The organism is Nonomuraea mesophila, from assembly GCF_004352805.1.
GTDB classification, from domain to species: Bacteria; Actinomycetota; Actinomycetes; order Streptosporangiales; family Streptosporangiaceae; genus Nonomuraea; species Nonomuraea longispora.
In genome coordinates, this window is record NZ_SMLD01000063.1 from 1 (window position 1) to 47,282 (window position 47,282).

Annotated in this window: 45 protein-coding genes and 1 pseudogene; 29 read left to right on the top strand and 17 right to left on the bottom strand. The window is 70.1% G+C overall.

From position 1 onward, the window contains the following. The 7 genes from E1295_RS23400 to E1295_RS23430 form a co-directional block, all read left to right on the top strand. Positions 1–1,209 (top strand): amidohydrolase (locus E1295_RS23400; RefSeq protein WP_132632636.1); only part of this gene is annotated, 1,209 nt, incomplete at its 5' end. A gap of 174 nt (positions 1,210–1,383) precedes the next feature. Further along, on the top strand, positions 1,384–2,289 hold the full coding sequence (gene bla, locus E1295_RS23405; RefSeq protein ID WP_132632638.1) for a class A beta-lactamase: 906 nt from the start codon (positions 1,384–1,386) through the stop codon (positions 2,287–2,289). A gap of 206 nt (positions 2,290–2,495) precedes the next feature. Continuing rightward, positions 2,496–2,774 carry an FmdB family zinc ribbon protein gene (locus E1295_RS23410; RefSeq protein ID WP_132632640.1) on the top strand — a complete coding sequence of 93 codons (279 nt, stop codon included), beginning with the start codon at positions 2,496–2,498 and terminating at the stop codon, positions 2,772–2,774. Between the two features lie 81 nt (positions 2,775–2,855). Continuing rightward, on the top strand, positions 2,856–3,524 hold the full coding sequence (locus E1295_RS23415; protein WP_132632642.1) for an AmiS/UreI family transporter: 669 nt from the start codon (positions 2,856–2,858) through the stop codon (positions 3,522–3,524). 78 nt (positions 3,525–3,602) lie between these two features. After that, a complete protein-coding gene (fmdA, locus tag E1295_RS23420) occupies positions 3,603–4,850 on the top strand; it encodes a formamidase (RefSeq protein WP_132632644.1) in 1,248 nt (415 codons plus the stop codon). Between the two features lie 253 nt (positions 4,851–5,103). Further along, positions 5,104–5,532: a hypothetical protein gene (locus E1295_RS23425; protein ID WP_132632646.1), complete on the top strand. Its 429-nt coding sequence runs from the start codon at positions 5,104–5,106 to the stop codon at positions 5,530–5,532. 115 nt (positions 5,533–5,647) lie between these two features. Beyond that, positions 5,648–6,301: an HNH endonuclease family protein gene (locus E1295_RS23430; RefSeq protein WP_132632648.1), complete on the top strand. Its 654-nt coding sequence runs from the start codon at positions 5,648–5,650 to the stop codon at positions 6,299–6,301. Positions 6,302–6,695: 394 nt separating this feature from the next. On the opposite strand, the gene E1295_RS23435 is transcribed toward E1295_RS23430, so the two are convergent. From E1295_RS23435 to E1295_RS23475, 9 genes are all read right to left on the bottom strand, one after another. After that, positions 6,696–9,845 (bottom strand): helicase HerA domain-containing protein, encoded by a 3,150-nt coding sequence (locus E1295_RS23435; protein ID WP_132632650.1) that lies wholly within the window; start codon positions 9,843–9,845, stop codon positions 6,696–6,698. Further along, a complete protein-coding gene (locus E1295_RS23440; protein WP_132632652.1) occupies positions 9,842–10,477 on the bottom strand; it encodes a hypothetical protein in 636 nt (211 codons plus the stop codon). Before E1295_RS23440 ends, E1295_RS23435 begins: the two co-directional genes overlap by 4 nt. A 2-nt stretch (positions 10,478–10,479) precedes the next feature. Then, on the bottom strand, positions 10,480–11,580 hold the full coding sequence (locus E1295_RS23445) for a hypothetical protein (protein WP_246080267.1): 1,101 nt from the start codon (positions 11,578–11,580) through the stop codon (positions 10,480–10,482). Continuing rightward, positions 11,577–12,074, bottom strand: coding sequence for a DUF4365 domain-containing protein (locus tag E1295_RS23450; protein ID WP_132632654.1), 498 nt, complete (start codon positions 12,072–12,074; stop codon positions 11,577–11,579). Before E1295_RS23450 ends, E1295_RS23445 begins: the two co-directional genes overlap by 4 nt. A gap of 177 nt (positions 12,075–12,251) precedes the next feature. Then, the gene (locus E1295_RS23455) at positions 12,252–12,908 is read right to left on the bottom strand and encodes a hypothetical protein (RefSeq protein WP_132632656.1); all 657 of its coding nucleotides are present in this window, start codon (positions 12,906–12,908) and stop codon (positions 12,252–12,254) included. Positions 12,909–12,943: 35 nt separating this feature from the next. Beyond that, entirely contained in the window at positions 12,944–14,563 is a 1,620-nt protein-coding gene (locus E1295_RS23460) for a GMC oxidoreductase (protein WP_132632658.1), read from the bottom strand. A gap of 84 nt (positions 14,564–14,647) precedes the next feature. Then, entirely contained in the window at positions 14,648–15,148 is a 501-nt protein-coding gene (locus E1295_RS23465) for a carboxymuconolactone decarboxylase family protein (RefSeq protein ID WP_132632660.1), read from the bottom strand. After that, positions 15,145–16,227, bottom strand: coding sequence for an NAD(P)H-dependent amine dehydrogenase family protein (locus tag E1295_RS23470; RefSeq protein ID WP_132632662.1), 1,083 nt, complete (start codon positions 16,225–16,227; stop codon positions 15,145–15,147). The genes E1295_RS23465 and E1295_RS23470 overlap by 4 nt, the downstream gene beginning before the upstream one ends. Positions 16,228–16,340: 113 nt before the next feature. Next, positions 16,341–16,823 (bottom strand): hypothetical protein, encoded by a 483-nt coding sequence (locus tag E1295_RS23475; protein WP_132632664.1) that lies wholly within the window; start codon positions 16,821–16,823, stop codon positions 16,341–16,343. A 264-nt stretch (positions 16,824–17,087) separates the two neighbouring features. Here E1295_RS23475 and E1295_RS23480 point away from each other — a divergent pair, with 264 nt between their 5' ends. Next, on the top strand, positions 17,088–17,288 hold the full coding sequence (locus E1295_RS23480; protein ID WP_132632666.1) for a hypothetical protein: 201 nt from the start codon (positions 17,088–17,090) through the stop codon (positions 17,286–17,288). Here E1295_RS23480 and E1295_RS23485 read toward each other — a convergent pair. After that, on the bottom strand, positions 17,285–18,040 hold the full coding sequence (locus E1295_RS23485; protein ID WP_132632668.1) for a class I SAM-dependent methyltransferase: 756 nt from the start codon (positions 18,038–18,040) through the stop codon (positions 17,285–17,287). The genes E1295_RS23480 and E1295_RS23485 overlap by 4 nt on opposite strands. A gap of 72 nt (positions 18,041–18,112) precedes the next feature. On the opposite strand from E1295_RS23485, the gene E1295_RS23490 reads away from it, so the two are divergent. Continuing rightward, on the top strand, positions 18,113–18,682 hold the full coding sequence (locus tag E1295_RS23490) for a CGNR zinc finger domain-containing protein (protein ID WP_132632670.1): 570 nt from the start codon (positions 18,113–18,115) through the stop codon (positions 18,680–18,682). Positions 18,683–18,868: 186 nt separating this feature from the next. Here the strand turns inward: E1295_RS23490 and E1295_RS52520 are convergent, their stop codons facing one another. Together E1295_RS52520 and E1295_RS23500 are read right to left on the bottom strand one after the other, a co-directional pair. Continuing rightward, positions 18,869–19,234: a ClpX C4-type zinc finger protein gene (locus E1295_RS52520; RefSeq protein WP_132632672.1), complete on the bottom strand. Its 366-nt coding sequence runs from the start codon at positions 19,232–19,234 to the stop codon at positions 18,869–18,871. A 17-nt stretch (positions 19,235–19,251) separates the two neighbouring features. Continuing rightward, the gene (locus E1295_RS23500) at positions 19,252–19,611 is read right to left on the bottom strand and encodes a hypothetical protein (RefSeq protein WP_132632674.1); all 360 of its coding nucleotides are present in this window, start codon (positions 19,609–19,611) and stop codon (positions 19,252–19,254) included. 291 nt (positions 19,612–19,902) lie between these two features. On the opposite strand from E1295_RS23500, the gene E1295_RS23505 reads away from it, so the two are divergent. The 8 genes from E1295_RS23505 to E1295_RS23540 all read left to right on the top strand — a co-directional run bounded on the left by E1295_RS23505 (position 19,903) and on the right by E1295_RS23540 (position 27,104). Further along, entirely contained in the window at positions 19,903–21,744 is a 1,842-nt protein-coding gene (locus tag E1295_RS23505) for a glycosyltransferase family 2 protein (RefSeq protein ID WP_132632676.1), read from the top strand. A gap of 85 nt (positions 21,745–21,829) precedes the next feature. Further along, positions 21,830–22,834, top strand: a complete 1,005-nt coding sequence (locus E1295_RS23510) for an energy-coupling factor ABC transporter permease (RefSeq protein WP_132632678.1) — start codon at positions 21,830–21,832, stop codon at positions 22,832–22,834. 3 nt (positions 22,835–22,837) lie between these two features. After that, positions 22,838–23,593: a cobalt ECF transporter T component CbiQ gene (gene cbiQ, locus E1295_RS23515; RefSeq protein WP_132632680.1), complete on the top strand. Its 756-nt coding sequence runs from the start codon at positions 22,838–22,840 to the stop codon at positions 23,591–23,593. Further along, positions 23,590–24,324, top strand: a complete 735-nt coding sequence (locus E1295_RS23520; RefSeq protein ID WP_132632682.1) for an energy-coupling factor ABC transporter ATP-binding protein — start codon at positions 23,590–23,592, stop codon at positions 24,322–24,324. Before cbiQ ends, E1295_RS23520 begins: the two co-directional genes overlap by 4 nt. Positions 24,325–24,429: 105 nt before the next feature. Next, positions 24,430–24,768: an STAS domain-containing protein gene (locus tag E1295_RS23525; protein WP_132341221.1), complete on the top strand. Its 339-nt coding sequence runs from the start codon at positions 24,430–24,432 to the stop codon at positions 24,766–24,768. Positions 24,769–24,815: 47 nt separating this feature from the next. Further along, positions 24,816–25,589 (top strand): SDR family NAD(P)-dependent oxidoreductase, encoded by a 774-nt coding sequence (locus E1295_RS23530; protein WP_132632684.1) that lies wholly within the window; start codon positions 24,816–24,818, stop codon positions 25,587–25,589. An 18-nt stretch (positions 25,590–25,607) separates the two neighbouring features. Next, on the top strand, positions 25,608–26,372 hold the full coding sequence (locus tag E1295_RS23535) for a crotonase/enoyl-CoA hydratase family protein (protein WP_132341225.1): 765 nt from the start codon (positions 25,608–25,610) through the stop codon (positions 26,370–26,372). Positions 26,373–26,477: 105 nt separating this feature from the next. After that, complete coding sequence (locus tag E1295_RS23540; RefSeq protein WP_132632686.1) at positions 26,478–27,104, top strand: rhomboid family intramembrane serine protease; 627 nt, start codon at positions 26,478–26,480, stop codon at positions 27,102–27,104. A gap of 58 nt (positions 27,105–27,162) precedes the next feature. On the opposite strand, the gene serC is transcribed toward E1295_RS23540, so the two are convergent. Further along, a complete protein-coding gene (gene serC / locus E1295_RS23545) occupies positions 27,163–28,272 on the bottom strand; it encodes a phosphoserine transaminase (RefSeq protein ID WP_132632688.1) in 1,110 nt (369 codons plus the stop codon). A 128-nt stretch (positions 28,273–28,400) separates the two neighbouring features. On the opposite strand from serC, the gene E1295_RS48910 reads away from it, so the two are divergent. Continuing rightward, positions 28,401–31,025 carry a type 1 periplasmic-binding domain-containing protein gene (locus E1295_RS48910; RefSeq protein WP_166427372.1) on the top strand — a complete coding sequence of 875 codons (2,625 nt, stop codon included), beginning with the start codon at positions 28,401–28,403 and terminating at the stop codon, positions 31,023–31,025. Between the two features lie 48 nt (positions 31,026–31,073). On the opposite strand, the gene E1295_RS23555 is transcribed toward E1295_RS48910, so the two are convergent. After that, a complete protein-coding gene (locus E1295_RS23555; RefSeq protein WP_132632690.1) occupies positions 31,074–32,180 on the bottom strand; it encodes a citrate synthase 2 in 1,107 nt (368 codons plus the stop codon). Between the two features lie 177 nt (positions 32,181–32,357). On the opposite strand from E1295_RS23555, the gene pdxH reads away from it, so the two are divergent. Beyond that, entirely contained in the window at positions 32,358–33,011 is a 654-nt protein-coding gene (pdxH, locus tag E1295_RS23560) for a pyridoxamine 5'-phosphate oxidase (RefSeq protein WP_246080269.1), read from the top strand. 10 nt (positions 33,012–33,021) lie between these two features. Then, a complete protein-coding gene (locus E1295_RS23565) occupies positions 33,022–34,302 on the top strand; it encodes an MFS transporter (protein WP_246080271.1) in 1,281 nt (426 codons plus the stop codon). A gap of 116 nt (positions 34,303–34,418) precedes the next feature. On the opposite strand, the gene E1295_RS23570 is transcribed toward E1295_RS23565, so the two are convergent. Further along, complete coding sequence (locus E1295_RS23570; RefSeq protein WP_132632694.1) at positions 34,419–35,030, bottom strand: UdgX family uracil-DNA binding protein; 612 nt, start codon at positions 35,028–35,030, stop codon at positions 34,419–34,421. A gap of 108 nt (positions 35,031–35,138) precedes the next feature. Here E1295_RS23570 and E1295_RS23575 point away from each other — a divergent pair, with 108 nt between their 5' ends. The 4 genes from E1295_RS23575 (at position 35,139) to E1295_RS23590 (ending at position 39,323) form a co-directional block, all read left to right on the top strand. After that, complete coding sequence (locus tag E1295_RS23575) at positions 35,139–35,843, top strand: iron-dependent transcriptional repressor DtxR (protein WP_132632696.1); 705 nt, start codon at positions 35,139–35,141, stop codon at positions 35,841–35,843. A gap of 123 nt (positions 35,844–35,966) precedes the next feature. Further along, positions 35,967–38,189, top strand: coding sequence for an ATP-binding SpoIIE family protein phosphatase (locus tag E1295_RS23580; RefSeq protein ID WP_132632698.1), 2,223 nt, complete (start codon positions 35,967–35,969; stop codon positions 38,187–38,189). A gap of 16 nt (positions 38,190–38,205) precedes the next feature. Then, positions 38,206–38,973, top strand: a complete 768-nt coding sequence (locus E1295_RS23585) for an alpha/beta fold hydrolase (protein ID WP_132632700.1) — start codon at positions 38,206–38,208, stop codon at positions 38,971–38,973. A gap of 29 nt (positions 38,974–39,002) precedes the next feature. Then, entirely contained in the window at positions 39,003–39,323 is a 321-nt protein-coding gene (locus tag E1295_RS23590; RefSeq protein ID WP_181958035.1) for a DUF6624 domain-containing protein, read from the top strand. A gap of 67 nt (positions 39,324–39,390) precedes the next feature. On the opposite strand, the gene E1295_RS48915 is transcribed toward E1295_RS23590, so the two are convergent. Continuing rightward, the gene (locus tag E1295_RS48915; protein ID WP_166427373.1) at positions 39,391–39,552 is read right to left on the bottom strand and encodes a hypothetical protein; all 162 of its coding nucleotides are present in this window, start codon (positions 39,550–39,552) and stop codon (positions 39,391–39,393) included. Between the two features lie 273 nt (positions 39,553–39,825). Between E1295_RS48915 and E1295_RS23595 the strand changes: the two genes are divergently transcribed. Both E1295_RS23595 and E1295_RS23600 read left to right on the top strand, forming a co-directional pair. Then, positions 39,826–41,646, top strand: a complete 1,821-nt coding sequence (locus E1295_RS23595) for a hypothetical protein (RefSeq protein ID WP_132632702.1) — start codon at positions 39,826–39,828, stop codon at positions 41,644–41,646. 70 nt (positions 41,647–41,716) lie between these two features. Beyond that, positions 41,717–43,075: an ABC transporter substrate-binding protein gene (locus tag E1295_RS23600; RefSeq protein ID WP_132632704.1), complete on the top strand. Its 1,359-nt coding sequence runs from the start codon at positions 41,717–41,719 to the stop codon at positions 43,073–43,075. 26 nt (positions 43,076–43,101) lie between these two features. Here the strand turns inward: E1295_RS23600 and E1295_RS23605 are convergent, their stop codons facing one another. Next, on the bottom strand, positions 43,102–44,247 hold the full coding sequence (locus E1295_RS23605; RefSeq protein ID WP_132632706.1) for an acyl-CoA dehydrogenase family protein: 1,146 nt from the start codon (positions 44,245–44,247) through the stop codon (positions 43,102–43,104). A gap of 178 nt (positions 44,248–44,425) precedes the next feature. Between E1295_RS23605 and E1295_RS23610 the strand changes: the two genes are divergently transcribed. The 3 genes and pseudogenes from E1295_RS23610 to E1295_RS23620 form a co-directional block, all read left to right on the top strand. Further along, complete coding sequence (locus E1295_RS23610; RefSeq protein WP_132632708.1) at positions 44,426–45,769, top strand: hypothetical protein; 1,344 nt, start codon at positions 44,426–44,428, stop codon at positions 45,767–45,769. Further along, a complete protein-coding gene (locus tag E1295_RS23615) occupies positions 45,766–46,581 on the top strand; it encodes a class F sortase (protein WP_132632710.1) in 816 nt (271 codons plus the stop codon). Before E1295_RS23610 ends, E1295_RS23615 begins: the two co-directional genes overlap by 4 nt. Before the next feature lie 110 nt (positions 46,582–46,691). After that, a pseudogene (locus E1295_RS23620) lies at positions 46,692–47,282 on the top strand (hypothetical protein); the annotation flags it as partial.

A 47,282-nucleotide genomic window follows, 5' to 3' on the forward strand; every position in this document is an offset into this window, starting at 1 on the left:
GCCCAGCCCGACAGGTACGCCCTTGACTCGGTCTGCCCCGACCTGCCGGTCGCGCTGCCCAGCATCGACGGCCACACGGTCTGGGCCAACTCCGCGGCCCTGCGCCTGGTCGGCATCGACGCGGGCACCCCCGACCCGGTGGGCGGCGAGATCGTCAGAGACGCGGACGGGGAGCCCACCGGCATCCTGCGCGAGGCGGCGTCATATCCGCTGCGCGACCTCATGGTCTCCGCCGACCTGACCGACCTGCTCCGCGCCGCCCAGGAGGACCTGCTCTCGCTCGGCCTGACCAGCGTGCACGACATCGACGGCGAGGACTGCCGGGCCGCCTACCTGGAGCTGCGCGAGACAGGCGGGCTGAAGCTGCGCGTGCACAAGGCGATCCCGGCGACTCACCTGGAGGCCGCCATCGAGGAGGGCCGCCGTACCGGGCAGGGCGACGACTGGTTCCGCACGGGGCCGGTGAAGATCTTCAGTGACGGCGCGCTCGGCTCGCACACCTGCCACATGAGCGAGCCCTTCGCCGGCGACCAGGGCAACGCCGGCATCGCGGTCACGCCGTACGACGAGCTGGTCAAGCTGTTCGGCAGGGCCGCGGGCGCCGGCATCGCGGTGGCCACGCACGCCATCGGCGACCGCGCCAACCGCCTGGTCATCGACGCCTACGAGGCGATCGGCCGCACGTCCGGCCTGCGGCACCGCATCGAGCACGCCCAGCACCTGCGGCCCGGGGACCTGGCGAGGATGGCCCGGCTGGGCGTCGCCGCCTCCATGCAGCCCGTGCACTGCACCAGCGACATCGATCTGGTCGACGCGCTGCTGGCCGGCCACGAGGTGGCGTCCTACGCCTGGCGCGGGATGCTGGACGCCGGTGTCGCCCTCGCCTTCGGCTCCGACGCCCCCGTGGAGCACCCCGACCCGTTCGCCGCGCTTCACGCCGCGGTCACGCGCACCCGCCCCGACGGCACGCCCTCCGGCGGCTGGCAGCCCGAGCAGCGGCTGAGCATGGCCGAGGCCATCACCGCGCACACCCTGGGCGCGGCCCACGCGGCGGGGGAGGACGAGCGCAAGGGCACCCTCGTGCCCGGCAAGCTGGCCGACTTCATCGCGGTGGACACCGACCCCTACCGGGAGTCGCCGGACGCGGTGCTGCGCGCCAAGGTCCTGACGACCGTCGTCGGCGGCGAGGTCCGCTGGCGGCGGAGCTGAAAGGCGCCGGGATGACGATGGTCGTCCGGCGGGAGCGGCCCGGCGGAACACCCGCCTGACCGCGGCGTATATCGGGCCCGGTATCGCCGGATGATCTGTATCGCTATTAGACAGCGTGTCGCCGCATCTGCTTGGCTCCTTGCGCGCCGACAGCCGACGAGCAGAGGACCTGACATGCGTCACGCCCGCACCCGTACGATCGCGTCCGCCCTGGCGGCCACCCTCCTGGCCGGCGGGGCCACGGCCCCGGCGGCGCAGGCGGCGGTTCCCCCCGCCGGCCAGGTCAAGAAGTACCTGCGCAGCCTGGAGGTGTCGTTCAAAGGCAGGATCGGCGCGTACGCGCTGGACACCGCCACCGGCAAGACCGTGACGTACCGGGCGGGGGAGCGCTTCCCGATGTTGTCCACCTTCAAGGCGCCCCTCTGCGCGGCGGTGTTGCAGAAGGCCCGCACCTCCGAGCCGGGCCTGATGAACCGGCTCATCAAGTGGACGGCCGCCGACATGAAGCCCAACTCGCCGGTCACCGAGAAGCACGTCAAGGACGGCCTGACCGTCTCCCAGCTGTGCGAGGCAGCTGTCACCATGAGCGACGGCACGGCGTCCAACCTGCTGCTCAAGCAGGTCGGCGGGCCGAAGGGGCTGACGAAGTACTTCCGTACGCTGAAGGACACGACGTCCCAGATGGACCGGTGGCACCCCGAGCTGAACGACTGGACCCCCAAGGACAAGCGCGACACCACCACGCCCGCCGCCATGGGCCGGGACCTGCGCGTGCTCACGGTGGGGCGGGCGCTGCACGCCAAGGACCGCAGGCAGTTGCTGGCCTGGCTGCTGGCGAACAAGACCGGCGGTGAGCGCATCCGCGCCGGCCTGCCCAAGTCCTGGACGGTGGCCGACAAGACCGGCACCAACTCCGACGGCTTCGGTGGCGGGAACGACATCGCGGTCGTCTGGCCCAAGAAGGGCGCCGCTCCCGTCATCATGTCGATCTACACCAACCGCACCAAGGGCCTGCCCACCGACAACCCGACCATCGCGAAGACCGCCACGATCCTGGCGCGGGCGCTGGGCAAGCTTTAGCGTTCGGCCGGACATATTCATGGCCGTCCTACGGGACGGCCATTTTTCTGCATGGAAAGGGTATTGCACTGCTTTTTCGCGCGGGTGTGGACCGTGCATGCACCTTGACAGGGCGAAAAGGCCAGAGGTTGTCTGGATATATGGGGCATAGCGCCGCATGTGGCGTGGTGCCGTGAAAAGAATCCCGATCAGCAACGGGGAAGTTCATGGCAACGTATGCTTACCGCTGTCTGGAATGCGGGCAATTCGAGGTGCGCCTGCCGATAGGGACCGCCGAGGCGGCCCGTGAGTGTCCGGTGTGCCGTTCCCCGGCCCGCCGCCTGTTCACCGCACCCCACCTCGCCCGGCTCGCCCCGGCGGTGTCCGCCGCGCTGACCCGGGAGGAGCAGAGCAGGGAAGCACCCGAGGTGGTCACGCGCACGCCCACGGGACAGCGGCGGCCTCCGCCGTCGCACCCGGCGTTGTCGCGCCTGCCCCGGCCATGAAACAGCCAGCGACGTTGCGTTCGCCGGCGTCGTGACGTGCGGCGAGCGCACCGCCTGTACTGACACGAGGAGGTGTCGGTGATGGGAGCCGTCGGACTGCTCTACGTGGGGGCGGTACTGTTCCTCAACGGCCTGATGCTCCTCGGGAAGGTCGAACCGCGAGCGGCCGGCGTGTTCAACCTGTTCGTCGGAGCGCTGCAGGTCATCACGCCCACCGTGCTGGTCATCCTGAACCCCGCCGACACCGCCGTGGTGCTCGGCGCGTCGGGGATCTACCTGTTCGGCTTCACCTATCTCTACGTGGGCATCAACCTGCTCGGCGGTTTCGACACCACGGGTGTCGGCTATTTCTCGCTCTTCGTGGCGATCATGGCGCTCGGATACTCCTTCGCCAACTTCCGCATCCTCGGTGACCCGGCCTTCGGCGTCATCTGGCTCTACTGGTCGTTCCTGTGGGCGCTGTTCTTCGTCCTGCTCGGCCTGAAACGTACGCGGATCACCCGGTACACCGGCTGGGTCACGGCGATCCAGGGCTGGGTGACGGCGGCGATCCCCGCCTTCCTGACGCTGGCCGGGTACTGGCGCGACACCAGGCTCTACGCGATCGTCCTCGCCGTCTTCGGCGTGGTCGTGTTCGCGGTGTTGTGGCCGCTGACCAGGCACGGAGAGCCGGCGGGCGCGACGCAGGAAGAGGTGGACGACACCGCGAGGCCGGACGGCGAGCGCCGGCACCGCCCGCGATGGACCTGACAGAGCCCGCCGAGGCGGAAGAGAGGTGAGGAGCACGCTCAGCCAGGAAGGAGTCAGCACAAGAGAAGGGCAGGCATCATGCCGAAGGTAGTTTTCTCGATCGACCAGTCGAAGTCGATGCGCGACCAGGACGTCCCGGGGCACAACCGCTGGCACCCGGATGTCCCGGTGGCGGAGATGGTACGGCCCGGCGACGAGTTCCGGATGGAATGCCGGGAATGGACCGACTCGCAGATCGGCAACAACGACTCGGCGAACGACGTACGCGACGTCGACCTGACCGTCGCGCACGTGCTGAGCGGCCCCATCGGCGTCGAGGGCGCCGAACCAGGGGACCTGCTCGTCGTCGACATCCTCGACCTCGGCCCGATTCCCCAGCAGGTCGGGGAGGTGCCAGGCCAGGGATGGGGCTACACCGGCGTCTTCGCCAAGGCGAACGGCGGCGGATTCCTGACCGACTACTTCCCCGACGCCTACAAGGCGATCTGGGATTTCCACGGCCAGGTCGCGACCTCCCGCCACCTGCCGGGAGTGCGCTTCACCGGCATCACCCACCCGGGGCTCTTCGGCACCGCGCCGTCGGCCGAGATGCTGAGCAGCTGGAACCGCCGCGAGCAGCAGCTCATCGACACCGACCCGCAGCGGGTCCCGCCGCTCGGCCTGCCGCCGCTGACCGACAACGCCATCACGGGCACGGCGAGCGGCGAGGCGGCCCAGCGGATCGCCGCCGAAGGAGCGCGTACGGTGCCCGCCAGGGAGAACGGCGGCAACCACGACATCAAGAACTTCACCCGCGGCGCCCGGGTCTTCTACCCGGTCCACGTCCGCGACGCCAAACTGTCCGGAGGTGACCTGCACTTCAGCCAGGGTGACGGAGAGATCACCTTCTGCGGCGCGATCGAGATGGGAGGCTACATCGACTTCCACGTCGACCTCATCAAGGGCGGCATGGAGAAGTACGGCGTCAGCACGAACCCGATCTTCATGCCGGGGAACGTGGAGCCGAGGTATTCGGAGTTCCTGTCGTTCATCGGGATCTCCGTGGACCACGACACCGACACCAACTACTACCTCGACGCGACGGTGGCCTACCGCAGGGCCTGCCTGAACGCCGTCGAGTATCTCAAGAGGTGGGGCTACAGCGGCGAACAGGCCTATCTGCTCCTCGGCGCGGCGCCGATCGAGGGACGGGTCAGCGGGATCGTCGACATCCCCAACGCCTGCTGCTCGCTCTACCTGCCCACGGCGATCTTCGACTTCGACGTGCGACCGGGCACGGAAGGTCCCGCCAAGCAGGACCGCGGCAAGTGCGCCGTGTCGGGCTGAGTCGTGTCGGGCTGAGCCGTTCGAGCCGGCCAGGGTTGGCCCCGGGGGAATGCTCACGGGGCCATTTCCTTAATTTTCTGGCAAAGAATGCGCGGTGGCGCGCAGGCCCGCTCCCATAGGGGTTTCGCGGGCGCAGGCCCGCGTCCGTGGCGGTGCGAGAAGGTCAACCCGGTGACTTCACCAGGGAAAGCCCGGGAAAAGCCGCATTATCCTTCGGCGTATTCCCCCTATTCGCTGCCTGAAGGGTTGATCGATGCAAGACGACGTCGTGTGGGTCCGAGGCGTGACCGGTATCCAGTTGCACCACACCACCGATCTCCAGGACGCCACACGCTTTCTGAGCAATGCCGCCATGGCGCTGCGGGCGGCGCACGTACGCACCGGGGACGAGCAGTACTCCGCCATCGCCGCCCAGCTCACCACCATGGCCGAGGAGACGCGGACGCTGGAGGGCCGGGCCCGCGCGCGCATGCAGGGCCTGCACGCGTCCGACCCCGAGCGGTTCGTACGCTGCCGCGAAGGCGACGAGCCGTGGCCCGACGAGATCCAGGCGGGCTTCGTGCCGCGGCACACGTGCAAGGACCAGTGCCTCTACCACGACCACGACGTACTGGACGCCATCATGCAGTGCACCTGCGGCCGGCCTCCGTGCCGCGCCTGCGCCATCGGCGGCCGGCCGTAACACCCCGGCGTGGTGCGGGGGAGCGCTAACGTGACGCCGAGGGACGGTTGAGTCGCCTCGCGGATTGGTGAATATCGCTGCCGCCGGGGGCGGGCGTCCTGGTAGGGGTGGAGACATGATCTCCTTGACCCGGCCGGTCAGAGTCGTCGCGCTGACTCTGCTGGCCGTCCCGTTGACCGCTGTCGCCGCGACCCCGGAGGCGGCCGCGGACTCCCGCAAGCGGTCACAGGCCGAGGCCGGCGCGATGGCCCGCCGCATGCTCGCGCAGTTGAAGGTGTCCAGGCCGCTGTCGATCCGCGGCTACAGCCACCGCCGTTTCCAGCCCCGATGGGCGCCGCACAAGGGTGAGTGCAGCGTCCGCGAGGTGGTGCTGGCGCGTGACGGCCGGCGGGTACGCAAGAACGCGGCCTGCCATCCGGTCAAGGGCGTCTGGTACAGCCCGTACGACGGCAAGAAGCTCAAGAGCGAGAGGCTGGTCGACGTCGACCACGTAGTGCCGCTGGCGTACGCGTGGCGTTCGGGGGCCAGCAGATGGAGCCCGGCGCGCAGACGGGCGTTCGCCAACGACCTGACCCGGCCGGAGCTGATCACGGTCAGCCACTCCACCAACATCGCGAAGGGTGCCAAGGGCCCGCAGAGCTGGCGCCCGCCGCGCCGCGCCCACTGGTGCCGTTATGCCGTCTCGTGGATCACCGTCAAGCGCCACTACCGGCTCTTCGTGACCCGGAAGGAGAAGATCGCGCTGCTCAACATGTTGCGCACGTGCTGAGGTGGCACGAGAGCGGATTGTGGCGAGGGTGCAATCGCCAACGGGTGTAGGCCGCACACCGACATCGCCACAATCCGCGGCTCTCGTGGAATTGGATTACCACCAGTCCCAATCGTCGCCCCACCAAGGGCCGCCCCAGCCGCCCCACCAGCGCCTGCGACGGCAGCGACGGCGACGCCAGCGGCGCCTGCGGCCGCAGCCTCCTCCGTGCTGGAAGTCGAACGTCATTGCTCCTCCCCCGTTGATCGCGTCCTTTCAATTCGGACGCTAGCACCCAAATCGGCATATTCCGGGGCATATCCGGCAATTTCAGGGATGCTTGACGGCGAATTCACTACGTAAAGGCCGCAGATCTCGCCTGGCCTGGCGAGCCGCGGACGCTCCCGAGACGCTCTCACCTGGCTGCGCGCTGCATGATCTCCTGTTCGGTGAGCGGGTCGGCGGGATGGTGGCTCAGGCACTGCGGAGTGCGGACCAGCGTCTCGGGGATGCCGTCGCTCACCGTGTAGAACTGGCCCACCTCCAGCCGCCCGACCCGATCCGCCCGTCCGCCCCGGGCCCTGGCCAGGCTCTGGACCACCTCGATCTGCGTGGGGCTGTTCATCCTGCCGATGAACTGGGTCGTGGCGTTGCCGGCGATCTGGTTGTGCAGTCCGCGCGGGGCCTGGGTCGCGAAGACCAGGCCGAGGCCGTACTTACGGGCCTGCGACGCCAGGGTCAGCGTGCTGGCCAGCGCCTCCGTCCTGGGCGTGGCCGGCACGAGCGACTGCGCCTCGTCCATGACGTACAGGCCGTTCAAGGGACGGCCGCGCGCCGGGTTCCGCTTGATCCAGGAGAACAGGGCCATCTGGAGCTGGCTGACGAACCCCGGCCGCGCGTCCTCGCCGAGCCCGGCGAAGCTGATGACCGACACGCGGGCCCGTCTGCCCGCCGACGGGGTCAGCAGCTGCTCGGGGTCGGCCGGCTCGCCGTGGCCGGCGAACAGCGGATCGTTGATCGTCGCGGCGGTCAGGAGCTGCCCCAGCTCGGAGGCGATCTGGTCCGCCCGGTCGATCTGGCTCACCCCCAGCGGCACGTCCGCGAGCATGCCCAGGAACGCCGTGAAGTCGCCGCCGCCCGAGCGTGCGAAGTGTTCCAGCGCCTGCCGGAGCACGGCCTTGCCCTTGCGGGCCTTGGCACTGGCGCCGTGGACGTTCGCCCGGGGGGCCAGCGCCGCGACCGCCAGGCCGAGCGCCAAGTCCAGCTCGTCCCGGTCGTCCAGTACGGCCGCGAAGTCGGGCAGCGGCCGGAACGTCAGGGGGCGCCCGCGCCGGCGGCCCGGAGTCCAGACCACGACCTCCGTCTCGGCGAAATAGCGGGCCGCCTTCTCCGCGTCGCCGTCCCCCCATCCCGGGGGCGGGGCGGGCCACGGATCGCCCAGCCGGGCCAGGTCGTTGTTCGAGTCGAGCACGATCGAGGACACACCGTGCAGCGCGCACTCCTCCACGAGCCGGCGCAGGAACACGGTCTTGCCCGACCCGGACCCCGCGAAGACGGCGGTGTGGCGGGCCAGCGCCTCCACCTTCAGCTCCAGGTCCGCACCGGTGTCGAACCGCCTGCCGACCGGGATGACGGCGACGCCGCCACGAGCCGGGAGCGCCTCGGCCGGTTCCGGCGTAGGGGGGGCGGCTTCCGGCGTAGTGAGGGCGGCCTCCGGCGTGGGCGGGTCGAGCAGGCCGCCGAGGAGTTCGGTGCCGCTCGCCGGGCGCCGGGCCCGCAACCACGTGTCGAACTCCGGATCCTGCTCGGCCGCCATCCGGCGCAGCGCGTCGAACACGCGCAGGTCGTCCGTGCGCAGCGTGAGCGACCTGCCGCCGCAGTCCTTCAGGTGGGTCACCCGGGCCTGCGTCGCCGGACCGTCCGACCACGCCTGGTTGCGCAGGACGACGAAACACCGGTAGGGCGTCTCAGGGCCGAGCCCCGACTCCTTGATGCCGTCGTCCAGCCGTTTGAGCGCCGCGATCGGATGCGGTGCCCCGATCATCCGGAACGTCCAGTGCCGCTGCTCCTCCGAGTCGGGGTCGAGTTCCTGGCGCAACCGCGCGTGCAGGCTGGGCCTGCGGCCCGGCGGCGGATCGATGGAGAAGGCGCGGCCGGCGTCGCCCTGCTCGGTGATCCAGGCGCGGAGGCCGGCGGCGAGCAGCGGGGGAGCGAGCTCGTCCTCGTGGGCGGGGTCGAAGGCGTCCGACGGGTCGGCCTGCGCGCGCAGGCCGGCGAAGCGGGCGTCGAGCCGGGCGAGGTCCGTCTCGGACACGGTAGGGGCGCCGCCGGTGAGCGGCGGGGCCTGATGGTCCTGATGGTGGTGATGGTCCTGATGGAACCCTTGCAGCAGGGTGGCCCTGCCCTCCACCCGGCACGTCTCGACGTGCGCGCTGATGCGCCGCAGGAGGGCCCTCGGCGTGAGACCCGGCGCGGTCGCGAACGCCTCCGGCGCGATGGGCCAGAGCGGGCCGGGCGGCGTGCAGCCCGCGTTCTCGAACGCCACGGCGAAGCGCCGTTCGACCAGGCTGCGGGCGATGTCGGCGCTCGCGAGCGTGGTGAGGATCAGCGACGTCCTGAACCTGTCCTGCACCGTGCCGATGGCTCGGTCCTTGATCAGGCTCCAGGACGCGGGCAGGCAGGCGACCAGGCAGAGCGAGCGCTGGGTGGCGTGGCGCAGGGCCATGAGACCGGCCGCGATCTCGTCGATCACATCCTTGCGCGGCTCGTCGCCGGCCTGCGCGCCGGACCCGGTGCCGGCCCGGGAATGCCCGAGTATGGCGTCGATCTGGTCCACCGCGATGACGCTGGGGCCGGTCAGCGCGAGGACCGTGGACAACTCGACCGCGATGTCGTGGTGGTCCTTGACGGCCTTGCCCATGCCCCACGCCTGGCGGTCGCCGTCCTCCGCCTCCTCCGTCGACATCAGGTGGTCATGGGCGACGTCGAGGGCATGGCCGGAGGCGGTGGCGTACAGGGCCAGCGCCCGGATGGTGTCGCGGCACCGCAGCAGCCGCCGGTCCCTGGCCAGCAGGCCGTCCACCAGCGCGTCGAGATCCTTGCGGGTCAGGCCGGCGCCGCGTTCGAGCGCCGTCTCGATCCGCTCGCCGGCCCCCGCGAGCTCGGCGAGGGAGCGCAGCGCCACCAGCGCCTGGACAGGGGAGTCCGGCCCGCCCGCGGAACGGCCCAGGTCCTCGACCATCGCCCCCGTCGTCCGGCGCCAGAAGTTCTCGCCCGCGCTGAAGTCCACCATGAAGAAGTAGCCGCCGGCCTGGGCGATCCGGCCCCTGACCCAGCCGAGGAGATGGGTCTTGCCCGCGCCTCCCTCACCCTGGATCACGACCCCGAGCGGGCTCGTACGGGAGGCGAGCGACGCCTCCTCGATGCCGTCGAGAATGAGCCGCTCGGCTCGTGGGTGCATGCCGTCGACGTGGAAGGGCGGCGGGTTCCATGCGTGTTCGGCGGTCGTCGCCCAGTCGAGCACCCTGGAGACGGCCCGCAGGGCGCGTTCCTCCTGCTCGTTCACCGGGCCTCGATCGCCAGAAGGTGCTTGCTCACTCCGTTCACCAGCACGGCCGCTTTCCTGTCGTCGTCGGTCAGCGTCTTCTGGTCGGCCTGCGGCACCAGATGCACGTCCGGGAGGAGCTCCATCCGCCGCAGCATCTCGTCGACCTCGTCGGTGGGCGCGTCGCCGAGCAGCGGGCGCAGCCTGGTCAGGAGCACCCAGTCCTGGGGTTCGCGCGCCAGCCGCCAGTACGCCTCCCGGATCGCCGCGGCAAGGTCGCCCCGGCCTGTGACGGCGGGCTCGCGGGCCGTCACGACGAAGTCGGCCAGGCTCAGATCCGCCGCGTCGAGATAGCCCTTGACCAGGCCGAGGACCCCGTACAGAGTGCGGCCGATCGAGCCCGAGCGGGCCGGGGCGGTGCCCCTGAGCTCGGCCACGCACCAGGCCCAGCCCTTGTCGGTGAGCGTGTGGTGGTACGCCCTGCCCTGCTTGTCGCTCGTGACGAGGCCGCGCCGGTTCAGCAGCTCCCGGGGCTTCCCGGTGAGCGTCGTGCCGACGTGCTCGTCGAGCTCGGGGTTGGACGCCGATCCGCCGAGCGTCATCAAGCCGAGCAGCGAGGCCCGCTCCTGAGCCCCGAAGGTGGTGTCGTCCATGGTCAGTTCTCCTCGGATCGATGGTCCAGGACTGTGCCGAAGGTGGTCGCCGTGAGTTCGCGGCGGCCGGAGACCTCCCGCAGGGTGCCGTGAGCGCGTACGGGAGTCCTGCTCCTGTGCGCCTCGACGGCCACGTCGTAGGCCGCCTCGTCGGGCAGCCGCACCCAGATCGAGCCGCGCGACCCGGCGCCGCCGATCGCCACGTCGCCGCGGACCTGGACGCGGAACCGGTCCCCGCCGCCGATGTCGACGAGCATGGCGATGAGGCCGGTGACGGAGGCGCTGTCGCTGTGGAGGCGGCGCAGCCGGTGCGCGACGCGGCGTAACAGCCGTCCCGTCTCAGGCTCGAAGACGAGCCGGCGCGCGGGGACATCGGCGGGCAGCGACCGCGCCCAGCGGAAGCCGACCTCGAACCGGGTGCCGGGGTCGGAGCCGGCGAAGCGGGCGAGCGCCTGGCAGAGCTCGGCCGACACGCCGTCCCGCACGAGGCCGTCGAAGGTGCTGATGTCTCCGGTCCTGTGCGCCTCGGCGCCGGCTTCGAGCAGCAGCTCCGCCGCGCGCTGGAGCAGGATCAGGGCACGGCGGGCCAGTGGTGGATCGCCTGGTGTGGCACGTTCCAGCGGCACGCGGACCGTGAGGAGGTCGCCCGCGGGCACGATCGGCCCGACCCAGACGCGGTCGAGCAGGTCGCGCACCTCCTTGGGCGCCACGCCGTCGTACACGGGCCGGGGGCCGGTGAGCACGGCGCGCGCCGCCGCGCCGAGGGCGGCCTGCGCGCTGGTGAGTGCCGTGACCGCGTCGAGCAGCCTGACCTGGCCGTCGACGGGGGCGATGGAGGCTCTGTACCACTGCACGTCGGCCATGGGCGTGCCGATGTCGGAGGCGATGTCCTCCCGGGAGCGGCCCTCCAGCCGCGCCAGCAGGGTGAGGATCTCCCTGATCCGCCGTGGCCCGTCGCCGAGGTCGTCGGTGCCCGGCACCAGGATCTCGTGGTCGCCCTCGTGTACCCACACGGAGGCGCCCCGCCACTCGCCGGGCTGGCGGGACCAGCCGGCCATGGCGAGGTAGCTGCTGATGTCGGCGACCGACAGGCTCCTGGTCACGCGGGCGCGCCGACGAGCTCGCGCAGGGCGCGCACGGTGAGGACGTTGCCCAGCGGCACACGGACGGGTGCGTGGCGCTTGCTGCTCGGAGAGGCGACGGGCTGCTCGCCCTCGAAGCCCCGGTAGTAGCACAGCCGGCTGAGCGTCAGCCCCTCGGTCTCCACCCGCGCGTAGTGGTCCCTCTCCCGCGGCACCACGACGACGAACAGGTAACGCGGCACGAGGAACGGGCCCGCGACGAGCTTGTTGTACTGCACCTCGTTCAGCCCGTGGAAGTACAGGTCGGGCCCTTTGCACGACGGCGCCGACCACGACTTGACCTGCACCTCGATCGCGGGCGACGAGATGTGCCCCGTACGGCCCGGATAGCGGAAGCCGAGGTCTATCCCGTCGTGGTCGAGGTCGTCCTTGTAGACGAGCAGCCCCGCGGCCGAGGCGAGGGCGCGCACATAGTCTTCGGCGAACTTGCCCTGATGATTTCGCTGGTCAAGCATGAAGGCTCCCTCGCCACCGCCCCACCCAATGCCGCGCGGGTCAAAGAGTATCTACGGAGCCGTGGGAAGGAGCGGGTTTTCCCCCTTCAACGCTGCGCGATAACTCCCCTTTTATGGCCGATTTCCGGCCAGTACGAAGAATGACACCCACTGGTACGGCATAACACTTGTGTTACGTCAGTGGCATTTCTTCGGAAGGTACGGGCCGAAATGCTCGGCGACGATATCGGCGACCCCGTCGGCGTCCAGAGAACCGTCGACTTCGAGCACGCGCACGCCGAGCCGGCGGGCGCCGCGTACGGCGTCGTCCGCGACCAGCCGGTCCCTGGCCAGGCGGTTGGCCTGCGCGCGGACCGGGTCGCTGACGGCGTGGTCGAGCGCGCCGGCGCGGGACAGCGTACTCACCTGGTGCCGGCGGAACTCAGGCGAGGGCACCATGACGATCATGCGGCGAGGTGAGTCGAGGAGCGGCGCGACAAGTTCGGGACGCAGGCCCCAGCCCTCGGCGATGATCGGGTGCCCCGAGACGAGCCCGCGCAGGTCGTCGAGCGCCCACCCGAACCGGTCCGGAAATCCGGCCAGGGTGGAGGCGGCCATCTCCTCCGGCGTCGTGTCCACCCACTCGGCGTCGAGATCGGGTGCGCAGACGGGTTCGCCGAGCGCGACGCGACGGGCGATGCGGCGATCATTGTGGCCGCGGGCGTCGTGGTAGTCGTAGTGGTAGGCGGTGACGCCGTGCCGCGCGGCCAGGAGCCTGGCCACGGTCGACTTGCCTGCCCACTGGCCGCCGCCGATCCACAACGCCCGGCCCAACGTCCCGAAGGGATCCCACACCGCTGTCCTCCCGCCGTCCGGGGTGACGATACCTCTCACAGGTCGGTGGCGATGATCCGCTCGATGTTGCGTTCGGCGAGCGCCGTGATGGTGACGAACGGGTTGACCGTCGTGTTGCCCGGGATCAGCGCGCCGTCGATGACGTACAGACCGGGATGCCCGTGCAGGCGGCCGTAGTTGTCCGTGGCCCGGTTCAGCACCGCGCCCCCGAGCGGGTGGTAGGTAAGGTGGTCGCCCCAGATCTTGTAGACGCCGAACAGGTCGGTACGGTAGATCGTCCCCTCCCTGGCGTTGATCGTGTCGAAGATCGTCTTGGCCATGTCGATGGAGGGCTGCTTCCACGCGGTCCGCCAGTTGAGCTCCACCTTGCCCGCCGCCGCGTTCCAGCCGAACTGCGCCCTGTGCGGGTTGTTGGTGATCGACAGGTAGAACGAGGCCCACGTCTCGATGCCGGTGGGCAGCGGCGCGACCTCCGCGAACGCGCCCCCGGCCGTCCAGTTGTCGATGCCGCAGCAGGGGATGGCCGACTGGAGGCTGCCCGTCGGGTCCCAGAGGTGGTTGGCCCGGCCGCACATGACGTTGCCGTTGTCGCCCCAGCCCTTGCCGATCTCGCCGTTCAGGCCGGAGAGTACGCCGGTCGCCTTCAGGCGTACCAGGAGCTTGCTGGTGCCGACGCTGCCGGCCGCGAAGAACACCTTGCCGGCGGTGACCGTCTTGGTCGCGGTGACGCCGCCCGAGGTGTCGAGTTGTTCGATGACGGCGGTGTACGCGCCGCCGGACCCCGGGGCGACCGAGGTGACCCGGTGCAGCGGTGAGATCGACACCCTGCCCGTGGCCTTGGCCTGGGCGAGGTAGGTCTTCTGCAACGACTTCTTGCCGTGGTTGTTGCCGTAGAGGATCTCGCCGGCCAGCGCCGACTTGGGGACGGTGCCGACCGCCTCCTGCTCCATGTAGTCCCAGTCGTACACGTCGGGCACGAACACGAACGGGAACGACGAGCGCTGGGCGTGCTTGCGGCCCACACGGGAGTACTGGTAGCAGTCGGCCGTCTCGAACCACTCGGGGTCGATCGAGGAGACCCCGAGCCCGGCGTTCGCCCTCGGATAGTACGTGGCGTACATCTCGTCGGGGTTCACCGAGGGGAGCACGGCGGCGAAGTTGGCACGTTCGGGCACGACGGCCATGCCGCCGTTGACGAGCGAGCCCCCGCCGACGCCGCGGCCCTGGTAGACCGTGATGCCGCCGAACTCCTCGGCGTCCAGAATGCCGGTGTAGCGGGGGATGTCCCGATCGATGGGGAAGCCGAGGAAGTTGCTGAGCGGCGCCTTGGTCCTCGTACGCAGCCAGTACGAGCGGTAGTCGGGCTCCCGCGTGTTGCAGAAGATCTTGCCGTCGGTGCCCGGGGTGTCCCAGGCCATGCCCATCTCGACCATGTGCACGTCCACGCCCGCCTGGGCGAGACGCAGGGCCGCCACCGACCCGCCGTAGCCGGTGCCGACCACCAGGACGTCGACGTCGGCCCCGTCGGCGATCGGGGCGCTCGCGGCGGCCGGGCGGGCGTGGACGTTCAGGGCCGCGAGCCCCAGGGCGGAGCCGGTCCCGGCGATGAAGCCACGGCGGGAGACGCGGGTGCGGGCAGGCGGATGGTCGCTCATGTGCCGTTTCCTCGCTGCTGGTGGGGGGCGCGGGGGTGTGCGGGCTCGCACGATATGCGCGGGGTGGCGCGGGCGGTACGGGTGTCAGCGGCCGGCGGCGGGGGTGCGCCCGCTGGGCAGGGTGCACACGGTGTCGAGTCCGAGCACGTGGTTGAGCCGGCCGAACGCCAGCCACGAGCCCAGGCACATGGTCAGCTCCACGATCTCGAGCTGGCTGTAGTGCGCGGTCATCCGCGTCCAGAACGCCTCGTCGAGGCCATGGTGGTCGAGGGCGTAACGTTCGGCGTACTCGGCGGCCAGGCGGGTGCGATCGTCGAAGGCGTCGGTGGTGCGCCACTGCCTCACCGCGTCGGCGAACGACTCCTCGACCTTCTGCCCGTCCCTGTCCGTACGCCAGTCGAGGCAGAAGGCGCACCCGTTGAGCTGGGCGATCCGCAGCCGGGCGGCCTCGAACTCGCGCAGCCCCAGCGTCGAGTGGGCGTAGACCGCCAGCGAGAACTTCGTGGCGGCCATCCCGATGCCGGGCACCATCTCGCCCCAGACGTACTCGATGGCGTCCTTGCCCTCCGGTATGTCGATGTTCACGGCCGTCTCCTTCCGAGCTTGCCCGCGGGCGCGGGCCGCAGGGGCACGTCGAGCGCGTCGTAGAGCCCGGGTTCCGCGGTCAGGAGCCAGTCGACGGCGCCCACGAGCCGGCCGGCCGCGGTGGCGTTGCCGCCGGCGGAGCGGTTGCCGTCCTCGTCGGTGGCCTCGACCGTGACCTCGATGCGCGGCCGCCCTTCGATGATCACGCGGTGCGCTCCGACGCCGTCGGGCGCGAGCGGCCAGTCCGGCGCGCAGGACGGGTGGATGCGGGTGACGTGCTCGACGACGATGCGGGGCACGCCGCCGACGACGCCCTGCACCTCGAAGCGGACCGCGCCCTGGGTGCCCGCCTCGAAGACGCCCATGGTCCTCGTCGTCACCGTCGTACCGAGGGGGCGGCGGTCCAGGGTCTCGCGGATCTCGTCGAGTTCGACGCCGAGGGCTCTGGCCATGAGCCGTACCTGGCCGCCCCACACCATGGTGGGTACGGTGGGCGCGATCATCGGGGGTTCGTAGTCCATGGGTCGGCCCATGCCGACCAGGTCGCGTACGGCGTCGGGCTGGTCGTAGGTGGAGTAGTCGAAGATCTCCTGGCAGCGGATCGCGTCGACGGTCGTGGCGAGCCCGCTGAGAAGCAGCGGCAGCACGTCGTTGCCCCAGCCGGGGTCGATCCCGGAGACGAACAGCGAGCCGCCCCCCGCGGCGATGGCGGCCAGCACGGGCTCGCGCAGTTCGGGCGGGGCGTTGCGCTGGTCGTAGAGGGCGTACAGGGACGGGGTGACGACCACGGCGCCGGCCCGGATCGCCCTGACGATGTCGGCCAGGGCGTCGTCGGGGCGCAGGTCGCCGGAGGCGGCGTACACGACGGCCCCGGGGCGGGCCGCCAGCGCGGCGTCGACGTCGCCGGTCGCCGTGACGCCCAGATCGTGGCCGAGCCCGGCGAGATCGCCCGCGTCGCGGCCGCTCTTGGCGGGGTCGCGGACGAGCACGGCCGCGAGCTTGAGCGTCGGGTGGGCCTCGACGGCCCGGATGGCGGCGCGGCCGATGTTGCCGGTGCCCCAGACGATCGTGGACGTCATGGGCGGAGCGTAGCAAGCGCTTGGTTAAGTGTATAGGGCTCGGGCCGCCACGCAGCGCCTGCCTGGTCGAGTGCGGATGCGGCGGGCGTCGATGGTCCGGGGGGCGACGTCGTTCACGGGAAAGGGGCCGCGTCGCCGGTCGTGGGGCGGGCGGGAAGCCGCCACCATTGGTCGCCGACGACCGGGTGAACGGTGCTCTTCACGTCTTTTCTCCTGATTCGTGTGGCGACGGTAATCTTGTCTTCCGTGTCGTACACGTTGCGGATGGTGGAGATCGACATTCCCGCCGCCTCGGCGAGCGCCCGCAGCCGGTACGGCTCCGGCCGTACGAATTCGCGTGCATATGCCGTGATAAGTCGTATTTGTCGTTGTATCTCGCGCTTCTGTGCGGCGAGTTCCACGAGCCGCGCCAGCACCGGATCCTCGGTCGCCGATGCGCCGGCCGCCATCATCAGCTCCCCGACCAGGGCGTTCCGCGCCTCGCCCGCGCTCTTCACGCGCGCCTTGTAGTCGTCGTCGGACTCGTCCTCGCCCCTGGCCGGCTCGGGGATGAGTACCTTCGCCAGCTCCTCGGTGATTTCCTTCATGCGCGGCATCTTGCGGCAGGGCGTGCGAAAAATGCAAAATCGTGCGGGACTCGCGGTATCGCTTGAGTGCCTTGGCGTGCTACGTCCCCACGTCCGCGTATAAGGATTCTTCACCCGGAGTCACTCGTATGCCAGTTTGAGGAGAAAAAGCGCCATTCCTCAGGCGAATCTTGTGACACTCTCGTGAACGAAAAACGAGCGGCCCCTCTGCTGTCCCAGAAAGGCCGCTCTGGCGGTCGCGATCCACACATGTCATGAAAGGAAACCGCTGTTATGAGATTATCCAGACGCCGCGCTCAGCGGGAAGAGCCGCCCCCGGCCCGGGAGCCCGAGCGCATCCCGCAGCGCTGGGTGCTCATCCTGATCACCGCGTCGCTGGGCGGGCTGACCGTCGGCGGCCTGTCCGGGTGGGTCGGGGCGGGCGTCGCCACGGCCCTCGGCCTGGTCGGCCTGCTGCATCGCATCATGAACTAACCGCGTACGCCGCACAGCAGCCGGTTGTTGCCGTGCTGCCAGAGCGTGCCGATCTCCGTGAAGCCCGCCTCTTCGAGGGCCTTGACGTGATCCGACAGGAGGCGGGACTCCGAGCCGCGGTGGTCGGCCCCGGCGGTGCTCCGGGCCTGGTTGAGCTCGGCGAGCGCGGGGTCGGCCTCGATCGCGTCCCACCAGGCCCGCCAGTCCTCCGGCCGGCTCTCGCCGAACGTGCGCGCGGTCTCCCTGTCGTGCAGGGCGTGCTCCAGCCGCGACAGCGTCGGGGTGGCCTCGTCGGTGTCCAGGTGGTCGCCGTTGAGCAGCAGCCCGCCGCGGCGCAGTACGGTCGCCAGCTCAGCGTACACACCCTTCAGTTCGGTGGCGGAGATCCAGTGCAGCGCCGTCGTGCTGACCGCGGCGTCGGCGGGCCGGTCGAGCCCCAGCGACTCCGTCCAGCCGGCCTTGCGCAGGTCCGCGGAGACGAACCGCAACCCCGGGTACGCGGCCCGCCCCAGCCCGATCAGCAGCGGATCGGCGTCGACGCACACGACCTGGGCCTCGGGCAGCCGCTCCAGCAACCGGGCCGACAACGAGCCCGGGCCGCAACCGAGGTCGATGACCACGGGATCGGGCCGTCCCAGCGCCTCCACGGCGTCGATCAGCGCCGTGAACCGCTCCTCCCGGTGGGGAAGGTAACCCTCCTGCTGGCGGTCCCAGCGCGTCATCCACTCCAGTGCGGCATCGTGGGTGAGCATGAACGTCTCCTTGTGACCGTCTTCTAAGCTTTGGACAGTCACACGTTAACTCGCGAAGGTGTAACCGGTCAATTGGATTACAACAGTCACACGGATGCGGTGGTCCGGGTCACGGTGGCACTCGTCAACGCCCTGACCCCCGGCGAGCGACGCGGGCGCCCCTTCCCTCCACCGGCCGACCCCGCGGCCGCCGCCGTCGAGGGGCTGCGGGCCGTCTATCCGGCGTACCGCGAGGTCACCGCCGCGGAGGGCGCCGCGTTGGCCGAGGTCGCGGCCCGCCTGCGCGAGGTCTTCGCCGCCGTCGCCGCGGGCGACCTCGACGCCGCGGCCACGCTGGTCAACACGCTGCTGGTGGAGACCGGCGCCCGGCCGGTCCTGGAGAGACACGACGGGGAGCCGTGGCACCTGCACTTCCACGGCCACCGTGACACCCTGGCCGACAGCTGGGCGGCGGGCTGCGCCACGGGCCTCGCGATCGTGCTGGGCGGCGAGTTCGCCGACCGCCTCGGCGTCTGCACCGCACCCCACTGCGACCGCGTCTATGTGGACGTCTCGCGCAATGGCACCCGCAGGTTCTGTTCGACGGCCTGCCAGAACCGCGTCAAGACGGCGGCCTTCAGGGCCAGGGGCCGGGCGGGCTGAGCGGCGTGAGGTGTGCCCCCTGCTCCAGCTCCCCGGGGCGGCCGGGGAGCTGGAGCCCGTCCATTCGAAGGCCGGCCGTTCCGCCTCGACGTGCGGTGTCACCGCCCGCGAAACCGTCAAGGACGCGCATGGCCGACCTTTCTCACTAATAGGACGCCCCGAGTGCCGCGAAGGTTCACAGGCGCGTCAGGTCTCGCTCCTGAACCTCTCCCAGGCCGACTGCCGGGTCATGCCGAGCGACGTGCCGATGCGCTCCCAGCTGACGTCCCTGGTGCGCAGGTGTGCCACCCAGTCGCGCAGATTGTCGTCGACCTGCGCCTGCACCGCGGCGATCTTGGGCAGGTGGTCGAGGATCTGCTGGTCGGTCATGGACTCCCACGTGGGCAGCCGCGGCTCGGGCGACGGTGAGCGGCGGCCCTCCTCGAGGATGTCGTTGCAGAGGCCGATGCATTCGTCGCAGATGTGCACGCCGGGGCCGGCGATCATCTTGCTCACGTCCGAGCTCTTCTTGTGACAGAACGAGCAGCGGATTCTGTTTTCCCAGTCAGGCATGGCCTGACATTAGTTCGTCAGGCTGCTCCTGACAAGCCTGGCCGGCGGTCCGGCTCGACCTGGGCCCGCATGATGGCCTGCCGCTCGTCCGCGATCTTGCCGCAGATCGTCACGTACGCGTCCAGGACCTTGGCGTAGGACCGCCGGGCCTGTTCGAGCTGCTCGCGCAGGGCGCGTACGCGGCCGGGGTGGCCCTGCCGCTCGGCCTCGGCGAGCAGCGTGCGGGCCTCGTCCACGATCTCCGCCGCCCGCATCCTCGTGCGGCGCAGCAGGGCCGAACATTCGTGCAGTTCTCCCAGCCGTGCCGAGGAGACAATGAACTCTGCGGCGTGCACGGCGGAGCCGTGGGCCGTGCGCCTGCGGAGATCTGATGCCATTTCACGCCACCTCCCGGTCAAGGATGCCTAACTGTAGACGCGCGGCCCGGCCGCGAGGATCACTCGTGTCGGCGGGGGGTGTCTCAATGCTCCCAGCGGAGAGGTTTCTTCCTCCCGGAGGGAAAACCTCGTCCCTGAATACGATTCGGCGCGGTGCGAATGAGGTGTTTGGCGGCCTTTATCGGCTCTTATTGGAGAAATGCCGCGAACCGCCGGTGTTAGCAAAAGACGGAGTGGAAGACCTCCGATCGCCCCCCGCGGGCAGGGCCGTTCGTCACATACTGAAACCGAATGGCGGCGCAACGTGAGCGGGCGGTGTTGGCGATGTCGGCAACGGAGAACGACGACGACGAGGTTGACGTCAGCGTCGTCATCCCGGTGCACAACTGCCGGGCCTACCTCGACCTGTGCCTCACCGCGGCGCTCATCCAGCGGGTGAAGAAGGAGCTGATCGTCGTCGACGACGGCTCCACCGACGGCAGCGGCGAACTGCTCGACCTCTACGCCTCCCACCACCCGTCCACCGTCAAGGTGATCCACGTCGACGCCAGCGGCGGCGCGGGCCGGCCGCGCAACGTCGGCCTGGAGCACGCCACCGGCCGGTACGTCTTCTTCTGCGACGCCGACGACCACCTCGGCCCTGAGGCGCTGGAGCGGATGGTCGCCATGGCCGACAGGAACGACTCCGACATCGTGCTCGGCAAGGTCGTGGGGCACGGCCGCAGGGCACCCGTGTCGATGTTCCAGCAGAGCGCCGACCGGGTGGAGCTGGGCGAGGGCAACGTCTACAACAGCCTGTGCTGCTTCAAGCTGTTCAGGAGAGACCTGCTCGAACGCCACCTGATCAGGTTCGGGGAGGGCATGCGCGTCGGCGAGGACATCCTGTTCACCGTGCACGCCTACTGCCACGCCGGGGTGATCTCCGTGGTGGCCGACTATGACTGCTACCACCTGATGGCCAGGCCCGACGGCACCAGCATCATGCAGCAGGCGGGCAGCAGGGACCCGCTCGCCTGGCTGGCCATGATCAGGGAGCCGATCCGGCTCATGGCCGCGCACATCGAGCCGGGGCCCCTCCGTGACCACCTGCTGCGCCGGCACTTCAGGCTCGACGTGTTCACCCAGCTCGGGGCCGCGTTCCTGGACAGCGACGACGTACGCCGCAAGGACATCGCGCGCGAGGTGGCCGCCCTGTGCGACGAGTGGTACACGCCGGGCGTGCACGAGCGGCTCAACAGCATCGACCGGCAGCGGGCGACGGCGCTCGACGACATCGACCGCCTCGTGCGCCTGGCCCGCATCGAGAGTGCCACCGTGCGCCGCCGGCTGACCGGGGTGTGCTGGGACGGCGACCAGCTCGTGGTGACGGGTTCCGCGGGGTTGCACGGCATCGCCAGGGATCATGGCCTGGCCGTGGTGCTGCGGGCACGGCACGACCCGGCCGCCGAAATGGTCATTCCCGCCGAGCGGAAGGGCGGCGAGTTCAGCGTGCGCGTGGACGTGTCGGCGCTCGCCTCCGGGATCTGGGACCTGCGGGTGGCGGTCGAGATCGAGGGCGCGCTGCGGTTCGGCCGGCTGGGCGCGGACCGCGAGGACGGCGTCGGCCGGCCGACGCCCCGGATGATCGGCGGCGTCGTGGTCCTGCCCTACTTCACCAGGGACAACGGCAACCTCAGCATCGACGTGGGCGGGCACGTGGTGGCCGTGCCCGGCGGCGCCCGGGTCATCAGGACGCGGTGGGGTCTCGGGCAGCGGCTGCTCATCGACGGCGAGATCAGCGTCGTCGACACCGCGCCCGCGGCGGTGGCGCTGCGGCGGATCGTCTGGAGGGAGCGGCGCGACGGGCGCGAGCGGGCCGAGCCGGTGACGGCGCTGCCGGGCGGCGGGTTCGCGGCGGCGCTGGCGGTGGGCCGGCTGCCGCCGGGCACCTGGGACGCCTACCTCGAGCTCGACCTGGGCGGGCCGGCGGCGCGGTTCAGGATCCAGGCGGACGCGGGCACGGTCGTGGGCCCGCGCCGGTGGTGGTGGGCGGCGCTGCGCAGGAGCGTGCGGCCGTACACGACGCGGGGGCGGCTGAGCACGGTGGTGCGGCGGCTGACGGCGCGGACGGTGATCAACAGGATTATTCGCTAATTGCCATATATGTGCAGGTGCAAGACGATGTCGTAAAGTGGGAACGTTGTACCCCGTGTCTCGTCCGGTTCCCGGAGGTAGTGCCGTGCACGTACCCGATGGCTTCTTCAACGCAGCGACATCGATCTCGGCGGGAGCCGTGGCGGCCGCGGGGATCGCCGTCTGCCTGCGGGGCGCACGGCGCGAACTCGACGACAGGACCGCCCCCATGGCCGGGCTCGTCGCCGCGTTCATCTTCGCCACCCAGATGATCAACTTCCCGGTCGCCGCCGGCACCAGCGGCCACCTGCTCGGCGGCGCGCTGGCCGCGATACTCGTCGGGCCCTACACAGGCGTGTTGTGCATGGCCGTGGTCCTGCTCGTGCAGGGGCTGTTCTTCGCCGACGGAGGGCTGACCGCGCTCGGCATCAACATCACGCTCATGGGTGTCGTCACCGTGCTGGTCGGCTGGGGCGTCTTCAAGCTGGTCACCGGGCTGGCGCGGGGTCAGGTGGTGGTGGCCGCGTTCCTGGCCGCGCTGGTCTCCGTGCCGGTCTCCGCGCTGGCGTTCACGCTGCTGTTCTGGATCGGCGGGACCGCGCCGATCGAGGCGGGCACGGTGGCCGCCGCGATGGGCGGCGTGCACCTGCTGATCGGCATCGGCGAGGGCCTGATCACCGCCGCGACCGTCGGCGCCGTGCTCGCCGTACGGCCCGACCTCGTGTACGCCGCCCGCGGCCTGGCCAAGCCGCTGGTCCTGCGCGGGGCCGACGGCTCCGGCACCACCGTGGGCGAGCCCGAGCCGGCCCCGGCGGCCCCCGGCGCGCTCAGGCCGTTCCTGCTCGGCGGCGTCGGCGTGACGCTCGTGCTGGCCGGGATCGTGTCGTTCTTCGCCTCGTCGTCGCCCGACGGGCTGGAGGCGGTCGCCGAGGACAAGGGCTTCATCGACCAGGCGGCCGACCACGTGTTCGGCTCGTGGGCGCTGGCCGACTACGGCGAGGTCGGGGGTATCCCCGTCGGCGTCGCCGGCGTCATCGGCGTCGGCCTGGTACTGGTCGTGGCGGGGGCGGTGGCCTACGCCGCGCGCGGCCGCGATCGGGTCGAGGTGTGACCCATGAGCGCCGGGCACCGTCACCAGCTCTACCTGCCCGGCGGTTCGGTGGTGCACCGGTTGCCGCCGCAGTGCAAGCTGCTGGCGGTCCTCGCCTTCGCCCTCGTCGTGGTGGCCACGCCGCGTGAGCGGTTCTGGGCCTTCGCCGCCTACGCGGCGCTGCTCGGCGGCGTGGCGCTGGCCGCGCGGGTGCCGGTGGGCCACCTGCTGCGGCGGATGGTGATCGAGGTGCCCTTCGTGCTGTTCGCCCTGCTCATCCCGGTCATCGGGCTGGGCGAGCGGACCACGGTGATGGGGCTGTCGCTGAGCGTTCCCGGGCTCTGGGCGGCCTGGAACATCCTGGCCAAGGCGACGCTCGGCGTGGCGGCCTCGGTGCTGCTGGCGTCCACCACCGAGCCTCGGGAGGTGCTGATCGGGGCGCAGCGGCTGAAGGTGCCGGGTCTGCTGGTGCAGATCGCCATGTTCATGCTGAGATATCTGGACGTGATCATGGGGGAGATGCGGCGGATGCGGGTGGCGCGGGAGTCGCGCGGGTTTGAAGCGCGAAATTTCCGGCAGATCCCGGTGGTCGCCCGGTCCGCCGGAGCGCTGTTCATCCGGTCGTACGAACGGGGGGAGCGAGTGCATCTCGCGATGCTCAGTCGGGGATACTCGGGGCAGATGCCGATGATCCATGATATTTCGGCATCTGTGGGCCAGTGGGGCATGGCGCTCGCTCTGCCCGCCACAGCCCTCGCAGTGTTGGGACTGTCCCCGTGAACTCTCTGGAAGTCAGGCGACTCGCCTATGCCTACCCCGACGGCACGCAGGCGCTCTACGGCGTCGACCTGTCCATCGCCCGCGGCGAGCGGGTGGCCCTGCTCGGCCCGAACGGCGCCGGCAAGACCACGCTCGTCCTGCATCTCAACGGCATTCTCGCCGCCGGTCACGGCAGCGTCACCGTGGCCGGCACCCCCGTGCGCAAGGACACCCTCGCCGAGATCAGGCAGCGGGTCGGCCTCGTCTTCCAGGACCCGGACGACCAGCTGTTCATGCCCACCGTCAGGGACGACGTGGCGTTCGGCCCGGCCAACGCCGGCCTGCGCGGCGAGGACCTCGACCGCGTGGTCAAGAACGCCCTGGAGCGGGTCGGCATGTTGGACGCCGCCGACCGGCCGCCGCACCACCTGTCGTTCGGGCAGCGGCGCAGGGTCGCGGTCGCGACGGTGCTCGCCATGGAGCCCGAGATCCTCGTGCTCGACGAGCCCTCGTCCAACCTCGACCCGGCCGCCCGCAGGGAGCTGGCGGAGATCCTGCGCTCCCTGGACGTGACGGTGCTCATGGTCACGCACGACCTGCCGTACGCGCTGGAGTTGTGTGAGCGCGCGCTCATCCTGTCCGACGGGGTGATCGCCGCGGACGGCCCCACACGTACGCTGCTCTCCGATGCCGAACTGCTGGCCAGGCACCGCCTGGAGCTCCCGTACGGCTTCGCCATCCCCGTCATGTGAGCCCGGTTTGACGGGCGAAGCCCGCCTGCATCCGGCTCTTCGTAGTTTGTGCATGCCCGTTCTCCGGGGATGTCGAAGTACAGTGGCTCATCGAGGAGGGGCCAAATGAAGCTGCGGCTTGCACGACACGCCCTGGGTGATGCCGTGGTGGTGGCCGTTGAGGGTGAGCTCGACTTGTTCACCGCGCCGTTTTTGCGCGATGAGGTGCGTGACGCCATCAAGCAGGACGGCGCCAGGCTCGTGCTCGACCTGCAGCAGCTGTCGTTCATGGATTCGAGCGGCCTGTCGGTGCTGATCGAGGCCTGGCGGCTGGCGACGGGGGAGGGCGGCGGCGTGTCCCTCGCGGCGCCGCAGGCGCCGGTGGCGCGCATCCTCCGCACGACCGGCCTCGACCGGCGGATCAAGGTGTACGCCGACGTCGACAGCGCCGTGGGCGCCATTTAGCGGCCCCGAGTAGAACTTCATTCGGTCGGCGCGTTAGGGTCCGGGATATGGACGTGAACGGATCTGCAGCAATCATCTCAGGCGGCGCCAGCGGCCTCGGTGAGGCCACCGCCCGCGAGCTGGCGAGGGCCGGCGCCACCGTGGTCGTCGCCGACCTCAACGAGGAGCGCGGCAAGGCCGTCGCCGACGAGATCGGCGGCGTCTTCGCCAGGACGGACGTGGCGGACGACGCCCAGGTGCAGGCGGCCGTGGACGCCGCCGTGGCGACCGGCAAGCCGCTGCGCGTCATCGTCAACAGCGCCGGCATCGGCTGGGCGGAGCGCACGGTCAACCGTGAGGGCAACCCGCACAACCCGGCCTCCTACCGCAAGGTCATCGAGGTCAACCTGATCGGCACGTTCAACCTCATGCGCATCGGCGCCGCCGCCGTCGCCAAGACCGAGCCGGCCGACGCCGACGGTCAGCGCGGCGTGGTGATCAACACGGCCTCCGTCGCGGCGCTGGAGGGCCAGACCGGGCAGCTCGCCTACTCCGCCTCCAAGGGCGGCATCGTCGGCATGACGGTGCCCGCCGCGCGCGACCTGGCGGCGATCGGCGTCCGGGTCAACACGATCTGCCCCGGCATCATCGACACGCCCATCTACGGCTTCAACGACAACGCCGAGGAGTTCAAGGCCAAGCTCGTCGCGCCGGTGGTGTTCCCCAAGCGCATGGGCACGGCCGGCGAGTTCGCGCACCTCGTACGGTCGCTGATCGAGAACGACTACATGAACGCCGAGGTCGTCCGCTTCGACGGCGGCATCCGCTTCCAGCCCAAGTGACCCGTCGGAAGGGGTGCCATGTCTGACGAAGTGCTCGTCGAGGAGTCGGGGAACGTCGCGATCCTCACGATCAACCGGCCCAAGGCGCGCAACGCCGTCAACGGGGCGGTGGCGCGGGGGATAGCGGACGCCCTGGACGCGCTGGACGCCCGTCCTGAAATTTCGGCGTACGTGTTGACCGGTGCCGGTGGCACCTTCTGCGCGGGGATGGACCTGAAGGGGTTCCTGTCCGGCGACTTCCCGGTGGTGGAGGGACGCGGCTTCGGCGGGCTGACCGAGTCGCCGCCGAAGAAGCCGCTGGTGGCCGCCGTCGAGGGCTACGCGCTCGCGGGCGGGTTCGAGATGGCGCTGGCGTGCGACGTCATCGTGGCGTCGTCGGCGGCCACGTTCGGGCTGCCCGAGCCCAAGCGCGGGCTGGTGGCCGGCGCCGGCGGCATCATGCGGCTGCCCCGCAGGATCCCCTATCACGTGGCCATGGAGATCGCCCTGACCGGCGACCACTACCCGGCCTCCCGCCTGTACGAGCTCGGCCTGGTCAACCGCATCACCGAGCCGGGCGCGGCCCTGGAGGGCGCGCTCGAACTCGCCGGCAAGATCGCCGGCAACGCCCCGCTGGCACTCGCCGCGACCAAGAAAGTGATCATCGAGTCGCAGGACTGGTCGCGCGAGGAGATGTTCAAGAAGCAGGGCGCGATCATCAACCCGGTGTTCGGCTCGAAGGACGCCATGGAGGGCGCCGCCGCCTTCGCGGAGAAGCGCGCGCCCCGGTGGAAGGGCGAATAGTCCTGCCCCTCCCGCTCCCCGGAGGGACGGGAGGGGCGTCTTCACGCACGCGCGGCTCTTCCTGGTTACGGTAAAGAAAGAGGGCAACGACTCCGGGAGAGGCGCATGAGCGACTATTCGGGTTCACGATTCGATTCGGCCAGACGCGGCGCCGGCGCTCTCCTGTCCGGTGCGCTGAGCATGCTGATCATCATGGTCGCCCTGCTCGGCGTGATGTGGATCCTCGAGGGCATCGACGTCGTGCTCAACGGCTCGCTCGACCAGTACGGCATCGTCGGCTGGGACCCTGACGGCCTGGTCGGCATCCTGCTCGCGCCCTTCCTGCACGGCGGCTTCGGCCATCTCATGGCCAACTCGCTGCCCCTGCTGATCCTCGGCTTCCTGGCGGGGCTCCGCGACGTCGGCAAGTTCCTCTGGGCCAGCCTGATGATCATCCTGATCGGCGGCCTGGGCACCTGGGTGACGACCGGCCCCGGCATGGTCACGATCGGGGCCAGTGGCCTGGTGTTCGGCTATTTCGGCTTCATCCTGGCGCGCGGCCTCTTCGACCGCAGCCTGCTCGACTTCGCCATCGCGATCGGCGTGGGCGTCGCCTACTGGGGCATCCTGGCCGGCCTGCTGCCCAACCAGCCGGGCATCTCCTGGCAGGGCCACCTGTTCGGGCTGATCGGCGGCGTGGTGGCCGCCTGGGTGCTGCGCCGCAAGCGCGAGATCACGGCGAGCCCGTACTGACGCGAACGCCCTCCCGCGCCGGGTGAGCCGGGAACGGGAGGGCGGTCGCGGTGCTGAGCTAGAGGCGCTCGACGACGTGGTCGACGCAGGCCGTCAGGGCCTCGATGTCGGCCGGGTCGATGGCCGGGAACATCGCGATGCGCAGCTGGTTGCGGCCGAGCTTGCGGTAGGGCTCGGTGTCGACGATGCCGTTGGCGCGCAGCACCTTGGCCACGGCGGCGGCGTCGACGTCGTCGGAGAAGTCGATCGTGCCGACCACCTGCGAGCGGAACTCGGGGGCGGCGAACGGCGAGGCGTAGGACGACTTCTCCGCCCACGTGTAGAGGCGCGAGCTGGAGTCGGCCGTGCGGGCGGTGGTCCAGGCCAGGCCGCCGGCGGCGTTCATCCAGTCGAGCTGCTCGGCCAGCAGGAACAGCGTGGCCACGGCCGGGGTGTTGTAGGTCTGGTCCTTCGCGGAGTTGTCGATCGCGACCGGCAGGCTGAAGAACTCCGGCACGTAGCGGCCGGAAGCGGCGATCTCCTCGACCCTGGCCAGCGCGCGCGGCGACATGATCGCGATCCACAGGCCGCCGTCGGAGGCGAAGCTCTTCTGCGGCGCGAAGTAGTAGACGTCGGTCTCGGCGAGGTCGACGGGCAGGCCGCCGGCGCCGGAGGTGGCGTCGACCAGCACCAGCGCGTCGCCGGAGCCCACCCGCCCGATCGGCATCGCGACGCCGGTCGAGGTCTCGTTGTGGGTGAGGGCGTAGGCGTCCACGCCGTCCTCGGCGACGGCGGCGGGGTGGGTGCCGACCTCGGAGGTGATGACGCTCGGCTCGCTCAGCCAGGGCGCCTTCTTGGTGACGGCGGCGAACTTCGCGGAGAACTCGCCGAACGACAGGTGCTGCGACCGGTCGCGGATCAGCCCGAAGGCGGCGATGTCCCAGAACGCGGTGGTGCCGCCGTTGCCGAGCACGACCTGGTAGCCCTCGGGCAGCGAGAACAGGTCGGCGAGCCCGGAGCGCACGCGGCCGACGAGGCCCTTCACCGGCTTCTGGCGGTGCGAGGTGCCCATGAGGCTCGCGCCGGAGGCGGCGAGCGCGGCCAGCTGCTCGGTGCGGACCTTCGAGGGCCCGCAGCCGAAGCGGCCGTCGGCGGGCTTGATGTCAGTGGGAATCACGATGTCAGCCACGTAGTGGAGCCTACCGAGCACGGCGGAATGCCCTGGACCGGGGCCCGGCATGTGAGACATGATGAACCCCTTTCATTGATCAATCGTTGGTCTAGCACGAGGACGGCACCGGCTGGAGGAGCGCCCAGATGGCCGATCTGCGCAGTGTCATCGAACGCTTGATCCGCCGGCGTACACTCCTGCGGGCCGACCCGCCCCTGCCCACCGTGCTCGTGACCGGCGAGCAGGCGATGGCGGCGGTCGACCGGCTGGCCGAGCCGTTCGAGACGGCCGTGCCCTACGCCCGCGTCACGGACGGCGCGCACGGGTCGGTCCTCGACCTGGTGAGCTCGCTGGCGGGAGACGAGGACCACACCGGCAAGGCCGAGACCGACCACGGCCGGCTGGGCAAGCCGGTGGGCGGGTCGCTGCTGCCGCCGCCGCGTTTCCCGCTCGCGCAGTTCGTGTTGTGGGCGCGGGCCAGGCCCGAGGGCCGCGTGCCCGACCCGCACTCGCACACCGACTACCAGCTGTACAAGAAGCGGCTGAAGGACTGGCGGCGCGGCATGGCCGGCGGTGGCGGCGACGACGTCAAGACGTCGGCCGACTTCCTGGCGCGCGCGGCCACGACCTGGGTGCCGGTGGGCACTCTGGCCGTCTGGTGGGCCGGCGGCGCCGCCGACCTCGTGGGGGTCATCCCCTGGCTGCTCGGCCTCCTGGTGGCCCTGGGCGGCACGCTGGCGCAGGGCACGATGTCGATCAGGGGTTCGCTGTTCACCGGCTGGTTCAGCAGCGAGCCGACCCTGAAGAGGCGGCGGTTCGAGCGGCTGCCGCAATACGCGCTGCGCCTGGCCGCCGCGCCGGACGACGCCGTCGAGGAGCTGCTGGTCCACGCCCTGATGCAGGACCTGCACGAGGCGTACAAGAAGTGGATCATTCCGTGGCCGAGCTGGGGCAGGGGCCAGTACTGCCTGCTGGTCCTGCAGATCACCGACCCCGACGGCGTCAACGCGCGGTTCCTGCGGCTGATGGAGGAGATCACCAAGAAGACCGGCCTGTTCGCCCCCATGCTCGTGCTGGCGGCCGTGCCCGGCGGCGTGCCGCCGGCGCAGGCGGCGCCCCAGCCGCTGCGCGACCTGGAGGAGGCGGTCGCGCAGTGGCGCAACATGGCCAGGCTGGGCGTTCCCGAGCTGCGGCTGACCGTCGAGGCGACGGCCGTGCCCGCGCAGCCGCAGGACGACCCGTCGCCGCCGCGCCGCAGGCGGGCCATGGCCTACTGGATGGTGATGGCGCTGCTGGTGATCGTTCCGCTCTCGCTCGTGTACGTGATCCAGCTCGACAGGAACGAGCACTGCGGCGGCCTGCCCTGGGTCGAGCGGGTCGAGGACGAATGCGTCGGCGTCGTCAACGCGGAGAGGAGCACCCCCGAGACCCTGTTCCAAGGCGAGGTGAAGAAGCTGGTCAAGAAGATCGACCAGAACAACGCCTACGCGATCGGCTCGGGCAGGTACATCAGCGTGGTGCTGTTCGGGGAGTTCTCGATCAAGAAGACGGCCGAGGACGACACCCGGCTCGCCGCCGCCGTCTCCGAGCTCGCCGCGGTCGAGGAATACCAGCGTACGGTCACCAGCACCCCCCGGTTACACGTGCTGATCGCGAACGCGGGCGACAACTTCGACCACGGGCGCAGGGCGGCCCGGCTCATCATCGACATGGCCGAGCAGGACAAGCGCGTGATGGGCGTGGTGGGCCTGCCGCGCAGCGTGGCGGGCATCGGCGAGGCGATCAGGGAGCTGCACCTGGCGAAGATCCCGATGGTGTCGAGCACGGCGACGGCCGACCAGTTCGGCTACATCAGCAACCCGGGGCTGCCCGGCCAGCAGGGTGAGCCCTCCCCCTACTACTTCCAGGTGGGGCCGACCAACGTCCGCCAGGCCACGTTCGGCGCCCGCTTCGCCCGCAGGACCCTTCTCAAGGGGGTGAGCGAACCCACCGCGGTCATCGTCGAGGACCGTTCGCAGGGCGACGTGTACACCCTGAACCTGGCCGACGACTTCGAGAAGGCTCTGACGGAGGAGGGCGCCGACGTGGAGCGGATCTCGTACACGGTCCAGCAGGGCGGCATCTCCTCGGCGGCGGGCAAGGCGTGCGCGCTCGAACCCGACGTCCTCGTCTACGCGGGGCGGGCGTCCGAGTTCCGGGCCTTCCTGACGGCGGTCGAGGGCAACGCCTGCGGCGCGGTGAAGGTGATCGCGGGCGACGACGTCGTCAAGGTGGTGTCGGACCACGGCGACGAGATCGCGGACACGAAACAGGCCGAGGTCTACTACCTGGCGCTGGCGCACAGGGCGTTGTGGCCGCGCGCGTCGGCCACCTCGTTCGTCGCGAGGCTGCAGGGAAAGGGGCACCCGACGGCCTCCGACGACAACCTCATCCTCACCTACGACGCCGCCGACGTGGTCTACCGGGCGGCCAACGCCGCCTACCAGGCGGCCGGCATGGCGGGAGGGGAGGGGGACGTGCAGTTGCCGAGCCGGGGCGACATCCTCTACCGGCTGGCCAGGACGTCGGGGAACGCCGCCTGGGCCGGATCGGGCGGGGTGGTGAGCTTCGACCTCACGGAGCGGCACACGCCCATCGACAAGGCGATCGCGATCATGAAGGTGGAGAAGTCGGAATGGGGCTACAGCCGCCCCGTGAAGCGCTGCGGGCGGCTGGACACGAACGAACCGCCCTCGAAGGACCCGCTGTGCACGGGCCTGCCGGACAAGTGACCTGACGAACGGCTGCCGCGATCGGCGCGGCAGCCGAACGGACCATGGTCAGTAGGCGCCGGCCACCTCGTCGGCGCCGGGAACGTCGTTCAGTGGGCGTGACGAGGGCCCCGTGTAGGTGGCGCTCGGGCGGACGAGCCTGCCCGTCCGCTTCTGCTCCAGGATGTGCGCGGCCCAGCCGGCCGTGCGGGCGCAGGTGAACATGGAGGTGAACATGTGGGAGGGCACCTCGGCGAAGTCGAGCACGACGGCGGCCCAGTATTCGACGTTGGTGGCGAGGACCCGGTCGGGCTTGCGCGCGTGCAGCTCGTCGAGCGCGGCCTGCTCCAGCGCCGCGGCGACCTCGTAGCGGGGCGCGTCCAGCTCCTGGGCGGTGCGCCGCAGCACGCGGGCGCGCGGGTCCTCGGCGCGGTAGACGCGGTGGCCGAAGCCCATGAGCCGGTTGCCCTTGTCGAGCTCGCTCTGGACGTACTTCTTGGCGTCGCCGAGCTGCTCGACGCCCTCGATCATGTGGAGCACCCGGGCCGGGGCGCCGCCGTGCAGCGGGCCCGACATGGCGCCGACCGCGCCGGAGAGCGCGGCGGCCACGTCGGCGCCGGTGGAGGCGATGACGCGGGCGGTGAACGTGGACGCGTTCATGCCGTGCTCGGCCGCCGAGGTCCAGTAGGCGTCGATGGCCTTGACGTGCTTGGGATCAGGCTCACCGCGCCAGCGGATCATGAAACGCTCGACGATGGTCCTGGCCTCGTCGACCCGGCTCTGCGGCACCATCGGCAGGCCCAGGCCGCGCGCGGACTGCGCGACGAACGACAGCGCCATCACGGAGGCGCGGGCGAGCTGGTCGCGTGCCTCCTGGTCGCTCACGTCGAGCAGCGGCTTGAAGCCGTAGGCGGGAGCCAGCATGGCCAGCGCGCTCTGCACGTCCACGCGGATGTCACCCGAGTGGACGGGGATGGGATAGGGCTCCGCCGGCGGCAGGCCCGGCTGGAACTGGTTGTCGACCAGCAGGCCCCATACGTGCCCGAAGGGGACACGGCCAACCAGGTCCTCGATGTCGACGCCCCTGTAGCGAAGGGCGCCCCCTTCTTTGTCCGGTTCCGCGATCTCGGTCTCGAAAGCCACGACGCCTTCGAGGCCGGGTTTGAAGTCGGACATGCTCGGCCGCCTCCCTTTCTTGCCATGTCACGGCAATGCCTTGATGTCGAGATACCGGCGGGTCAATTTAACCCCCTCCCAGCTCACGGTCGGTCCCGGGACCCGCCGTAAGGCCAAACCTGCTGGTGGGAGGGTCGTATGAGGTCCTCCACACGAAACGCGCAAGAATACCGTCTTGTGGATGCCACCCCGCGCCCGCCCGTGCTGGCGGGGCTACGCCGCACGTACGAAGGCGAGCCGCTGCTCGAGTCCGACGTCGCGCCCGATCCGATCGCGCAGTTCACCGTCTGGTTCCAGGACGCGCTCGACGCCGGCCTGCCCGAGCCCAACGCGATGATCCTGGCCACCGCCTCGGCGGGCGGCCGGCCCAGCGCCAGGACGGTCCTGCTGAAGGGCTACGACGAACGCGGATTCGTCTTCTACACCAACTACGAGTCCCGCAAGGGCCGCGACCTGGCCGAGAACGCCCGCGCGTCCCTGCTGTTCCCCTGGCATCCCATCCGCCGCCAGGTGCGGGTCGAGGGCACCGTGACCCGGATCCCCCAGGAGGAGTCGGCCGCATACTTCCGCTCCCGCCCGTACGGCTCGCGCATCGGCGCCTGGGCCTCGCGGCAGTCGGCGGTCGTGCGTTCCAGGGAGGAACTGGACGCCCGCTACGAGGAACTGGCGGGGCGCTGGCCGGAGGATCCGCCGGTGCCCGACTTCTGGGGAGGGTTCCGGGTCGCCCCGGTGGAGGTGGAGTTCTGGCAGGGGCAGCTCGACCGGATGCACGACCGGCTCCGTTACCGGCGCACGCGACCCGGCTGGGTTCTGGAGAGATTGGCCCCTTAAAGTCTCCTAAGTGGCATTCGGGGAGCTGGTCAAGCGTCATGTGGTGGACACCAGGCCGTTGGGCGTGCTGGCCTACCGGCGGCTCTGGGTCGGCCAGGCCGTCTCTCACGTCGGCGTCGGCGCCACCGTCGTGGCCGTCGGCCAGCAGGTGTGGGAGCTGACCCAGTCCTCGTTCTACGTGGGGCTGCTCGGCATGGCCAACCTCGTGCCGCTGATCGTCTTCGGGCTGTGGGGCGGGGCGGTGGCCGACGCCGTCGACCGGCGCAAACTACTCATCGCCGGCTCGGTCGTCGCCTGGGCCGCCACCCTGCTCATCCTCGTGCAGGCGCTGCTCGGCCTGGGCAACATCTGGCTCATCTTCGGCGCGGTCGCGCTCAACGCCACCGGATTCGCCATCACCGGGCCGACCAGGGGAGCGATCATCCCCCGGATTCTCGACCGGGAGCTGGTGCCCGCCGCCAACGCGCTCAACTCGCTGGTCTACAGCATCGGCGCGGTGGCCGGGCCGATGGTCGGCGCGGTGATGCTGGCCTCGGGAGGGTTCGCCGCGGCGTACGCGGTGGACGCCCTGCTGTTTGCCGGAAGCCTCTACGCGGCGCTCAGACTGCCCTCACTGCCTCCGCTGGGCGAAGTGAGCCGTCCAGGTGCGCGGGCCGTCCTCGCGGGCCTCAGCTTCATCGCCAGGAGCCCGGTGCTGCTGATGTCGTTCGTCGTCGACATCATCGCGATGGTGTTCGCCATGCCGCGGGCGCTCTACCCGGAACTGACCGCCGACCGGTTCGGCGGCTCAATGATCGCGCTCGGCTGGATGACCTCCGCCATGGCCATCGGCGCCGTCACGGGCGCGCTGTTCTCCGGCTGGGTGGGCCGGGTCTCGCGGCAGGGGATGGCGCTCGTCGTCGTCATCGCCGTGTGGGGGCTGGCCGTCGCCGCCGCCGGGCTGGTGCACGAGCTGTGGCTCGTGGTCGCGTTCATGGCCGTCGGCGGCGTGGCGGACGTCACCTCGTCGGTGTGGCGGCAGTCCATCCTGCAGCTGTACGCGCCCGACGAGATGCGGGGGCGGTTGCAGGGCGCGTTCATGGTGGTGGTGGCCGGCGGGCCGCGCCTCGGCGACCTGCGGGCCGGCGCCACCGCGACGGCGTTCGGGCTGAGCGGCGCCTGGGTGGGCGGCGGGATCGCCTGCATGGTGACGGTGCTGGTCGTGGGGCTGTCGGTGGCCGGCTTCAGGAACTTCCGCGCCCACCAGCCGGCGACCCGGGCCGCCGACGGCCCGGCCCCGGAAACCGGCTGACCACCCCTGCTCCGGTCCTGCGGGCTGACCGGCCCGGCCCCGGTCCTGCGGGCTGACCGGCCCGGCCCCGGTCCTGCGGCCTGACCGGCCTGGCCTGGGTCCTGCGGCCTGACCGGTCAGGCCGCCTCGGCCGCGGTCCGCAGATCCGCCAGGAACCCCTCGTACGCGCCGTCCCTGTCGGGTGCGCGCAGCACCGCCGACGGATGCACGGTGGCCACCGCGAGCGCGTCCCCGAGCGGGACCGGTTCGCCGCGCTGCCGGGTCACCCGGAACTCCCGCCCGAGCAGCGCCCTCGCCGCCGTCGCGCCGAGCACCACGACCACCTTGGGCCGTACGACGGCCAGTTCGGCGTCGAGCCACGGACGGCACGCGTCGATCTCGGCGGCCGTCGGCTTCTGGTGGATCCGCCGTTTTCCCCTCGGCGTGAAGGAGAAGTGCTTGACGGCGTTGGTGAGGTACACGGACTCCCTCGCGATGCCGGCCTCGCGCAGCCCCCGGTCGAGCACGCGGCCGGCCGGGCCGACGAACGGGTGCCCCTGCCGGTCCTCCTGGTCGCCGGGCTGCTCGCCGACCAGCATGAACGCCGCCCGCCCCGGCCCCTCGCCGAACACCGTCTGTGTGGCGTTCCGATACAGGCCGCAGCCCTCGCAGTGGGCCGCCGCCCCGCGCAGGTCGTCGAGCCGCATCCGGCCGGGAAGGAACCTGGCCGCTCCGTTGTTGCCGTCCATAACCATCGTCGGTCGTTCTCCCAATAGGCTTGACGTGACTCCTGTGCCCGCTGCGGACGGGCTCAGTCCCCGCCACGACCGGCGTACCATTCAGTTGGGAGGACTGCCTTGACCGCACACGGCCTGATCGACACCACGGAGATGTATCTCCGCACGATTTACGAGCTCGAGGAGGAGGGCATCGTCCCGCTCCGCGCCCGCATCGCGGAGCGCCTCCAGCAGAGCGGCCCCACCGTGAGCCAGACCGTCGCCCGCATGGAGCGTGACGGGCTCGTTCGCGTCGAGGGCGACCGGCATCTCGCCATGACCGAGCTGGGGCGCACGCTGGCCACCCGGGTGATGCGCAAGCACCGCCTCGCCGAGTGCCTGCTCACCCAGGTGATCGGGCTCCCGTGGGAAGAGGTGCACATCGAGGCGTGCCGCTGGGAGCACGTCATGTCCGAGTCGGTGGAGTCGCGCCTGGTGACGCTGCTCGGCAACCCCACGGTCTGCCCGCACGGCAACCCCATCCCGGGGCTGGCCGAGCTGGGCGCCACGGAGGCGGCCGAGGCCGGCGACAACGCGCTGACCACGATGTGCGACGTCGCTGGGGCCAGGGAGACGCCGGTCGTCATCCGCCGAATTAGCGAACAAGTGCAAAGCGATCCCGCTGTGATGCTTAAACTCAAGCAAGTTGGGATACAACCCGGACGCGAGGTGACGCTCGCGGCGAGCGACGATGGTGTGCGGGTGACAGGTGACGGTGACAGTGACGACACTCCCGCGGAGCTTCCGCGTGATGTCGCCGCGCACGTTTTTGTCTCCAAGCGCTGACGCGCGCGCGGCTGCTTGGTTGAATCCCTTCTGGGAGGCCCTCCACTCTCCCCTGGCCAAGACTGTTGCAGGAGCGCCCGTGGTCCGCTTTGCAGACACGCCACCTCGAGGAGTGGTCGCCGGATGAAGCGATGGGGGGATCTGTCACAGGAAACGGCTGATCACCTTGGCGCCGGGTCCGTGCTCGACCACGCTGAGATGGCGGTGGTGGTCACCGACCGTTTCAGCAACCTGCTCTACTGGAATCCGTTCGCCGAGAAGCTGTTCGGCCACACGGTCACGACGTCGGCGCGTGACACGTCCGTCCTGTCCCTCGGGATCATGGAGAAGGACCACCCGCTCGCCATCGAGCTGGCCAAGCACGTGCTCAGGGGCGGCGTGTGGGAGGGCACGTTCGACGTCCGGCGCGCCGACGGCACGATCGTCTACGTCCGCGCCCAGGCGGTGCCGCTGCGCCACGAGTCGGGCTCGGTCACGGGCATCGTGATCCTGGCCCGCGAGGCGTTGCGCAGCAACGAGCGCGAGAAGGACCGGTTCGGGCTGCTCGAACGCATCGGTGAGCGGCTGGCGGGCTCCCTCTACGTCGAGGAGACGCTCAAGCGCGTGGCCGAGATGCTGGTCCCGCAGTTCGCCGACCACTGCTTCATCGAGTTGACGGAGGGCGACCGGCTCGTCCGCAGGGTCTCGCAGCACGTACAGGGGTGGTCGCCCCCGTCGGGCACATGGAAGCCGGTGGGCGCGGAGATCCGCTACCCCTCCGGCCACTACGCCGACACCGCGCTGCGCCGCCAGGAGACCATCCTGGTCGAGGACTTCTCCGACAGCAGTTTTCCCGCCCCCACCGAGAGCAGCGCGCGGTTGTGCGGCGAGATCGGGATGACCTCGGCCATCGTCGCCCCCCTGCTGGTGCGGGGCGAGACGCTGGGGCTGATGTACCTCGGCCTGTCCAACCTCACCGACCGGCGCAGCCCTCACTACGACGCCTTCGACCGTGACTTCGTGGGCGCCATCGCCACCCGGGTCGCCCTCGCCATCGACAACGCGCTGCTGTTCGAGGAGGAGCGCCACACCGCGGAGTCGTTCCAGAAACACCTGCTGCCGAGGGCGCTTCCGCAGCTCGACGGCCTGCAGATCGCGGTGCGCTACTACCCCGCCGCCCCGCTCGCCTCCCACGGGCAGGGCATCCAGACCCAGGTGGGCGGCGACTGGTACGACGTGATCCCGCTGTCGGCCGGCCGCGTCGGCATCGTCATCGGCGACGTCGAGGGCAGGGGCGCCAAGGCGGCGGCCGTCATGGGGCAGCTCAGGGCCGCGCTGAGGGCGTTCGCCCAGGACGACAAGTCGCCCGCCGACATCCTGGCCAGGCTCGACGAGTGGACCCGCATCATCGCCACGCCCGAGCAGGACGACAGCGGCGCCGACATCAGCATCCCGCCCATCGTGACCTGCCAATACCTCGTCTACGACGCCTGGTCGCGCCAGCTGTCCTTCGCCAACGCCGGCCACGCGCCGCCGCTGCTGCTCGTCGACGGGCAGTGCGTCGAGCTCGACATCGAGGAGGTCGGCCAGCCGCTCGGGGTGCGCGCCAAGGGTCTGCACGCCGACCTGGTCTACAAGGAGGAGACCCGCACCCTCCCGCCGGGCGCGGCGCTGCTGCTCTACACCGACGGCCTGGTCGACCGCCGTCCCGGCCGCGACGGGCTCCCGCCGAGCGAGGAAGAGACGCTCGGGGTGCTCTGCGAGGCGCTGACCAAGATGTCCGGCGCCGAGGCCGAGCGCATCGCCGACGTCGCCACGGTCGCGGTGCCCGGCGAGATCGACGACGACATGGCGATCCTCGTGGTCCGCTCCAGCGACGTCGATCTCGACGTCGAGGAGCGCACGTTCCCCGCCCAGCCGATCATGGTGGGCGAGGCGCGGCGCATGGCGTCGGAGGCGTTCGCGGGCTGGAATGTGCCGGAGGAGCGCGCCGAGCTGGCCTGTCTGCTCGTCTCCGAGGTGGTGACCAACGTCGTGCTGCACGCCGCCACCTCCAGCGTGCCGCGCAGGGAGCTGGTCGTGGAGGGCCCGCCGCTGCCCTTCGAGGAGTCGTGGGACGTGCCGGGCCTCGACGACGAGGTGGTCGGCGACAAGGAGTTCACGCTGCGGCTGCGCAGGGGCGAGGAGTCGGTCTGGGTCGAGGTGTTCGACCAGGACCTGCGGCTGCCCCGCATCCGCAGCGCGGGCGAGAACGACGAGGGCGGGCGCGGCCTCTACCTGGTCGATCAGCTGGCCAGACGCTGGGGATCGCGACCTACCAGGGAAGGCAAAGCCGTCTGGTTCGAGATTCCCACGCGCAGCAGGTGAGTGGTTCACTGGGCGGATGGAGCTGGCCTTCGAACGACGGGGCGCCGGCGCGCCGCTGATCCTCATCCACGGCATCGGCCACCACTGGCAGGCGTGGTCGCCGGTGCTCGACCGGCTGGCCGCCGCACGCACGGTGATCGCGCTCGACCTGCCGGGCTTCGGTGCGTCGCCGGGGCTGCCCGAAGGCACCCCCTACACCGCCGAGTCGCTGGCCGACGCCGTCGAGTCGTTCTGCGCCCTGCTCGGCGTACGCGAACCGCACGTGGCGGGCAACTCGCTCGGCGGCTACATCGCGCTGGAGCTGGCCTCGCGCGGCGTCGTACGGTCGGCCACCGCGTTGTCGCCGGCGGGCTTCTGGTCGCGTTCGGAGCTGATCTACTGCCAGTCGGTGCTGCGGGCCCTCCGGGCCTCGGCCAGGGCGATGCCGCAGGGGCGGGTCGTCAGGGCGGCTGAGAACCCGATGCTGCGGACCGTGTCGGCCGGGGTGCTGGTCGCCCATCCGTCGCGGTTGTCGCCGACGGCGCTGATCGCGGCCACGCAGTCGCTCGGCCGGGCGAGCGGTTTCGACGAGACGCTGGAGTCGTTCGCCGGGCTGATGCCGCCCGCGCCGCCGAAGTCGCCCATCTCGATCGCGTGGGGCGAACACGACCGGCTCCTGCTGCGCCGCCAGGCGGTGCGCGCGGCCCGCTGGTCGGGGCAGCGGGTCAAGCTGCTGAAGGGCTGCGGCCACGTACCGATGAGCGACGACCCCGCTCTCGTGGCCCGCGTCATCCTCGCGGACTAGGCGGCGCCGACCCGGCGGCGTACCGCCGCGTGACCACCCGGAACGCCGATCGCCTCAGCGAGATCATGGACCAGTACGGCTGGCCGACGGTCACGCTGGTCGGCGAGGAAGGGGCGCGCCGGGCGTGGCTGATCGCTCAGCATGCCGATCGGCAGCTAAACGTGCAGCGGCGCGCGTTGCGCCTGATGGCGGAGGTGGTGGCGACGGGGGAGGCCGATCCCGGCATGCTGGCCATGCTCCGCGACAGGGTCCTGGTGAACGAGGGACACGAGCAGATCTGCGGCAGCCAGATCGCCGACGTCAAGGACGGGTTCCCATTCCGTGGCCCTGCCAGGATCCCGCCCGTGTGAATCAGCGGCGGGCAGAAGCCGGGCTTGACCCGCTCCCCATCTGATCGAGCGGGCTCTCGCCACGCGCCTAGACCTTTGTCTGGCCCCAGACGAGCAGCATGGCGATGATGAAGACGATCATTACCCCGGTGTAGCCGACCGGGCCCAGGCGCACTGCCCGGCGCACGCGGTTGAGGCCCCACGCGACCAGCAGTGCCAGGAACACCAGGAGGATCAGGCCGCCGTCCATGCGTCCAGTATGCGGCGTGCACGGGCTTCCCGCGCGGTCGTGGCCGAGATGGGCCGCGATCGGTCGGTGTGCGGCGTTCACGAGACGACGCCGCCAGCGGTCCAGATGAAGCCACCACAATTCCTGCCGTTTTTTTGCACTGGCATGACTTCGCCACTTTCATCGAGTAGATTGCCGTGCCAAAGCGCTCCTCCATAAGGGTGCTTCTTTTCCTTATTTGGGTGTATGGCGAAGATTATGGCTTGTGGCTGGCATGCGCTCTTGAGTGAGTGTTTGCGCAAGACGGACATTTCTGAGCAGGACGGGATGCCGGTTATCCTGCTTCTGGGGCTGCCGGAAACGGGAAAAAGCGTCATGCTTGATCGCATGGCGAAAGGCGTTCACAGGCCGCCATCACCCGTGATCCGCCTTCAGTCGGACCTGCCTCCTCCTGCGGATCTCTCGAAGCTGGTTCAGACGTTCGCTCACCGGCTGATAGCGGACGACAAGGTCAAGATGCCCCACACCATCGTCACCCTGGTCGTCCTGGGCATGGATCCCAACCTGTCGGACATCCAGCTGGCAGACGAACTGGAGCGCACCCTCGACCCCGGAAAGGATCAAGCGCCGGACAATATGGCGCAGCTCGGTGAACTCGCGGGGCTGTTGCCGAACGTCGGCCCCTGGCTGAAAATGCTGGTCATCGGTGCGGGTCTGATCGGTCGCCGTGTCAACGCCGGCGAACGCCTGTACCGCGATGCCAGGGCGTGGCTGGACGAAAGAGTCGACGGCAACATCTTCGATCTCATGCGCCATTACCATCGAGGCCACGCACATGAGAAGGCCATCGCGCGGAGAATACTCGTCGAAGCCTTCCTCGAAGATCTCGCCCAGGCGTGGGCCGGCCGGATTCATCCCCGCAACTGCCTCCTGCTGCTCGACGACGCCGACCATCCGGTCAAAAGCTCTTTTCTGCAGGCCGTTGTCGATGCGAGAACCTGGCGCGCCAGAAAATCTCTGCGTGCGGATCCTCTCGTCGTCGTGGCCGCATCGAGGACGTGGCACAAAGGCATCACCGGATGGACGTGCCCGGGAACGAGGGGCGAACGCCGGCCGCCGGCACTCGGAACCGCGGCGTACCGCGACTGGCTCGAACGACGCGGTGCAGCGGAACCGAGCCGCTGGTACCCCGTGCTCATGCCGGAGGCCGAGCCGGTCGAGACGACCTACGGGCCCGCGATCGCCACCCTGACCGGCGGCTACGCGGGTGCGGTCCGTGAGCTGACCGTCCTGGTGAGCGGGGCCAGGGACGACGACGACTTCCGCGGCATCCTGCACCGGGCACGCACGCTCGACCGCCTCCCGCACCTGCCGCCTCACCGCGACAAACTGATGACGTGGTCCGCGGCCAGATGCGTCGACGATGCCGAGAACGCCCTGCCGGACGGTACGAACCAGGCCTCGCATCTCCGCCACGATCTGGCCGCGGGGCTGTGGCTCACCAGCCTCGGAGGCGAGACGAACCGCAGAGGGATCCCCGCGTCCCGGCACGGCAAGGAGGTCGTCGTCCTTCATCCCTGGCTCAGGCGGCTGCTGTTGCACCGCCTCGCTGCGGACCCGCAACGCTGGGACCAGGTGCACGAGGCGATGGAGCGTTATTACCGCAGGCCCGAGGTGGCCGATGAGGTGTCCGCCATGTACCACAGGCTCGCACGGGTGACGGAGAAGGACGACTCGCATCTGGACGAAGTGGTGAGCTTCCTGGCGGAGAAGCTGACGGAGCTCGACGTACGCGACCAGGAGGACACCCGTCTCGCGGAGTGGGTCCGCATGTACGAACAGGTGACCACGGCGCCCAACCGCCTGCCGCTGAACCGGCCCCTGGACGCGCTCTACGACGCGTTGGCCGCGAAGCGGTCAGACGCGGGCCTGTCGGACCGGGCCTCCGTGATCAGGACACTGGTGGTGGACAGGTGGTTCCACCTCGACCCACTGCTCGATCCGCGCGGCAGGCGCAGAAGCAACATCAGGCTCCAGTTGCCCATGTTGAAGACCAGCACCGGGGCGGCGTTCTTCGGGCGGGAGGCCGAACGTTATGACGATCACAGTCGCTGACGTCTGGTTTCCGCCCTCCACCCGGTACACGCGGCGTCGCCGTCTGAGGCGGATCGGGATGGTGGCGGTCGTGGCCCTGGCTCTCATGGCGGCCGGCATGCATGGTGTGCTCAGCTCACCGCCCAAGCTCACCGACGCCGCCGACACCTTCGACCGGAGCCTGGCGGACATCATGGAACGCATCCGTGCGGAGAACGCGAAGGTGATGGCCGACCATCCGGACGCGTACGCGACCATCGCCGTCCTGCTGCCCATGTCGGGCGACGCCGCCGAGACGGGCCTGGGTCTCGACTCCATCAGACACGCGCTCCAGGGGGCCCACCTCGCGCAGTTGTGGCGCAACGCCGACCCGTCGGCGGCCCCGTACATCCGGCTGCTCGTCGGAAGCATCACGTCCGACGAGTGGGAGGACACCGTGGAGGAGCTGGAAGGGCGGGTGGACAGCGAGCGCATCGCGGCCGTCACCGGGTTGGGCAACAGCGTGGACGCCACCAAGCGGGTGATCGGCCGGCTGAGCCAGGCCAAGATCGCGATGGTGGCGGCCGTCATCACCTCCGACGAGCTGCAAGGCCACGAAGCGCTCGTACGGGTGGCCCCCCTCAACAGCGACCAGGCCGAGGCCGCTGTGCGTTTCGCCGAACGGGCCGTACCGGCGCTCAAGCCCGTCACCGTGACGGACACCAACTCCCGTGACAGCTACAGCAAGTCGCTGAGCGAGTCCTTCGAGAACACGCTCGCGAGCGTCGTCGTCGCCAAGCATCGCAGCCGGCCGCTGACCTTCGACTCGTCGGTCAAGTCGGCGGGGACGGTCATCGGCAACATCGCGGACAAGATCTGCGACTCCGACGCCAACACCGTCTTCTACGCGGCCCGTTCACGGTACCTTCCCACGCTGCTCCAGGGCCTGAGCCGGTCGAGACGCTGCGTGGAACGGGGGATGACGGTCATCGCCGGCGACGACGCCAGCGAGATCAGCAACCCCGTCAAGGACCCCAGGTGGACGGACAGCGGCGGCAAGATCCGGCTGTACCGCACTGCTCTGGCTCACGGCGCGAACGTGTCCGACCCGGACAGCAGCGTGCTCGACGCGATCAAGGCCAGGTTCGGCGCGAAGGACACCAAGGGCTACGCGCGGCTGTTCGGCGCGGAAACGCTGGACGACGGCCACGCGATCATGCACCACGACGCCTTGTACCTCGCGACCAAGGCGATCGACCAGTACGCGAAGGACCTGGATGAGCTGGGCCCGGAGGAGGTGGCGGCCATGCTGCGCAGCGGCACGGTCTCCGTGGACGGCGCAAGCGGCAGGATCGAGATCGGCCATGACGGCAACTCGCTCAAGCGGGAGGTCCCCATCCTGCGGCTCGACCCCTACGGCAACACGTCCTTCGCGGAGTGGGCGTCACCGCGGCCCGCCACCCGTCGGTGACCGGGCATGGCAGCACGACCGCGCGGTCAGAACCCGAAGGAGCGGCCGATGATCTCCTTCATGATCTCGGTGGTGCCGCCGTAGATGGTCTGGACCCGGCTGTCCATCCAGGCCTTGGCGACCGGATATTCCGTCATGTAGCCGTAGCCGCCGTGGAGCTGGAGACAGCGGTCGATGACCTTGGTCTGCACCTCGGTGGTCCACCACTTGGCCTTGGCGGCGTCGACCGCGGTGAGTTCCCCGGCGTTCAGCGCGCGGATGCACTTGTCGACGTAGTGCCGGGCGATCTCCGTCTCGGTGGCCAGCTCCGCGAGGACGAACCGGGTGTTCTGGAACGACCCGATGCTCCGCCCGAACGCCTGGCGGGTCCTGCAGTATTCGATGGTCTGCTCCAGTACGCCCTCCGCCGCGGCCACCGCCGCCACGGCGATCGACAGGCGTTCCTGCGGCAGGTTGTCCATGAGCTGCACGAAGCCCTCGCCGTCGTTCGGGCCGAGGCGGTTGGCGACGGGCACGCGTACGTTGTCGAAGAAGAGCTCGGCCGTGTCCTGGGCCTTCATGCCGATCTTGTCGAGGTTGCGTCCACGCTCGAACCCCTCCATGCCGCGCTCCACGACGACCAGGGTGGTGCCCCTGGCCCCCGCCTCGGGGTCGGTCTTGGCCACCACGATCACGAGGTCGGCGTTGATGCCGTTCGTGATGAACGTCTTCTGCCCGTTGAGGACGTAGTGGTCGCCCTCGCGGATGGCCGTGGTCCTGATGCCCTGCAGGTCGCTGCCCGCACCCGGTTCGCTCATCGCGATGGCGGTGATCAGCTCGCCGCTCACGAACCCGGGCAGCCACCGCCGCCGCTGCTCGTCGTCGGTCAGATCCACCAGGTACGGCGCCACGACGTCGTTGTGCAGCGAGAAGCCGAGCCCGGTGGCGTTGTTCCGCATGAGCTCCTCGACGATCACCGCGTTGTAGCGGAAGTCGCGGATCCCGGAACCGCCGTACTCCTCGGGCACCGAGAAGCCGAACATGCCGAGTCCGCCGGCCTTCTTCCAGACCTCGCGGGGGACCACGCCGTCCTGCTCCCACCGCGCATGGTGCGGCACGACCTCGCGGGCCATGAACGCGCGCACGGTCTCGCGGAATAGGAGGTGCTCCTCGTCGAAGAGGTCTCGCTGCATCGGTCGCCTCCGGAATAGGGTTCTGTTACTGCGAGGTATACCCCTTTTACCGGTACGGCGGGAGCCGTGGACACGGGTTCATCACAAGTGCACGGATGTGCTGGATTCGGTATGTAGAGCGGGTGTTTCCGACTCTAAGATCTACCGTCGGCGTATTTGTGGCTGATCGGAGTCTCCCGTGAGTCGATGGCGCAAGGCGTTGATCGCCGCATCGGTGGGCGCGGCCGCTTCCACCGCGTTCGTCGTGACCTCCTCCATCCCCGGCCAGGCCGAAGCCTCGCTGGTGGCCACTTACCGTTGCACCAACGGGATCGCCGGCGCCGGGGTCGACATCGAGGCCAGGATCACGCCGCAGATCGAGGCCGGCGGGCTGATGAACGTGCGCTGGGGCATCTCGTACAAGGGCACGCAGCGCTTCGGCTCGCCCGGGTTCTTCCCCGAGGGCTCCTCCCTCGACCTCGAGGGCGTCGTGGACATCAGCGGCGCCTGGGTCGGCCAGCTACGGCCGAGGGGCGCCCAGGAGCAGGGCGAGCTGGTGCCGGGCGAGTTCCTCGACCTGCCGGAGGGGTTGTCCGACCAGGGTTCCATCGGGCGTTCGGGAACGGTCCGCTTCAAGCCCGGCGCCCTGACCGTCAGATTCACCCCCGCCGAGGGCGAGGTGATGGTCAACAACGACGCACCGGACATCACGTACGAGGGTGACTGGAGGCGGAGGAGGACCGCGGAGGAGTTCGACGACCACCTCTACGACGTGCACCGAACCGGAGTGCAAAACGCGAAGGCCACGCTGAACTTCACCGGCACGAAGGTCGCCTACATCGCCAGGCGTGAGCGCGGCCTCGGCAAGATCCAGGTGAAGCTCGACGGTGAGACCGTCACCGACCCGCTGGTCGAGCCGGGCAAGGACCGCAACGGCACGGAGATGACGGGCACCGCGTCCAAGGAGGTCCTCTGGGAGTCGCCGGAGCTCGAATACGGGCCGCACATCCTGGAGATCATCAACTACGAGGAGAAGCGCGCCTACGTCGACGCGTTCCGGGTGACGGTCAGCGACATCGCCGAGCCGCCCGAGCACGACGAGGCCACGTGCGACCTTCAGGGTGACCCGGGAGCCATCGACGTCACCGTGCCCGGACCGACGGACGACCCTTCGGACCCGCCCACGGACGACCCGGGTGACGAAGACCCGGGTGACGACCCGAGCGAGGAGCCGACCGACGAGGACAGCACGTCTCCGGGTGACGACTCCCTCGGCGGGGATCATGTGGCCGTGGTGCCCACGGGTTCCAGTTCGGGTTCGTCCACCCCGAAGAGCTCCAAACCGACCGCGACCCGATATGTCCGGGCCCAGGTTCCCAAGACGCCCAAGGGCGGCGTGGACAGCGGTGAGGCGCCGGTGGCCCCTGGAGGGCCGCCGCTCGGGCTCATGACCAGTGGGGCCGTACTGATGGTCGGAAGTGTCGGCGGCGGTCTGCTGCTGCGCAGGCGCAGGGCCGCGCACGTGGGAGGAACGGGCCGATGACCGGGCAACCGACGACCGAGCAGAGGACGCCGATGCAGCGCGCGCTGCCCGGCCTGCTGATCGCGGGCTCGCTCGGCGGTGTCGGCATCGTCATGGTGACGCTCCTGTCGCTGGCGCCGCCCGTGGACGACGGCTCGGGGCCGCTCGCGGCGCCGGCGGCCGCGCATGAGACGCCGACGATGGTTCCGACGAAGGTGCCGATGGAGAACGCGGGCGCGTTCGTGCTCCCGGCCACGGTGGGGCCGGGCGGCAAGGACGTGCCCCTGACGCCGGCCCGCCTGGAGGCGCCGCCCCCGCTGGCCGCCGCACCGGTCGTGCCCGCCATCCCGAAGGCCAAGAAGAAGAGCACGGCCAAGGTACGACCCACCCGCATCAAGATTCCCAAAATCAAGGTGAACGCGTCGATCCGGTCCGTCACCCTGGACAAGCAGGGCAAACTCGGCACCCCGCCGCTGAGCAAGGCGGGCCTGACCGGCTGGTACCGCCACTCACCCCTCCCCGGCGAGGTCGGCCCCTCGATCATCAACGGCCACGTGAGCACCCGCAGAGGCCCCGCCGTCTTCGACCGCCTACGCGAACTGGCCAAGGGTGACCAGATCTACGTGTACCGCTCGGACGGCAAGGTCACCCGCTTCACGGTCAGCGGGATCGAGCAGGCCAGCAAGAACGCGTTCCCGACCAAGCGGGTGTACGGGAACACCACCAACTCCCAGATCCGGCTCATCACGTGCGGCGGCGTCTACAACAAGACGACCCACCACTACACGGACAACATCATCGTGTACGCGACGTTGTCCAAGAAGAAGGGCTGACCGGCTGTTTTCCGGGTTTACGGGAAAGTTGACAGGGACAGTTCGTAAGATCTCAACCTAACCGTGACCAACGGCTGGAATTCTGGCACGACTGTCGAAACTGCGCTGAAATGGAGCTGGAAGTGCTGACGTCCCAGGCGCGGCGCCGCCTCGCCCTCAAGACATCCGCTATGGCCGTTCTAGGCGCAGGGATCTTCGGAGCGATACCTGTGATGGCCGCGGTGGCGCAACCGGCTCCCGTGGCCTACACCTGCAACAACGAGACAATCACCTTCACCATGGAGCTGAAGACGCCCACGACGGCCAGGCCCAGCGCACCGGTGACGGTGATATGGGACATCAAACAGCCGGCGTCGGGCTACCTGTCGCCAACGGCCGAGATCACGCCCAACAGCAGTGTTGTGGCGCAGGGAACCATTAGCCCGAGCGGATCGCCGATACCGTCGTCCCAGGTCGTCGCCAGCGCTTCCGTCGCGCCGGCGACGACGATCAGCGAGACCGCCCCCTTGCCCATCCCGACGATGACCATGGTCGTCACGCCCACCGCCTCGGGGACGGTGGCTCTCAAGGGCGGTGGCTTCGCGGTCGAGGTCAACGAGGGCCAGACCTACAACTGCACGCCGCCCACCAACGGCGGTCCTTCCGTGAACCTGGTCGTCGGCACCCCCACCGCCACCCCGACCAAGAGCCCCACTCCGACC

Excerpts from the sequence above, each read along its gene's own strand:
- E1295_RS23535 (WP_132341225.1), top strand. The coding sequence starts at position 25,608 with ATGTCTGACGAAGTGCTCGTCGAGGAGTCGGGGAACGTCGCGATCCTC.
- E1295_RS23605 (WP_132632706.1), bottom strand. The coding sequence starts at position 44,247 with ATGCAGCGAGACCTCTTCGACGAGGAGCACCTCCTATTCCGCGAGACC.
- E1295_RS23425 (WP_132632646.1), top strand. The coding sequence starts at position 5,104 with ATGCAAGACGACGTCGTGTGGGTCCGAGGCGTGACCGGTATCCAGTTG.
- E1295_RS23525 (WP_132341221.1), top strand. The coding sequence starts at position 24,430 with ATGAAGCTGCGGCTTGCACGACACGCCCTGGGTGATGCCGTGGTGGTG.
- E1295_RS48915 (WP_166427373.1), bottom strand. The coding sequence starts at position 39,552 with ATGGACGGCGGCCTGATCCTCCTGGTGTTCCTGGCACTGCTGGTCGCG.
- E1295_RS48910 (WP_166427372.1), top strand. The coding sequence starts at position 28,401 with ATGGCCGATCTGCGCAGTGTCATCGAACGCTTGATCCGCCGGCGTACA.
- E1295_RS23540 (WP_132632686.1), top strand. The coding sequence starts at position 26,478 with ATGAGCGACTATTCGGGTTCACGATTCGATTCGGCCAGACGCGGCGCC.
- cbiQ (WP_132632680.1), top strand. The coding sequence starts at position 22,838 with ATGAGCGCCGGGCACCGTCACCAGCTCTACCTGCCCGGCGGTTCGGTG.
- E1295_RS23570 (WP_132632694.1), bottom strand. The coding sequence starts at position 35,030 with ATGGACGGCAACAACGGAGCGGCCAGGTTCCTTCCCGGCCGGATGCGG.
- fmdA (WP_132632644.1), top strand. The coding sequence starts at position 3,603 with ATGCCGAAGGTAGTTTTCTCGATCGACCAGTCGAAGTCGATGCGCGAC.
- E1295_RS23530 (WP_132632684.1), top strand. The coding sequence starts at position 24,816 with ATGGACGTGAACGGATCTGCAGCAATCATCTCAGGCGGCGCCAGCGGC.
- E1295_RS23475 (WP_132632664.1), bottom strand. The coding sequence starts at position 16,823 with ATGCCGCGCATGAAGGAAATCACCGAGGAGCTGGCGAAGGTACTCATC.
- E1295_RS23500 (WP_132632674.1), bottom strand. The coding sequence starts at position 19,611 with ATGGCATCAGATCTCCGCAGGCGCACGGCCCACGGCTCCGCCGTGCAC.
- E1295_RS23580 (WP_132632698.1), top strand. The coding sequence starts at position 35,967 with ATGAAGCGATGGGGGGATCTGTCACAGGAAACGGCTGATCACCTTGGC.
- E1295_RS23460 (WP_132632658.1), bottom strand. The coding sequence starts at position 14,563 with ATGAGCGACCATCCGCCTGCCCGCACCCGCGTCTCCCGCCGTGGCTTC.
- E1295_RS23485 (WP_132632668.1), bottom strand. The coding sequence starts at position 18,040 with ATGCTCACCCACGATGCCGCACTGGAGTGGATGACGCGCTGGGACCGC.
- E1295_RS23585 (WP_132632700.1), top strand. The coding sequence starts at position 38,206 with ATGGAGCTGGCCTTCGAACGACGGGGCGCCGGCGCGCCGCTGATCCTC.
- E1295_RS23480 (WP_132632666.1), top strand. The coding sequence starts at position 17,088 with ATGAGATTATCCAGACGCCGCGCTCAGCGGGAAGAGCCGCCCCCGGCC.
- E1295_RS23615 (WP_132632710.1), top strand. The coding sequence starts at position 45,766 with ATGACCGGGCAACCGACGACCGAGCAGAGGACGCCGATGCAGCGCGCG.
- E1295_RS23440 (WP_132632652.1), bottom strand. The coding sequence starts at position 10,477 with ATGGACGACACCACCTTCGGGGCTCAGGAGCGGGCCTCGCTGCTCGGC.
- E1295_RS23470 (WP_132632662.1), bottom strand. The coding sequence starts at position 16,227 with ATGACGTCCACGATCGTCTGGGGCACCGGCAACATCGGCCGCGCCGCC.
- E1295_RS52520 (WP_132632672.1), bottom strand. The coding sequence starts at position 19,234 with ATGCCTGACTGGGAAAACAGAATCCGCTGCTCGTTCTGTCACAAGAAG.
- E1295_RS23555 (WP_132632690.1), bottom strand. The coding sequence starts at position 32,180 with ATGTCCGACTTCAAACCCGGCCTCGAAGGCGTCGTGGCTTTCGAGACC.
- E1295_RS23415 (WP_132632642.1), top strand. The coding sequence starts at position 2,856 with ATGGGAGCCGTCGGACTGCTCTACGTGGGGGCGGTACTGTTCCTCAAC.
- E1295_RS23410 (WP_132632640.1), top strand. The coding sequence starts at position 2,496 with ATGGCAACGTATGCTTACCGCTGTCTGGAATGCGGGCAATTCGAGGTG.
- E1295_RS23450 (WP_132632654.1), bottom strand. The coding sequence starts at position 12,074 with ATGCTTGACCAGCGAAATCATCAGGGCAAGTTCGCCGAAGACTATGTG.
- bla (WP_132632638.1), top strand. The coding sequence starts at position 1,384 with ATGCGTCACGCCCGCACCCGTACGATCGCGTCCGCCCTGGCGGCCACC.
- E1295_RS23430 (WP_132632648.1), top strand. The coding sequence starts at position 5,648 with ATGATCTCCTTGACCCGGCCGGTCAGAGTCGTCGCGCTGACTCTGCTG.
- E1295_RS23505 (WP_132632676.1), top strand. The coding sequence starts at position 19,903 with ATGGCGGCGCAACGTGAGCGGGCGGTGTTGGCGATGTCGGCAACGGAG.